Source organism: Blattabacterium cuenoti, assembly GCF_014251235.1.
GTDB classification, from domain to species: Bacteria; Bacteroidota; Bacteroidia; order Flavobacteriales; family Blattabacteriaceae; genus Blattabacterium; species Blattabacterium cuenoti_AF.
On record NZ_CP059181.1, the window covers coordinates 288,358 to 346,028 of the forward strand.

44 protein-coding genes, 2 tRNA genes and 2 rRNA genes (2 of these 48 only partly in view) are annotated in these 57,671 nt (G+C 26.9%); 14 read left to right on the forward strand and 34 right to left on the reverse strand.

Features of this window, described 5'->3' with window-relative positions:
* Positions 1-133 carry the 5' end (the start) of a pyridoxal phosphate-dependent aminotransferase gene (locus H0H78_RS01355; RefSeq protein WP_185851218.1) on the reverse strand. Its footprint begins 1,055 nt before the window's first position, so only the first 133 of its 1,188 coding nucleotides appear in the window; it begins with the start codon at positions 131-133; its stop codon lies off the left edge, out of view.
* A gap of 58 nt (positions 134-191) precedes the next feature.
* Here H0H78_RS01355 and rsmG point away from each other — a divergent pair, with 58 nt between their 5' ends.
* Positions 192-803 (forward strand): 16S rRNA (guanine(527)-N(7))-methyltransferase RsmG, encoded by a 612-nt coding sequence (rsmG, locus tag H0H78_RS01360; protein ID WP_185851219.1) that lies wholly within the window; start codon positions 192-194, stop codon positions 801-803.
* Positions 804-815: 12 nt separating this feature from the next.
* Positions 816-1,781 carry an amidohydrolase family protein gene (locus tag H0H78_RS01365; protein WP_185851220.1) on the forward strand — a complete coding sequence of 322 codons (966 nt, stop codon included), beginning with the start codon at positions 816-818 and terminating at the stop codon, positions 1,779-1,781.
* An 11-nt stretch (positions 1,782-1,792) separates the two neighbouring features.
* Here H0H78_RS01365 and lysS read toward each other — a convergent pair whose 3' ends face one another.
* Positions 1,793-3,289 (reverse strand): lysine--tRNA ligase, encoded by a 1,497-nt coding sequence (gene lysS / locus H0H78_RS01370; RefSeq protein ID WP_185851221.1) that lies wholly within the window; start codon positions 3,287-3,289, stop codon positions 1,793-1,795.
* 109 nt (positions 3,290-3,398) lie between these two features.
* On the opposite strand from lysS, the gene lipB reads away from it, so the two are divergent.
* Positions 3,399-4,082: a lipoyl(octanoyl) transferase LipB gene (gene lipB, locus H0H78_RS01375; protein WP_185851222.1), complete on the forward strand. Its 684-nt coding sequence runs from the start codon at positions 3,399-3,401 to the stop codon at positions 4,080-4,082.
* On the opposite strand, the gene mtaB is transcribed toward lipB, so the two are convergent.
* The 10 genes from mtaB to H0H78_RS01425 are packed head-to-tail and all read right to left on the reverse strand — an operon-like array spanning position 4,075 to position 14,756.
* Positions 4,075-5,397 (reverse strand): tRNA (N(6)-L-threonylcarbamoyladenosine(37)-C(2))-methylthiotransferase MtaB, encoded by a 1,323-nt coding sequence (mtaB, locus tag H0H78_RS01380; RefSeq protein WP_185851223.1) that lies wholly within the window; start codon positions 5,395-5,397, stop codon positions 4,075-4,077. The genes lipB and mtaB overlap by 8 nt on opposite strands.
* A 34-nt stretch (positions 5,398-5,431) precedes the next feature.
* Positions 5,432-6,061 carry a peroxiredoxin gene (locus H0H78_RS01385; RefSeq protein ID WP_185851224.1) on the reverse strand — a complete coding sequence of 210 codons (630 nt, stop codon included), beginning with the start codon at positions 6,059-6,061 and terminating at the stop codon, positions 5,432-5,434.
* Between the two features lie 56 nt (positions 6,062-6,117).
* Complete coding sequence (gene dnaG / locus H0H78_RS01390; protein WP_185851225.1) at positions 6,118-7,959, reverse strand: DNA primase; 1,842 nt, start codon at positions 7,957-7,959, stop codon at positions 6,118-6,120.
* Between the two features lie 5 nt (positions 7,960-7,964).
* Positions 7,965-8,621, reverse strand: a complete 657-nt coding sequence (rpe, locus tag H0H78_RS01395; protein WP_185851226.1) for a ribulose-phosphate 3-epimerase — start codon at positions 8,619-8,621, stop codon at positions 7,965-7,967.
* Between the two features lie 54 nt (positions 8,622-8,675).
* Entirely contained in the window at positions 8,676-9,479 is an 804-nt protein-coding gene (locus H0H78_RS01400) for an enoyl-ACP reductase FabI (RefSeq protein ID WP_185851227.1), read from the reverse strand.
* 37 nt (positions 9,480-9,516) lie between these two features.
* Positions 9,517-10,773, reverse strand: a complete 1,257-nt coding sequence (gene metK / locus H0H78_RS01405; RefSeq protein ID WP_185851228.1) for a methionine adenosyltransferase — start codon at positions 10,771-10,773, stop codon at positions 9,517-9,519.
* A 40-nt stretch (positions 10,774-10,813) separates the two neighbouring features.
* Complete coding sequence (locus H0H78_RS01410; RefSeq protein WP_185851229.1) at positions 10,814-11,884, reverse strand: bifunctional 3-deoxy-7-phosphoheptulonate synthase/chorismate mutase type II; 1,071 nt, start codon at positions 11,882-11,884, stop codon at positions 10,814-10,816.
* Positions 11,885-11,899: 15 nt separating this feature from the next.
* Entirely contained in the window at positions 11,900-12,742 is an 843-nt protein-coding gene (locus tag H0H78_RS01415; protein WP_185851230.1) for a prephenate dehydrogenase, read from the reverse strand.
* Positions 12,739-13,902, reverse strand: coding sequence for a pyridoxal phosphate-dependent aminotransferase (locus H0H78_RS01420; protein WP_185851231.1), 1,164 nt, complete (start codon positions 13,900-13,902; stop codon positions 12,739-12,741). Before H0H78_RS01420 ends, H0H78_RS01415 begins: the two co-directional genes overlap by 4 nt.
* Positions 13,899-14,756, reverse strand: coding sequence for a prephenate dehydratase (locus H0H78_RS01425; protein ID WP_185851232.1), 858 nt, complete (start codon positions 14,754-14,756; stop codon positions 13,899-13,901). The genes H0H78_RS01420 and H0H78_RS01425 overlap by 4 nt, the downstream gene beginning before the upstream one ends.
* 145 nt (positions 14,757-14,901) lie before the next feature.
* Here H0H78_RS01425 and H0H78_RS01430 point away from each other — a divergent pair, with 145 nt between their 5' ends.
* Positions 14,902-16,269, forward strand: coding sequence for an Nramp family divalent metal transporter (locus H0H78_RS01430; RefSeq protein ID WP_185851233.1), 1,368 nt, complete (start codon positions 14,902-14,904; stop codon positions 16,267-16,269).
* Here the strand turns inward: H0H78_RS01430 and rplI are convergent.
* From rplI to mnmE, 5 genes are all read right to left on the reverse strand, one after another.
* Positions 16,258-16,707, reverse strand: a complete 450-nt coding sequence (gene rplI, locus H0H78_RS01435; RefSeq protein WP_185851234.1) for a 50S ribosomal protein L9 — start codon at positions 16,705-16,707, stop codon at positions 16,258-16,260. The two genes, H0H78_RS01430 and rplI, sit on opposite strands and share 12 nt — an antisense overlap.
* Positions 16,708-16,720: 13 nt before the next feature.
* Positions 16,721-17,038 (reverse strand): 30S ribosomal protein S18, encoded by a 318-nt coding sequence (gene rpsR / locus H0H78_RS01440; protein ID WP_185851235.1) that lies wholly within the window; start codon positions 17,036-17,038, stop codon positions 16,721-16,723.
* The gene (gene rpsF / locus H0H78_RS01445) at positions 17,035-17,373 is read right to left on the reverse strand and encodes a 30S ribosomal protein S6 (protein WP_185851236.1); all 339 of its coding nucleotides are present in this window, start codon (positions 17,371-17,373) and stop codon (positions 17,035-17,037) included. The genes rpsR and rpsF overlap by 4 nt, the downstream gene beginning before the upstream one ends.
* Before the next feature lie 68 nt (positions 17,374-17,441).
* On the reverse strand, positions 17,442-18,941 hold the full coding sequence (gltX, locus tag H0H78_RS01450; RefSeq protein ID WP_185851237.1) for a glutamate--tRNA ligase: 1,500 nt from the start codon (positions 18,939-18,941) through the stop codon (positions 17,442-17,444).
* 18 nt (positions 18,942-18,959) lie between these two features.
* Entirely contained in the window at positions 18,960-20,369 is a 1,410-nt protein-coding gene (gene mnmE / locus H0H78_RS01455; RefSeq protein ID WP_185850742.1) for a tRNA uridine-5-carboxymethylaminomethyl(34) synthesis GTPase MnmE, read from the reverse strand.
* A 63-nt stretch (positions 20,370-20,432) separates the two neighbouring features.
* Here mnmE and H0H78_RS01460 point away from each other — a divergent pair, with 63 nt between their 5' ends.
* The 5 genes from H0H78_RS01460 (at position 20,433) to H0H78_RS01480 (ending at position 27,239) form a co-directional block, all read left to right on the forward strand.
* Entirely contained in the window at positions 20,433-21,344 is a 912-nt protein-coding gene (locus H0H78_RS01460) for a N5-glutamine methyltransferase family protein (RefSeq protein ID WP_185850743.1), read from the forward strand.
* Positions 21,341-23,380 (forward strand): NAD-dependent DNA ligase LigA, encoded by a 2,040-nt coding sequence (gene ligA / locus H0H78_RS01465; protein ID WP_185850744.1) that lies wholly within the window; start codon positions 21,341-21,343, stop codon positions 23,378-23,380. The genes H0H78_RS01460 and ligA overlap by 4 nt, the downstream gene beginning before the upstream one ends.
* Before the next feature lie 91 nt (positions 23,381-23,471).
* Complete coding sequence (lon, locus tag H0H78_RS01470) at positions 23,472-25,874, forward strand: endopeptidase La (RefSeq protein ID WP_185851268.1); 2,403 nt, start codon at positions 23,472-23,474, stop codon at positions 25,872-25,874.
* 33 nt (positions 25,875-25,907) lie between these two features.
* The gene (gene lysA / locus H0H78_RS01475) at positions 25,908-27,143 is read left to right on the forward strand and encodes a diaminopimelate decarboxylase (protein WP_394366918.1); all 1,236 of its coding nucleotides are present in this window, start codon (positions 25,908-25,910) and stop codon (positions 27,141-27,143) included.
* A 7-nt stretch (positions 27,144-27,150) separates the two neighbouring features.
* Positions 27,151-27,239 (forward strand) — tRNA-Ser (locus H0H78_RS01480).
* 8 nt (positions 27,240-27,247) lie between these two features.
* Here H0H78_RS01480 and H0H78_RS01485 read toward each other — a convergent pair.
* Together H0H78_RS01485 and metG are read right to left on the reverse strand one after the other, a co-directional pair.
* Positions 27,248-27,610: a hypothetical protein gene (locus tag H0H78_RS01485; RefSeq protein WP_185850746.1), complete on the reverse strand. Its 363-nt coding sequence runs from the start codon at positions 27,608-27,610 to the stop codon at positions 27,248-27,250.
* 99 nt (positions 27,611-27,709) lie between these two features.
* On the reverse strand, positions 27,710-29,404 hold the full coding sequence (metG, locus tag H0H78_RS01490) for a methionine--tRNA ligase (RefSeq protein WP_238783737.1): 1,695 nt from the start codon (positions 29,402-29,404) through the stop codon (positions 27,710-27,712).
* Between the two features lie 210 nt (positions 29,405-29,614).
* On the opposite strand from metG, the gene H0H78_RS01495 reads away from it, so the two are divergent.
* Positions 29,615-30,514, forward strand: a complete 900-nt coding sequence (locus tag H0H78_RS01495; RefSeq protein WP_185850747.1) for a 5'-3' exonuclease — start codon at positions 29,615-29,617, stop codon at positions 30,512-30,514.
* A gap of 4 nt (positions 30,515-30,518) precedes the next feature.
* Here H0H78_RS01495 and nadD read toward each other — a convergent pair whose 3' ends face one another.
* Together nadD and H0H78_RS01505 are read right to left on the reverse strand one after the other, a co-directional pair.
* Entirely contained in the window at positions 30,519-31,103 is a 585-nt protein-coding gene (gene nadD / locus H0H78_RS01500) for a nicotinate (nicotinamide) nucleotide adenylyltransferase (RefSeq protein ID WP_185850748.1), read from the reverse strand.
* 17 nt (positions 31,104-31,120) lie between these two features.
* On the reverse strand, positions 31,121-32,329 hold the full coding sequence (locus H0H78_RS01505) for a porin (RefSeq protein WP_185850749.1): 1,209 nt from the start codon (positions 32,327-32,329) through the stop codon (positions 31,121-31,123).
* A gap of 112 nt (positions 32,330-32,441) precedes the next feature.
* Between H0H78_RS01505 and H0H78_RS01510 the strand changes: the two genes are divergently transcribed.
* Positions 32,442-34,286, forward strand: coding sequence for a DNA translocase FtsK 4TM domain-containing protein (locus H0H78_RS01510; protein WP_185850750.1), 1,845 nt, complete (start codon positions 32,442-32,444; stop codon positions 34,284-34,286).
* 17 nt (positions 34,287-34,303) lie between these two features.
* Positions 34,304-35,464 (forward strand): LptF/LptG family permease, encoded by a 1,161-nt coding sequence (locus H0H78_RS01515; RefSeq protein WP_317167987.1) that lies wholly within the window; start codon positions 34,304-34,306, stop codon positions 35,462-35,464.
* 30 nt (positions 35,465-35,494) lie between these two features.
* On the opposite strand, the gene H0H78_RS01520 is transcribed toward H0H78_RS01515, so the two are convergent.
* The 11 genes from H0H78_RS01520 to dnaE all read right to left on the reverse strand — a co-directional run bounded on the left by H0H78_RS01520 (position 35,495) and on the right by dnaE (position 51,582).
* Positions 35,495-35,568: transfer RNA gene (locus H0H78_RS01520), tRNA-Asp, on the reverse strand.
* A 68-nt stretch (positions 35,569-35,636) separates the two neighbouring features.
* Positions 35,637-35,963, reverse strand: coding sequence for a thioredoxin (gene trxA, locus H0H78_RS01525; RefSeq protein ID WP_185850752.1), 327 nt, complete (start codon positions 35,961-35,963; stop codon positions 35,637-35,639).
* Positions 35,964-36,003: 40 nt separating this feature from the next.
* Positions 36,004-37,092 (reverse strand): M20 family metallo-hydrolase, encoded by a 1,089-nt coding sequence (locus tag H0H78_RS01530; RefSeq protein ID WP_185850753.1) that lies wholly within the window; start codon positions 37,090-37,092, stop codon positions 36,004-36,006.
* Complete coding sequence (argB, locus tag H0H78_RS01535; RefSeq protein ID WP_185850754.1) at positions 37,080-37,865, reverse strand: acetylglutamate kinase; 786 nt, start codon at positions 37,863-37,865, stop codon at positions 37,080-37,082. The genes H0H78_RS01530 and argB overlap by 13 nt, the downstream gene beginning before the upstream one ends.
* Positions 37,862-38,821: a Rossmann-fold NAD(P)-binding domain-containing protein gene (locus H0H78_RS01540; protein ID WP_185850755.1), complete on the reverse strand. Its 960-nt coding sequence runs from the start codon at positions 38,819-38,821 to the stop codon at positions 37,862-37,864. The genes argB and H0H78_RS01540 overlap by 4 nt, the downstream gene beginning before the upstream one ends.
* 9 nt (positions 38,822-38,830) lie before the next feature.
* Positions 38,831-42,073 carry a carbamoyl-phosphate synthase (glutamine-hydrolyzing) large subunit gene (gene carB / locus H0H78_RS01545; RefSeq protein ID WP_185850756.1) on the reverse strand — a complete coding sequence of 1,081 codons (3,243 nt, stop codon included), beginning with the start codon at positions 42,071-42,073 and terminating at the stop codon, positions 38,831-38,833.
* A gap of 36 nt (positions 42,074-42,109) precedes the next feature.
* Positions 42,110-43,198 (reverse strand): glutamine-hydrolyzing carbamoyl-phosphate synthase small subunit, encoded by a 1,089-nt coding sequence (gene carA, locus H0H78_RS01550; protein WP_185850757.1) that lies wholly within the window; start codon positions 43,196-43,198, stop codon positions 42,110-42,112.
* On the reverse strand, positions 43,164-44,336 hold the full coding sequence (locus H0H78_RS01555) for an aspartate aminotransferase family protein (RefSeq protein WP_185850758.1): 1,173 nt from the start codon (positions 44,334-44,336) through the stop codon (positions 43,164-43,166). Before H0H78_RS01555 ends, carA begins: the two co-directional genes overlap by 35 nt.
* 1 nt (position 44,337) lies before the next feature.
* Positions 44,338-45,312, reverse strand: coding sequence for an N-acetyl-gamma-glutamyl-phosphate reductase (gene argC, locus H0H78_RS01560; protein WP_185850759.1), 975 nt, complete (start codon positions 45,310-45,312; stop codon positions 44,338-44,340).
* Positions 45,309-47,081, reverse strand: coding sequence for a GNAT family N-acetyltransferase (locus tag H0H78_RS01565; protein ID WP_185850760.1), 1,773 nt, complete (start codon positions 47,079-47,081; stop codon positions 45,309-45,311). Before H0H78_RS01565 ends, argC begins: the two co-directional genes overlap by 4 nt.
* A 148-nt stretch (positions 47,082-47,229) precedes the next feature.
* The gene (gene dnaE / locus H0H78_RS01570) at positions 47,230-51,582 is read right to left on the reverse strand and encodes a DNA polymerase III subunit alpha (RefSeq protein ID WP_185850761.1); all 4,353 of its coding nucleotides are present in this window, start codon (positions 51,580-51,582) and stop codon (positions 47,230-47,232) included.
* 213 nt (positions 51,583-51,795) lie between these two features.
* Here dnaE and rpsA point away from each other — a divergent pair, with 213 nt between their 5' ends.
* Complete coding sequence (gene rpsA, locus H0H78_RS01575; protein WP_185850762.1) at positions 51,796-53,616, forward strand: 30S ribosomal protein S1; 1,821 nt, start codon at positions 51,796-51,798, stop codon at positions 53,614-53,616.
* A 9-nt stretch (positions 53,617-53,625) separates the two neighbouring features.
* Entirely contained in the window at positions 53,626-55,344 is a 1,719-nt protein-coding gene (locus H0H78_RS01580) for a ribonucleoside-diphosphate reductase subunit alpha (RefSeq protein ID WP_185850763.1), read from the forward strand.
* 17 nt (positions 55,345-55,361) lie between these two features.
* Here H0H78_RS01580 and rrf read toward each other — a convergent pair.
* Both rrf and H0H78_RS01590 read right to left on the reverse strand, forming a co-directional pair.
* Positions 55,362-55,471, reverse strand: a 5S ribosomal RNA gene (gene rrf / locus H0H78_RS01585).
* A gap of 80 nt (positions 55,472-55,551) precedes the next feature.
* Positions 55,552-57,671: ribosomal RNA gene (locus H0H78_RS01590) — 23S ribosomal RNA — on the reverse strand; it runs 781 nt beyond the window's last position.

Sequence of the window (57,671 nt, forward strand, 5' to 3'; positions counted from 1 at the left end):
AAAAATCAGGTTCTCCTAAACTTAGGTTAATAACGTCATATCCTCTATTTTTTAATTCTCTAGCTTTACTAGACATAGCTAGAGTTTGCGAATAAGATATATTTTGTAAACGGTGGGATAATCTATTTTTCATAGATGCATAATTTGAAATGATTACAAATCTAAATAAATTTGATTATAAAAAAATCTATATGGAATTGATTAAAAAATATTTTCCAGATCTATTGGAGAAACAAATCGATCAACTATCATCTTTAAAAAATATTTATTCATATTGGAATACATATGTGAATCTTATTTCTAAAAAAACATTTTGTCACTTTTATCAAAGACATATTCTTTTTTGTTTAGGAATTGCAAAAGTTTATTCTTTTTTTCCTGGATCAACGGTTATGGACTTAGGAACGGGTGGAGGGTTTCCAGGAATTCCATTATCCATTGTTTTTCCTAATACGGAATTTATATTAGTTGATTCTATTCTTAAAAAAATTAAAATAGTAGATAAAATTATAAATTCTCTCCGTTTAAAAAATGCAAAAGCTATTTGTATACGTGCAGAAAAAATAGAAAATAAATTTGATTTTGTTGTTAGTAGAGCTGTAGCAAAAATATATAAAATTCATCAATGGATAAAAAATAAATATAGATGCAAATCTATTAGTACTGGAGCTTTCTATCTAAAAGGAGGAAATCTAACCAAAGAATTAAATAGATTTCCTAATGCAGTAGAATATCCTCTAATTAATTATTTTAGAGAACCGTTTTTTATAGAAAAAAAAGTTATTTGGATTTCCAATATTTAATACAAAATTAAAATGAATCCTAAAAATATTTTTATTGAAAAAATAAAAAATAAAGGGGGATGGGTAAATTCCCATGCTCACTTAGACCGAGCTTATACTCTTACGAAAGAAAATTTTCAATATTCTTATTCTTCCTTGAAGAAAAAATGGTATTTAGTAGATGAAATGAAACGTCTATCTACAGAGGATGATATTTATGTTCGTATGGAAAAAGCTTTAGAATCCTTTTTAATACAAGGAACACAAGCTATATGCACTTTTATTGATGTGGATGAAATTATTGAAGATAGAGCATTAAAAGCAGCTAAAAAATTGAAAAAAAATTATGGTCATTTGATAAAACTTCGTTTTGCTAATCAAGTACTTAAAGGAGTTTTGAATAAAAAATCAAAATATTGGTTCGATAAATCTATAGAATTCGTAGATATTATAGGGGGTTTGCCCGCTAAAGATTATGGAAGAGAAGATGAACATATAGATATTTTATTAAAAACAGCAAAAAAAACAGGAAAATTAGTACATATACATGTAGATCAATTTAATACAGATGATGAAAAAGAAACAGAAAAACTAGCAAAAAAAACTATCGATCATGGGATGGAAGGGAAGGTAGTAGCAATACATTGTATATCTATAGCCTCTCATGATAGAAAATATCGTTATGAAATCTATGAATTAATGAAAAAAGCTAATTTAATGGTAATATCTTGTCCTATTGCATGGATTGATCATATTAGAAGTGAACGTTTAACACCTAGTCACAATTCTATTACTCCAGTAGATGAAATGCTACCAGAAGGAATTATTGTTGCTTTTGGAACAGATAATATATGTGATATATACAAACCTTTTTCTGATGGAAATTTATGGATAGAATTACGTGTCATGTTAGAAGCTTGTCATTATTATAATATTGACAATCTTGTTAAGATTGCAACGGAAAATGGTTTGAAAGTATTAGGTTTAACTCCTTCTTAAGAATTACTTTTTTATCTTTTTTCTGTACGCATTTGTGGAAAAAATAAGACTTCTTGAATAGAATTTTGTCCTGTCAATAGCATTACCAATCTGTCTATACCTATTCCAATTCCTGCTGTTGGAGGCATTCCGAATTCTAAAGATCGTATAAAATCTTTATCTAGAAAAATAGATTCATCTGTTTTATTTTCTGTTTTATTTTCTGATAATTGAAGTTGTTCTCTAAAACGATCAAGTTGATCAATAGGATCATTAAGTTCGGAATAAGAATTAGCTATTTCTTGTCCATTAATAAGAAGTTCAAAACGTTCTGATAAATTTTTTTTATGACGATGTCTTTTAGTTAAAGGACTCATCTCTACAGGATAATCAATAATAAAAGTGGGTTTTTTATAATTTTTCTCACATTTTTCTGAAAAAATATTTTCTATTAATTTAGCTTTACTCATTTGATCATTTTCTTCTATATGCAATTTTTGACAAACTTTTCTTAGTGTATCTTTATCCATTCCTTTTAGATCAAATCCAGTATATTTTTGAATGGAATCCAATATAGGGATGCGAGGAAAAGGAATCTCTAGTTCCACAAAATTTTCTTGTTGTATCATTTGAAAAATACGCTTCATAAGTTTTTCTGTAAACTTCATCATCCAATAATAATCTTTATAAGCAACATAAAGTTCTAGTACAGTAAATTCTGGATTATGAAGACGATCCATTCCTTCATTTCTAAAATTTTTAGAAAATTCATAAACTCCATTAAATCCTCCAATTATAAGTCTTTTCAAGTAAAGTTCATTAGCTATACGTAAATATAATGGAATTCTAAGAGTATTGTGATAAGTCATAAATGGACGAGCTATAGCTCCACCAGGAATAGGTTGTAAAATAGGTGTTTCTACTTCTAAATAACCCTTATTATCTAAATAATCTCTAATTATACGTATAATACGAGTACGTTTTAAAAAAATTTCTTTTACATGATCATTCACTATTAAATCTACATAACGCATACGATAACGTTGTTCAGTATTGGAAAAAGCATCGTATATTTTTTTATTTTTATCTACTTTTACTTGTGGTAAAGGACGTAAAGATTTAGAAAGTAAAGTTAATCTATGAACATGTATCGTTATTTCATTCATTTTCGTTTTAAATAGAAAACCTTTAATTCCAATAATATCTCCTATGTCTATAAGTTTTTTTAAAAGAATATTGTAAGACTCTTCTTCTCCCATTTTTTCTGAAAAAAAATGATTTTTATTAAAGTATATCTGTATGCGTCCCGTATGGTCTTTAATTTCTCCAAAAGAAGCCTTTCCTAAAATACGTAATCTAATTAAACGTCCAGCTATGCTAACATATTTTTTTTCTACAAATTTTTGATGAATATTTATAATAGGGTAAGTTATTATATATTCGTCTGGTGGATAAGGGTTTATTCCTAATTTTCTTAAATTATCTAATTTTTTTCTACGTATAATTTGTTGTTCTGATAAATTTTTCATTAAACAGACATTAAACAGAGTAGTAAGTGAACGTTATTTCTTTATTTATACGTATACGAAGGTACATTTGTTTTTTTTATTATATTCAAAAAGTTTTGAATGAAAAACTATGAAAAAAAGAATTCTCTTTTTTGAAGACTTGGGATATAAAAAATATAAAGAAACTTGGATATATCAAAAAATATTATTTAACAAACTCATCCATCAAAAAAAAATATGTGATAAAAAAATACACGGATATTTGCTTTTTGTAGAACATCCTCATGTTTACACTATAGGAAAAAATGGAAAAGAACAAAATTTGTTGGTTACCTCAAACTTTTTAAAAAAAATAAATGCTGAATTTTATCAAATAGATAGAGGAGGAGATATAACTTACCATGGTCCTGGACAATTAGTTGTATACCCAATTTTAAATATGGATTATTTTTTTACGGATATTCATAAATATTTACGTTTTTTAGAAGAAGTTGTTATTCATTTTTTATTAAAAAATTATGGAATAAAAGGTGAGAGAATAAATAAAAATACAGGAGTTTGGTTAATAAAAAACGGAACTTATAGAAAAATATGTTCCATAGGAATTAGAATAAGTCGTTGGATTACTATGCATGGTTTTTCTTTAAATATCAATACAGATTTACGATATTTTGATCATATTATTCCATGTGGTCTTTTTAATAAAGGAGTTACATCCTTAAAAGAAGAATTGAAAAATAAAATATCTTTTTATGATGCAAAAAATCTAGTAAAAAAATCTTTTCAAAAAATTTTTCATATAGAATTTATATAATAGATTTAACTATCATTATTCCATCTTTATCTACTTTTTCGAGAAAAACGTTTTGTAACGTATTTATAAATAATGGATTAATATTTATTTTTGTTCGAATATAATTATCTGTATATCCATACAAATATTTTTTATTTTTCGTATTATTCTTTTCAAATAAAACTGTTTTTTTAGTATAAAGTTGTTTCTTACAAAAAGTAAGATACTTCTCTTTTGAAAGAGTACTTAATATATTTTTTCGTTTATATTGGATTTCTTTAGTTACTTGTTCTATTAAATTAATAGCTTTTGTATTTGGTCTTTGAGAGTATGGAAATATGTGTAATGAAGATATTTCCAATTCCTTCAAAAAATAATAAGTCTCTAAAAAATGTCTATGTTTTTCTCCAGGAAATCCTACAATTATATCTGAACCAATATAAGCATCAGGAATTATATTACGTATGTATTGTATTTTTTCTTTATAAAGTTCTCGTCTATAACGTCTTTGCATATTCCCTAGTATATAATTACTCCCAGATTGTAAAGGAATATGAAAGTGAGGCATAAAAAGTTTACTTTTTGATAAAAAATCAATACACTCATTTTTCAATAAATTAGGTTCTACTGAGGATAAACGTATTCTTCCTTTTTTATTTATTTTTTGATCTATAAAACGTATTAAATCAAAAAAAGTGTAACAGGAACCTCCGTTTTCTTTTTTATATATTCCTTTTCCATAATCTCCAATATTTATCCCTGTTAATACTATTTCCTTTATCCCTTTTCTAAAAAGAAAATTTATATTATTTAATATGTTTTCTACACTGTCAGAACGAGAACCCCCTCTTGCTAGAGGGATGATACAATAACTACATTTATAATCACATCCATCTTGTATTTTTAAAAAAGAACGAGTTCTTTTTCCAATAGAAAAAGAAGAAAAATAAGAAAATTTTTTATATCTGTTTTTCGATATAATATGACCAGTTTTCTTTTTATTAAGATGATCTATAATGTGATATTTATCTTCATTTCCTAAAACTAGATCTACACCATGTATGGAAGAAACTTTATTATAATGAATTTGAGCATAACATCCAATTGCTATAATAAAAGCTTTTGAATTTTTTTTGATAAAAAAACGTACTATATACTTAAAATCTTTTTCTGCATTTTTAGTTACGGAACAAGTATTAATAACATATATATCTGCAAAACTTTTGAAAGTAACATGTTCATATTCTAAAACAGAAAATTTTCTTTCTATAGTAGATGTTTCCGAATAATTAAGTTTACATCCTATGGTATAAAATGCTATCTTTTTTCTTTTCATTATAATAATATTCCTCTCTTCTATTCTAAGTCTTCTAAGAGGAATAATAATCTAAAAGTCCACGATGAGTAGCTTTTATAGATCTTTTACCCTTTGTCCAATTTGCTGGACAGACTTCTCCACTTTTTTCATAATATTGAAGAGCATCTATCATACGAATGGCTTCATCTATATTTCTTCCTAAAGGAAAATCATTAATTAAAAGATGTCTGATAAAACCTTCTTTATCTATCAAGAATAAACCTCTATAAGATATTAGCTCTCCCGTAGCTTTTAATTCGTTTTGGTCTAAAATTAAGTTTCCAGATAAAACACCATAATTATAGGATATAGTTTTATTGATATCAGAAACTATAGGATAAGTAACGCCATGTATACCTCCTTTTTCTTTTGGAATTTGTAACCATGCCCAGTGAGATTGTTCCGTATCTGTAGATATAGCTATAACTTGAACATTCCTTTGCTCAAAGTCACGTATTTTTTCTTGAAATGCATATATTTCTGTAGGACAAACAAAAGTGAAATCTTTTGGATAGAAAAAAAGTAACACATATTTACTTCCATAAAAATGTTCTAAAGTAAAATTTTGAATAATATCTTCACCATTTAATACTGCACTAGCTGTAAAATTAGGAGCTTTTTTTGAAATTAAAGTATGTTTCATTTTTTTCTTAATTTATTGACGAATTTACCAAAATTATCATAAAAAACCAATCTTTTTCATACATATCTATGTAACTTTTTATTAAGTTTATTTTTCAAATTTGTTAAATACATAATTCTTTTCAAAATAACTTCATTTTCAACATTGCTTTTCTGAAAATTAAGAATTTCTTGTTGTATTAATTTTAATACATATAAAGATTTATATCTCAATAAAATATCCATGAGATATTGATGAATTCTCTCTTCTTTAGAAGAAACATCAATTCCTTTTTTATCCCATTTAGATAAAGAATATGTTTTTTTCTCTTTATTAAGCTTAAGGAAATTTAAATTCCCTTTTTTATGTTTTTGTAAACAAATTTGATCAAATATTTTTTGATGATGTTCCAAGAAAAAACGGAATTTACATTTTATAAATGTTTGGTATATCTCCTCAAAAACAGTAACATGATATCCTTCTTTTTTTTGAATCAGAAGATTTCCATAATTTAAAATCAAATGAATTAATTCTCTTTCTAGAATAAAAAGTGGATTTCTTTTTCCTGAATTTAAAAGAATGTTTTTTCCGATTTTATTCTTCTGTTTATTATTTTTTTGACTGATTCTTATTAATTCAGAAATTAGAACTTCTGGGCGTATATCGAATAATTTAGATGTTTCCTGAATGTATAACTCTCTTTGAATAAAATTAGATAATTTAGAAATATTATTCAATATAGTCCAAACCAAAAATGATTTTTTCATTGGATCATCTTGATGGAATTTTTCATAGATTCTCTTTTTAAAGGAAACAAAATTATAGCTATTTTTATCTAAAACATCTCTCAATTGAGAATAAGAATAATTTTTTGCCAAATAATCCGGGTCTTCTCCATTATCAAAGAATAGAACACGTAAATTCATATTTTGTTCAAGGAACATATTAATAACTCTTAAAGTAGCTTTAAGACCAGGACTGTCTCCGTCATAGAAGATGACAATAGATTTTGTAAATCTCTTAATCAATAAAATTTGATCAATAGTCAGAGAAGTTCCAGAAGAGGATACCACATTCTTTATTCCAGACTGATGTAAAGATATAACATCAGTATATCCTTCAACTAAATAACAAAAATCCTCTTTTAAAATGTTATTTTTAGCTTGAAATAAGCCATATAAAATTTTTCCTTTTTGAAAAATATCATTTTCTGACGAATTAAGATATCTTGTAGCATAAGAATTATCATCAATAATCCTACCTCCAAAACCTATAACTATTCCTAAATGATCATAAATAGGAAACATTATACGTTTACGAAAGCAGTCAAAAGGATTATTATTTTCTTTTAATACAATCAAACCAGATTTTTGTAAATCACATATATTTAAACCTTTCTTTAAAGCTACTTCTGTGAATAGTCTATAAGAAGAAGGAGCATAACCTAATTTAAATTCATGAATGGTTTGTATATTAATACCTCTTTTATTGACTAAATAACTTAATCCATTATTTTTTCCTTCTTGAGTAAAATATAATTGATTTCGGAAAAATGATTTTGCATAATCTTGTATTAAGCATAAATTTTTATATTCATGATATCTTTTTTGAACAAAAGATGAATAATTATTTCCTTGAATCTTAATATCATATTTTTTAGCTAAATAATGTAAGGATTCTACATAAGTAAAATGTTCATGCTCCATAAGAAAAGTGATGATATTTCCCCCTTTTCCAGAACTAAAATCCTTCCATATTCTTTTTTTAGGAGAGACAACAAAAGACGGATTTGTTTCTTGGGAGAAAGGACTTAATCCTCTATAATTTAGACCGCTTTTTTTTAATCGAACAAATTCTCCAATCACTTCTTCTATACAAGAAATAGAATATATTTTTTTTATAGTTTCTTTAGAAATCATAATTTTTATTTCTGACTATTTTTCATCCTACGAATTACTTTTTTTGGATTTTTACTAGAAAAAATAGTAGTTCCTGATACTAAAATATCAGCTCCATTTTTAAATAATAAAGAAGCATTTCCTAGATTAATCCCACCATCTACTTCTATAAGAGCAGAAGAATGTTTTTTTAAAATTAAATCTTTAGCATCTTCTACTTTTTTATATGTTTGATTAATAAATTTTTGTCCACTAAAGCCAGGATTAACGCTCATTAACAAAACAAAATCTATATCCATAATAATTTCTTTCAAAAGAAAAACTGGAGTATGAGGATTGACAGCTACACCTGCCTTCATGCCATGCTCTTTAATAGAAGAAATAGTCCTATTTAAATGAATACAAGCTTCATAATGAACATGTAAATGATCTGCTCCACATTCTTTAAATTGTTCTATATAACGTTCTGGTTGTAAAATCATTAAATGTACATCCATAGGTTTAGATGCATATTTTTTCATTTTTTTTATAAAAAGATTTCCAAAAGAAATATTAGAAACAAATGTTGTATCCATAATATCAATATGGAACCAATCAGCTTCACTTTCATTTAGCATTTTTATATCTTTATATAAAAAAACAAGATCCGCTGAAAGTAAAGATGGAGCTATAATTTTTCTCATATTTTTTTAATATTGATAGAAAAAAATAAGGTATTGAAATGAAATGATCATTTTTCAATGATCTATCATTTCACTAATCCCTATTTTAGAAAAACCTCCATCATGATATAAATTTTGCATTGTAACTTTTTTTGTTAAATCGGAAAAAAGTGTAATTATATAATTTGCACAATCTTGTGTAGAGGCATTTCCTAACGGAGATATCTTTTCAGATATAACGAAAAATTTGTTAAATCCTTTAATAGATTTTGCCGCTTTAGTAATGCTAGGAGATTGTGAAATTGTGTTTACTCTAACTTTATCCTTTATTCCCCAATAATAACCAAAATTACGAGTGATACTCTCTAAATACGATTTATAATCTGACATATCTCCATAATGTGGAAAAAATCTTTGAGAAGCAATATATGTTAAAGCAACAATAGATCCCCATTTATTCATAGCTTTTTTTTTCCAGGCTATCTGCATGATCTTATGATAAGAAACAGCAGATATTTCCCATCCCTTTCTCAAAAATTCATAATTGATAGAAGTATAAGAACATCCTTTTCTAATATTTATGGACATTGCTATAGAATGTAGCATAAAATCTATTTTACCACCGAAATAATCTAATGTTTTATCAAAAAGAATATTCAGATCTTCTAAAGAAGTAGCATCTGCTGGAATAACCATAGATTTAGTTTTTTTTGATAAATCATAAATTTTACTTCCCATTCTTATAGAAGAAGGTGTATTTGTTAAAACAAAAGAACCTTCTTCTTCATATACTTTTTCTGCTACTTTCCAAGCAATGGAATTTTCATCTAAAGCTCCAAATATAATTCCTTTTTTTCCCTTCAATAAATTGTAAGACATAAATATTGATTAACTAATTAATATGAGAATACTGATTTCATATGTTAAAAACATCTTTAATGATAGGTAAATAATCCAATTTTTCCCATGTAAAAAGTTCTACTTCTTGTTTTTTCTTTTTCCTTTCCCCGTCAAAGAAATATTTCCATACTTTTCTTGGTTTTTTCCCCATATGTCCATAAACTGATGTTTCCTCATATATCGGATGACAAAGTTTCAATCTTTTTGTAATAGCGTAAGGACGTAAATCAAAAATTTTTTTGATATTCAATACAATATCTTCATCAAGAAGATCCACTTTAGAAGTCCCATAAGTATTGACAAAAATACTGATAGGTTCTTCAACTCCAACTGCATAAGATATTTGTACCAATAATTCATCCGCAATACCTGCAGCTACGAGATTTTTAGCAATATGTCGTGCTGCATATGCTCCCGATCTATCCACTTTAGAAGGATCTTTTCCAGAAAAAGAACCTCCTCCATGACTTCCTCTCCCACCATAAGTATCTACTATAATTTTTCTACCGGTAAGTCCCGTATCTCCATGAGGGCCTCCGATTACAAATTTACCTGTAGTATTTATGTAATATTTTGTTCTGTCCGTAAATAATTTTTTTACTTTTTTGGAAAAGACTTTTTTTACCCTTGGTAGCAAAATATTTCTGATATCTTGAACTATTCTTTGATGCATTCTTTCTCTTGTATCGAATTCATCATGTTGAGTAGAAATTACGATAGCGTGAATATGCATAGGAATATTATTTTCAGAATATTCTAAAGTGACTTGAGACTTAGAATCTGGACGTAAGTAAGTCATTTTTTTACCTTCTTTTCGTATAGATGAAAGTTCTTTTAGTAAATAATGAGATATCTCTAATGCTAGTGGCATATAATTTTCTGTTTCTTTAATTGCATATCCAAATACAAAACCTTGATCTCCTGCTCCATATTCTTCAGATTTTCTTAACTTCCTTATTCCATGATAAAGATCTATAGATTGTTTTTGAATAGAAGAAAGAATACCACAAGAATCGGCATTGAATCTATATTCATTTTTTGTATATCCAATTTTACGAAGAATATCACGAGCCACCTTACGAACATTAACATAAGTTTTAGAATTTACTTCTCCAGCTAATATAATTTGTCCTGTAGTAACTAAAGTTTCTATCGCTACTTTTGCCTCTGGATCATCAGCTAAAAAATGATCTAATATAGTATCCGATATCTGATCCGAAATTTTATCAGGATGTCCCTCTGAAACGGATTCACTAGTAAATAAATAAGACATTTCTCTGACAAGATAAATTATTTTTTTTCTACATTTTATTCTAATCTTTTTGAATATTAATGGATTCTTTATGCAACAATTGAAAAATATCCTCAAGTATTTTTTCCGAAAGACCTAATTCTTTTCCCAATTTTATAGATTTTTTCATAATAGATTTCCATCTATTTGGCTGAAAAATTGTGATATCTTCAGATTTTTTTAAAAAACCCAATTTTTTAGAAATTTTCATTCTATCTGCTAAAAGGTGAATGATATTCTCATCTATTTCATCAATAAAAACTCTAAAATCATATAAATCCTTTTTTTTATCAAATGTAGTAGTAATATATGTTAGTTTTTTTAACATATTTAAGAGATAGACCGGAGTAATCTGTTGTTTAGCATCACTCCAAGCATGATCAGGATCACAATGACTTTCTATCATTAAACCATCATATCTAAAACGATATGCTTTTTCTGCTATCTCAAAAATACCTTCTTTGTTTCCGCAAATGTGTGATGGATCACATATCACAGGAATTCTAGGAAGAATTTTCCTAAAATTAAACAATAAATTCCAATTTGGTTGATTTCTGTATTTTGATGTTTTATAGGTGTAAAATCCACGGTGGATTACTCCTAACTTTTTTAATCCTTTACTTAATAAACGTTCTAAAGCTCCAATCCACAATTCTATATCAGGATGTATAGGATTTTTTACTAGGATAATTTTATCCTCTTCTCCTTCTAAAGAATCCGCTATTTCTTGAATAGTAAAAGGACTAGCCGTACTTCTTGCTCCTATCCAAAGAACATCAATGTCAAATGATTTTGCCAATTTAACATGTTCAGCGTTTGCTACCTCTGTGGATACCATTAACCCTGTATCTTCTTTCACTTTTTTCAACCACCTCAGTCCTTTTTTTCCTATACCTTCAAAATTGTTTGGTCTAGTCCTAGGTTTCCATATTCCTGCTCTAAATATTTGAACATAAACTGGATCTAGTTTTTTTGCTGTTTCCATAATTTGTTGTTCACTTTCTGCACTACAAGGTCCAGATATAGTTAAAGGTCTATCAAATTGATCTATCCAAGATCGATCAATACTATTATTCAGAATATCTTTTTCCATCACAATACATTTAATTTATACATATTTTTTTATTTTATTTGATTCTTTCATATAATGATTAATTTCATGATATTTTTTATTTTTTAGATAAAAACGAATTTTTTCTAAATTATCTATATGAATATCTATGGCCTCAATCAGGTTTTTTTTATTTGAAATAAAAATAGGTAACCATGTTTTAGGATTGCTTTTAGCTAAACGGGTAGCAGAAATAAATCCACTTCCTATTATCTTATTCAAAATATCTTCTTCGTTTTCAAACTTTTCTAAAGTTGTTTTAGCTAAGGAAAAGGATAAAATATGAGGTAAATGAGAAACATAAGAAATATAAAAATCATGTTCTTTAGAAGTTAAATAAATTTTACGCATTTTCATAATAGAGTAAATTTTTTCGGCCATAGATATTGCATCTTTAGCACTTAATTCAGAATCACAAAAAACACAATTTTTTTTATAGAAAAGATCTGAATGAGCCGAATTTGGTCCAGAATTTTCGATTCCTGCAATGGGGTGTGTGGCAACAAAACGACTTCTTTTTGGATGAGAATAAACACTATGACAAATATCATATTTAGTAGATCCAGTATCTAAAATAACTGTATTTTCACTCACTTTATTCAGAATACTTGGAAGTATTTTTTTTATATGATCAACAGGAATGGATAAAATAATAACGGAAGATAATCGAATAAGATCTTTTAAGGGGATAATTTCATCTACTATTCCAAGTTTGATAGCATGTACAGCGTTTTTTTCATTTAAGTCGGTCCCTATATATCTATCACCAAAATTATATTTTTTCAATCCTAAACTAATAGATCCACCAATTAAACCTAATCCTATAATTCCAATATTCATGAAAAAATTCTATTTTTTGCCTCTTCCAAAACTTCAAAAGGACAACACATAGATAATCTAACGTATCCTTTTCCATTTTTTCCAAAAATTCTTCCTGGTGTAATAAATATGTGATAATTTTTAAGAATTTTCTCTGACCATTTATTATCATCTTTATCTATCTTTTCTGTTATTCTTGCCCAAACAAATATACCAGAGCTATTTTTATTGTATTTTAAATGAAGACGATCACATATTTCCCATATAACTTTTCGACGTCTGATATATTCCATATTTAGTTTTTTAAACCATTTTTCACCATAATTAAATGCTTCTATAGCTCCAATTTGGATAGGAAAAAACATTCCAGAATCCATTTGACTTTTTACTTTTACGATATTTTTAATAAAATCTCCTTTTCCAATTATCATTCCGACACGCCATCCTGGCATATTATAACTTTTACTTAAAGAATTTAATTCTAAAGAAACATCTTTAGCTCCATCAATATTAAAAATACTCAATGGTTTTTTTCGATTGTTTAATAGCAATAAGCTATATGGGTTATCATGAACTAGTAAAATATGATTTTTTTTAGCAAAAAGGACTATTTCTTCTAACTTATCAAAAGTAAGAGTGGATCCTGTAGGCATATGAGGTGAATTAATCCACATAATTTTTACATTAGTAATGTCTTTATTATTTTCCAAATCCTGTATGTTTGGACACCAGTTTTCACTTTCATAAAGATTATAATAAATAATTTCAGATTCCAAAAGTTTAGTTATAGAAGAATAAGTCGGATATCCTGGATCTGGAATTAAAACACTGTTTCCTCTATTTAAATAAGACAAACTTATATGCATAACTCCTTCCTTTGATCCCATTAAAGGTAAAATTTCTCTATTTGGATCTACATCTACCTGATATGTTCTTTTATACCAAATAGAAACAGCTTTTCGAAAGCTATCTATTCCAACATAATTTTGATAAGTATTCGCATTATTTCTTTCTGATGCTATTTTCATTTGATGAATCACTCCACTTGGAGGAAGAAGATCCGGATTTCCTATTCCTAAATTAATAATTTTTATTCCTTTTTTTTCAAGAAGACGAATTTCTCTCATTTTTTCGGAAAAAAAGTATTCCGATATTTGATCCATTCTTGTTGACTCAATCATTGAAGATCTATTTTTTCTTCTGTTCCATTTTTGTATTCTCCCATAATAGAGAATTGATGAATAGATACTATTTTTCGTATTTTTTCTTTCATCATATTATAATCTTTTATATCATTAAATATAATATCTACATAAAATGAATATTCCCAAGGTTTTTCTATAATAGGTATGGATTGTATTTTAGTCATGTTTATTCCTAAACTCGATATAATACCCAAAATTTGAGAAAGACTTCCGATTGTATGCAAAATTTTAAATTTTAATGAAGCTTTATTAAAAAAATTATCTTCCTTTTTTTTATAAATATTTTCAATAACGAAGAATCTAGTAAAATTACTTTTAATCGTTTGTATATTTCTATAGATTATTTCTAATCCATACTCTTTAGCTGCATCTTCTGATGCTATTGCAGAAAAATCTTTTTTTTTTTTACTAGAAATAAATTTAGCAGCAGCTGCTGTATCGTAGTATTTTGATATTTTTATTTCAGGATATTTTTCTAAAAAAGTTTCACATTGTAAAATAGCCATCGGATGAGAGTATATCTCTTGTATATTTTCTATTTTTTGTCCAGGAAAAACCATTAAATGGTGTTTTATAGGCATATATACTTCTCCTACTATTCTTATTAAATTATATTCAGATAAAAGATTGTAATTAGTTAATATTGTTCCCGCTATACTATTTTCTATAGCCATTACTCCTACATCTACATCTCCTTGAACAACTGAGATAGCTAAATCTTTAAAAGAAAAAAATTCCATTAATTCATAAGGATAACTTCTTCCAAAATACTTAGAAACTGCTGCGTGATGAAAACAACCCTTAATCCCTTGTATAGCTATCTTTTTCATGTATAAATCAAATCTACATATATAGAAAATTCAAAGGTAGAAAATAATTTAGTTTTATGCAATGTATTTTATCATATCTCAATGAGAAAAATCAATACAAAAAACGGTTAACTTTATGCTTTCATATATCAAATTCTATTTTTATATGAAAAAAAATAGTAGAAATACTATCATAAAAGGATGGAAAAAAGAGAATAAATATCCTACTCTTCCAGAGGTTTTTTCTTCTGTTTCTATACCTAAAAAAAAAGGAAAGTGGAGAAAAATTTTTTCTTTTACTGGACCAGGATTATTAATAGCTGTAGGCTATATGGATCCAGGTAACTGGGCTACAGATATTGCTGGAGGATCTAAATTTGGATACATGCTTTTATCCGTTATTTTTATATCAAATATTTTTGCTATGATTTTACAATATCTAGCTCTAAAGCTAGGAATTGTTTGCGAACGAGATTTGGCTCAAGCATGTAGAGATCATTATTCTCCTTTTATTAATTTATTTTTATGGATTTTATGTGAAATAGCTATTTCTGCATGTGATTTAGCAGAGATTATTGGTTCTGTATTAGCCTTAAAATTGCTTTTTGAAATTCCCCTAACTTTTGGGGTATTAATAACATCCATAGATGTTTTACTTATCTTATTTTTTCAGTATAAAGGATTCCGATATATTGAAAGTGTAGTTGCGATTTTAATATTGACAATATTAGTTTGTTTTAGTTTTGAAATAATCAGTTCTAAACCAGAATTTTTTCAAATTTTAAAAGGATTTATACCAAATCACGAAATAATTAAAAATTCAAATTCTCTTTATATTTCTATTGGAATTCTAGGCGCAACCGTTATGCCTCATAATCTTTACTTACACTCAAGTATTATTCAAACAAGGAATTATCCACGTACTATTAAAGGAAAAAAAATGGCCATTAAGTATGCAACTATAGATAGCACGTTATCTTTGACTTTAGCTTTCTTTGTAAACGCAGCTATATTAATTATTTCTGCTTCTACTTTTCATAAAACAGGACATACAGAAGTAGCAGATATTATGGATGCACATAAACTTTTAACTCCTATTTTAGGTTCTAGTCTTTCTGGAATTTTCTTTGCTTTAGCTTTATTAGCATCAGGACAAAATTCGACACTTACTGGAACTCTTGCAGGACAAATCATTATGGAAGGATTTCTTCAAATAAGATTAAAACCATGGATAAGAAGATTAGTTTCACGATTATTAGCTATTGTTCCAGCTATGATATTTTCTATTTTTTATGGAGAAAAAGGAACAACTCAACTATTAATAATTAGTCAAATTATATTATCAATGCAATTAAGTTTCGCTATAATTCCATTAGTTTGTTTTACAGGAGATTATAAAAAAATGGGGAACTTCGTAAATAGTCCTATTTTAAAAACATTAGCTTGGTTGATTACAATCATAATTTTGATACTAAACTTATTTTTGATATATAGTATGATGACAAAAAATCAAATAAGTAGCCTAGGAATCTAAAACTTCAAAATTCATAATAAATTCACTTTTCTGATGGAATCGTATATATGCCTGATGTTTACCTATTGTTTTAATTACTTTATTTCCAGGAATTCTTATAAACTTTTTATCTACAGAAATTCCTTCTTTATTTAAAGCATTCATTAGATTCTGATTGTTAATCGAACCATATAATTTCCCTTTTTTTCCTACTTTAGCTTTTATTTTTATAGTTAACTTTTTTAATTTTTTTTCAATTTCTTTTGATTGATCAATAAGAAAATTCTCCTGATTGGAACGTTGTTTTAATATTTCTTTAATATGTTTAATTTTTCCAGGTAAAGCTAAAATAGCATAACCATGAGGGATGAGATAATTTCTTGCATATCCAGGTTTTACGTCTAATTCTTCATATTTAAATCCCAAATTTTCCACATTCTTTTTAAGAATTATTTTCATATATTTTATTTTTTTATCTTAAATCATCTGTAATAAAAGGAAGTAGTCCAATTTGTCTACATCTTTTTATAGCTGCATTTAATTTATTTTGATTTTTTTGCATAGTACCTGTAATACGACGTGGAAGAATCTTCCCTTGTGCATTAAGAAATTTTATTAAAAAAGTAGGATCTTTATAATCAATATACTTGATATTTCTTTTATGAAAATAACAAAATTTTTTTTCTATTTTAGTTTCAATTTTCAGAGGAGACAAATATCTTAAATCGTTTTCTCCATCCTGTTTTTTTATTGTATTGTTTTTTTGTTTATCCTTATCTTCTGCAATCATAATTTTTTTAATTTATTTCTTCTTCTTTCAGCATATTCTATTCCATACTTATTTAAGTTCACAATGATAAATCGTAAAATACGTTCATCTTGTCTTAATTTCAACTCAAAATCATATACAAAATTTGTATTTAACAAAAATTCAAATAAATGATAACATCCACTTTGTTTTTTTTGTATTGTATAAGCTAACTTTTTTAGACCCCAATGTTCTTGGTAAACTATTTTTCCATTTTTTTGAATTAAAAAATTTTCATACTCTAGTGCAGTTTTTTTTGCCTGATCATCCGATAAAATAGGAGTAATAATCATTATATTTTCATAATGTTTTAACATCTGAATTATTTGATTTTTTTTGCAAAGATATGAATCTATATTTTTATGTTCTTTTTTTCAAAGAAAATCTATTCTAATTTTTTTCTAATTTTTTTTATTAATCTATCTATACGATGAATGCATTCCTCTTTTCCTATCATTTTCAAAATGATGATAAGATCATATCCTTTTATGGATCCGACTAAGGATAAACGAAATATTTGCATCATTTTACGTTTATTGTTTTCTTTGTCAAAAAAACTTTTTAAGTTTATAGATGTATATGGATGAATACTTAACAATAATTTTTTCCAATTATCTAATCTATCTATCGTTTTTTTATAACAAATTTGATTAAAAAAACTATAATCATAAGATATGGGACCAATAAAAAAATAAAAAGAATGTTTCCAAATTTCATGAATAAAATGTATTCTATTGATAATACAATCAATAACTTTATAGATATAATTTTTTGTAGAAAAAATAGAACGTTTTTTCAATTCTAAAGAAAGATGAGAAAATATTTCTTCCTTTTTATTTTTCAAATATTGTTTATTAAACCAATTCGCTTTTTTAATATTGAAAAAAACACTAGACTTATTGACTTTTTCTAAAGAAAATAATTTTGACAATTCTTGTAAGGAAAAAATTTCTTTTTTTGTTCCAGGATTCCATCCTAATAAAGCTAACATATTAACAAAGGCGTCTGGAAAATATCCTAATTCCCTAAATCCTAGAATATCTTTATTTTCAGAATCTTTCCATTTTAAAGGAAATATTGGATAATCTAAATTATTTATAAATCGTTTACTAATTTTACCTTTTCCATCATTTTTCAATATTAAAGGTAAATGAGCAAAATTAGGAGGATTCCAGTTAAAAGCTTTATACATTAATAAATGTAAAGACATAGAAGGTAACCATTCTTCTCCTCTTATAACATGAGTTATTTTCATTAAATGATCATCTATTGTATTTGCTAAATGATAAGTTGCCGTCCCATCTGATTTGAATAATATTTTATCATCTAAATTATCTGTGTTTATTACTATAATTCCACGAATTAAGTCATACATTTCTACCTTATCTCCAGGTTTAATTTTAAATCTAATAACATATGAATTTCCAGAACGAAATTGAGTTTTCAATTCTTTCTTTGTCATAGTTAATGAATTTTTTAAATTCTTTCGTACACTTGCATTATATGAGAAAGTTGATCCTTTATTTAGATATTTTTTTCTTATAGAATTCAAATCATGATCTGTATCAAAAGCATAATAAGCTAGCCCTTTCTTTAAAAGTTTGGAAAGATAGAATCTATATATAGATCCACGTTTAGATTGATAATATGGAAAATATGGTCCACCATAACCTACTCCTTCATCAGGTTCTATCTTGCACCATTTTAATGTTTCCAATATATACGATTCAGATTTTTTGTTAAATCTTTTTCTATCCGTATCTTCTATCCTAAGAATAAATTTTCCTCCATTTTTTTTTGCAAAAAGATAATTAAATAAAGCAGTCCTTATTCCACCTAAATGTAAAGGACCTGTTGGACTAGGAGCAAAACGAACTCTTACCATGATGAATTATTTTATTCATTATTTTCCAATGCAAAATTTAGAAAAAATATTATTTAAAACATCCTCATTGGTAACCTCTCCTGAAATTTCTCCTAAAAAACGTAGAGCTTCTTTGATATGTATAGAGATAAACTCTTCTGAGAGATTTTTCTTTAAAGAATGATGAGCTATCAATATCTCCTTTAAAGTTTTTTTCAAAGCTTCATAATGTCTATTTTGCGTCAAAACGATATTTCTTTTTTTTAATTTTTTCATGAAAAAATTACATAATGTATGTAACATTTCTTTTATTCCGTGTTTTTTTTCTGCAGAAATTTCAAAAAAATAAGGAACCTTTGACTTGATTTGATAAAAATCTTTAAAAGATGATAAGTCCGATTTATTGGCAACGACTAAAATTTTTTTGAATGGATACTTTATCTGAAAATTTTGAATTTTATGTATAATTTTTTTTTGTTCTTCTTTACCTATAGAAGCTTCAAAAAGATATAATATAACTTGAGAATCCTTTATTTTTTCCATAGTTTTTCTAATTCCCTTTCTTTCTATTTCATCTTTAGTATCTCTTATTCCTGCTGTATCTATAAAGTGAAAAAGAATATTATTCAAAATAATATCACCTTCTATACTATCCCTAGTTGTTCCTTCTATATTTGATATGATAGAACGATTTTCTTTTATGACATGATTAAATAATGTAGATTTTCCTACATTTGTCTCTCCAGTTATTGCGACATATATTCCATTTTTAATAGAATTTCCTAGTGAAAATGATTCAATTAAATCTTGTAAAATTTCTTCTAATTCATTGAATCTAGAAAATAGATCATATTCTTTAATAGATATTTTTTCTTCTGAAAAATCTAATTTCAACTCTAATAAAGAGGCTATGTTTAAAATTTTTTTTTTTATTTTTTGTATGGTGATCTTAAGTGTTCCTTTTATTTGTTCTAGAGATAATTCATGAGAAATTTTACTTTCAGAAGAAAAAATATCTGCTATTGCCTCAGCTTGTGATAAATCTATTTTTTTATTTAAAAAAGCACGAAGTGTAAATTCTCCTGGACGAGCTATACGTATTCCTTTTTTGATTAATAATTTTATTATATTTCCTTGAATATAATTAGATCCATGACATGATATTTCTATCATGTCTTCTCCTGTATAGGAAAAAGGAGATCTAAATATAGATACTAACACTTGATCCAAGTAATTTTTTTTGTATTTTCCTTTTTTTTCTTCTACAATAAAACCTAAATGAATTGTATGTGTAGATTGATTTTCTAATTTTTTTCCATTTTTAACTGGAATAAAAATATTTTCAACAGTAGAAATAGATTTATTTCCAGAAATACGAATTAAAGAAATAGCACTAGATTCTGTTGTTGTAGAAGAGGCTAAAGCAACTATCGTATCTTGATCCAACATTTTGAAAAATGTCTATTTTTTAACTTCGTAAAATAAGCATTTTTTTTAAATTATTACTTAATAATGGATATAAATCAATTTTATCATTTATTTTGTCAATCTTTACAAGATATATATTCAGAAAAAAAGGAAATCGAATCTTTATTCTTTTTTCTAACAACAAACATTTTAAAATGTAATAAAACAACACTTATCTTAAAATTAATAAATGGAAAAGAAAAAATAAATGATGAAATATATAAACAACTGATAAATAAATTATCGGAATTAAAAAAAAATAAGCCTATTCAATATGTAATTGGAAAGGCTTATTTTTTTGGAAGGAGCTTTATCATTAATGATAATATTTTTATTCCAAGACCAGAAACAGAAGAACTTGTATCATGGATTATACAGGATCACAGAGAACATAGTGAAAATATTCAAATATTTGATATTGGAACAGGAAGTGGATGTATTGGTATAACTTTAAAAAAAGAACTACCTAAAACACGTCATATTCATGCAATAGATTCCTCTATATCTTCCATTTTTATAGCAAGTAAAAATTCTAAAATTCATCAAGAAAAAATCCTTATCAAAAAGATTGATATTTTACAAAAAAAAACTGAAATACCAATTTATAAAAAATATAAGATGAACATTATCGTAAGTAATCCTCCTTATATAAGACAATCTGAAAAAAAATTACTTCATCCAAATATTTTTCAATATGAACCATTTCAATCCTTGTTTGTTTCTGATGAAGATCCTTTTATTTTTTATCAAGCGATCATTTCATGGATTCATGAAAATTTTAAAACTGGAACAGTTTATGTTTACTTTGAAATTAATCAATTTCTTTATTTAGAATTTTTAATATTTATGAAAAAAAATGGATTTCTGAATTTAGAAATAAAAAAAGATATTCAAGGATCATTTAGAATGATTCGTGCTATATTTCAACATCAAAAAAACAAAGAAATAAAACCATGAAAAAAGAAGATATAGAAAAAAAAATAGAGAAACTAAGAAAAGAACTATCTGAGTATAATTTTCAATATTATACATCAAAAAAGACGAATATATCAGACTATGATTTTGATCAAAAATTAAAAATTTTATCTTCTTTAGAAAAAGAACATCCTGAATTATATGATCTTTCCTCTCCTACAATGAGAATAGGATATGGAAAACTATCCCCTTCTTATTCTATCATACTTCATAAATATAAAATGTATTCTCTTCAAAATACTTATTCAAAAAAAGAATTAACTGTTTGGAAAAAAAAAATAAACAAATCAATCAGTTCCTCTTTTGTATGTGAATTAAAATATGATGGAATTTCCATTAATTTGATTTATAAAAAAGGAATATTAACTTATGCTTTAACTCGTGGAAATGGAAATAAAGGAGAAGATGTTACAAAACAAGTAAAGACTATCCAGTCTATTCCTCTTAGAATAAGAGAAGAAACCTTCCCTCCATACATCGAAATACGTGGAGAAATTTTCATTCCTATAAAAAATTTTTTAGAGATTAATGAAAGGCGTATTAAATATGGAAAAAAACCTTTTTCTAATCCAAGAAATACAGCAAGTGGGACTTTAAAATGTAAGGATATTAAAGAAGTATATAGGAGATCTTTATCCTGTATAGTCTATTCAGCTATAGGAAAAAATATACCTTTTAATACACATTATCAATCCCTAATTGACCTCCGTAAATGGGGTTTTCCAGTTCCAAAACCAGAAACTATTAGCCTTTGTAAGAAAAAAGAGGACATATTTCATTTTATTGATTACTGGAATATATATAAAAACAAGCTTACATATCATATAGATGGAATAGTTGTTAAAGTCAATGAATATTATCATCAATCTATTTTAGGATATACAAATAAATATCCACGTTGGGCTATTGCTTATAAATTTAGACAAGAAAAATTATCAGAAACTAAATTATTACATGTTTCTTTTCATACAGGACGTACAGGTATCATTACTCCTATAGCTCATGTCGTTCCTATATGGATAACTGGAACAATAGTGAAAAAAATAACACTTTACAATAACCGTTTTATTAAAAAAATTGGAATACATGATGGAGATTATCTTTTTTTAGAAAAAAGAGGAGGAATTATTCCAAAAATAACTCGAGTAAATGAATCTAAAAGACCATTATTTAGATCTACTACTCCTATAACTTTCATAAAAACATGTCCTTCCTGTGGTAGCCCCTTAAGAAAAAATAAGGAATTATTTTATTGTCAAAATGTAAATTTATGTCCATCTCAACACATAGAAAAAATACGACACTTTGTAAGTGAAAAAGCTATGAATATAAAAGGAATTGGAAATAAAATAATCAAAAAATTATATGAAAAAGGTTTTTTATATAGTATTCCTGATTTATATTCTTTAAAAAAAGAAACACTTCTTCAAATAGATGGATTAAAAGAAAAATTAGCAGATTCTTTAATAAAGAATATAGAAAAATCAAAAAAGAATCCTTATCACATAGTCCTATATTCCATAGGTATACCTCATGTAGGAAAGGTCGTTTCTAAAGAATTAACAAAAAGATTTTTAAACTTAGATTCTTTGATAGAAGCAGCTCATTATAATCAGTTAAAATCCATTCTAAATATAGGGAAAAAAATAACTGAAAGTATAAGGACCTATTTTTCCATTCAAGAAAATAAAAATATGATAAAAAAACTTATGAAACATGGTTTATTTATTTTCAATAATTTATCTTTGTCTAGAAAAAAAATATATCCTCCTATTGAAGGAAAATCTTTTTTATTTACAGGAAAATTGTCTACTATAAGTCGTAAAAAAGCTATAAAAATGGTAGAGTTTTTAGGTGGAAAAGTAAGTGATACTATAAATAATCATATTCATTTTCTTGTTGTAGGAAAAAATCCTGGTTCTAAACTAGAAAGATGTAGGATAAAATATCCTATAAAAATTTTAACTGAAAATGTTTTCATAGACTTGATAAAAAAAGGAAAAAAAAGTACCTCTTAGTGTTTGGTTTTTCATATAGAAAAAAAAAGTATCTTTAAAATTTTATATATGATGAATTATCATTTAAGTAAGTATGAAATCTATTCTTGATATGTTGCTAAAAAATATATTTACCGAATCTGGATTTGAATCTGAAGCAGAATTTATTCCTTTAATGAGTCAAGATGAAGAAGATCAACTTCTTAAAGATGATGTTCCAGAACAATTATGTATATTGACCGTAAGAAATATGGTTTTGTATTCTGGTATTGTTTTTCCTATTATAGCAGGAAAAAGTGGATCTATTCAATTATTAAAAGATGCTTATGGTTTAGATAAAACAGTTGGAGTTTTAACACAAAGAAATTCTGTAATAGAAAATATTAGCGAGAAAGATTTATACTCTATAGGAACGGTTGCTAAAATATTGAAATTATTGAAAATGCCAGATGGAAATACAACTGTTATTTTACAAGGTAAGAGAAGATTCAAAGTGAATCGTTTTATACAAAACAATCCATATTTTAAAGCAGAGATTCTAGCTCTAGAAGAAAAGAAACCTTCCAGTAAAGACAAGGAATATCTTGCGTTGGTAGAATCTATCAAAGAAATTTCTATAAAAATTATACAGGATAATCCAAATATTCCATCAGAAGCAAGTATAGCTATTCGTAATATAGAAAGTCCCTCTTTTTTAATAAACTTTGTAGCTTCTAATATGAATTTGGCAACAAGGGATAAACAAAAATTATTGGAATATGATGATTTAAAAAAAAGAGCCATGGAAACTTTGCGTTTTTTAAACTTAGAACATCAACAAATTAAGTTAAAAAATGATATTCAGTCCAGGGTTCGTAGTGATATGGATCAACAGCAGAGAGAATATTTTCTTCATCAACAAATTAAAGCCATTCAAGAGGAATTAGGGGATATTTCTTATGAAAAAGAAATTGATGAAATGCGGACTAAAGCTTCTAGAAAAAAATGGACTAAGGAAGCAAAAAAACAATTTGATAGAGAACTAATAAAAATGCAAAGAATAAATCCTCAAATGCCAGAATATACAGTTCAAAGAAATTATTTAGAGTTGATGATTGATCTTCCTTGGAATAAGTATTCAAAAGATAATTTTGATTTAGAATTTGCTCAAAAAATATTAGATAGAGATCATTACGGCCTTGAACATGTAAAAGAAAGAATAATAGAATATTTAGCTGTTTTAAAATTAAGAGGGGATATGCGTTCTCCTATTTTATGCTTTTATGGTCCTCCTGGAGTAGGTAAAACTTCTTTAGGAAGATCTATAGCTACGGCACTTAAAAGAAAATACATACGTATTTCTTTGGGAGGATTACACGACGAATCGGAAATACGAGGTCATCGAAGAACTTATATAGGGGCTATGCCGGGTCGACTTCTACAGTCTATACGAAAAGCAGGAACCTCTAATCCAGTTTTTGTTATTGATGAAATAGATAAAATAGGTTTAGGAACAAATGGGGATCCTTCTTCTGCTATGTTAGAAGTATTAGACCCTGAACAAAATACTTCATTTTACGATAATTTTTTAGAAATGGGTTATAACTTATCCAAAGTTTTATTTATTGCTACAGCAAATTCTATTTCTAGTATACATCCAGCTTTGCTGGATAGAATGGAATTAATAGAAATGAATGGATATACAATTGAGGAAAAAATAAAAATAGTAAAAAAACATATTTTTCCTAAACAGTTAAAAGAAAATGGATTGAAGAAAAAAGATCTCATATTAGGAAACGAACAAATAGAAAAAGTTATTGAAAGTTATACAAGAGAATCTGGATTAAGAACTATAGAAAAACATATGGCAAAATTAGCACGTTATGCTGCTAAACATATTGCTATGGATCAAAAATATTTAAAGCGTTTAAGTGTCGAAAAAATAGAGAAAATTCTTGGAATACCAAATGATCCTGATCGTTATGAAGAAAATAAAGTTCCAGGAGTCGTTACTGGTTTAGCTTGGACTCATTTTGGAGGAGATATTTTATATATTGAGTCAAGTTTATCTAAAGGAAAAGGACATTTAAGCATTACTGGAAATTTAGGAGAGGTAATGAAAGAGTCTGCCACTATTGCTTTACAATATATTAAAGCTCATTATAAAGAATTTAACATAGATCCTAAAATGTTCGAAGAAAGAAATGTGCATGTTCACGTTCCTGAAGGAGCTGTACCTAAAGATGGACCTTCCGCTGGTATTACTATGTTAACCTCTTTAGTTTCAAGTTATACAAAAAGAAAGTTAAGACCTTATTTAGCTATGACAGGAGAAATAACTTTAAGAGGGAAAGTCTTACCTGTAGGAGGTATTAAAGAAAAAATTTTAGCTGCTAAACGAGCTAATATAAAGGAAATTATCCTTTCACAGGATAATAAAAAAGACGTAGAAGAAATTAAACAAGATAACTTAAAAGGATTAACATTTGATTATGTTAGAGATATGAACGATGTTATCCATTTAGCTCTATTATAAATTAATATTTACTACACCTATTTTTTTTATGATATGATGAGTAACGAATTCAAAAATTCTTTAATTTCTAGAGAAAATTTAATAAAAATAGGGAATAAATACGGAACTCCACTTTACATATATGATTCACTAACAATTAAAAATCAATATTTAAAACTTCAAAAGGCTTTTAGTGAAATTAAACATTTAAAAATTTATTATGCATGTAAAGCCAATACTAATTTAAATATTTTAAAATTTTTACAAAAATTAGGAAGTGGATTAGACACCGTTTCTATTCAAGAAGTAGAACTTGGATTAATGGCTGGTTTTCATCCAAGAGAAATCATATTTACTCCTAATTGTGTTTCTATTCATGAAATAAATAAAGCCGTTGATTTAGGTGTTAGAATTAACATAGATAATTTATCTATTTTAGAACAATTTGGAAATGATAAACCATATTATCCTGTAGGAATAAGAATTAATCCTCATATTATGGCCGGAAATAATTATAAAATTTCCGTAGGACATGTAGATTCTAAATTCGGAATATCATATTATCAAATTCCTCATTTGAAAAGAATATTAAAAAATACAGGACTTAAAATTGATGGATTTCACATGCATACAGGATCTGATATATCAGATATAGAAACTTTTATAAAAGGAGCTAAAGTCATATTTAAAATAGCTATAGATTTTCCAAATATTGATTATATAGATTTTGGAAGTGGATTTAAAGTTCCGTATACAAAAAATGATAAAAAAACGGATCTTAATTCTTTAAGTTTTTCTCTTATAAAACAATTTGAAGATTTTTGTAAGATTTACGGAAAAAAAGTCACTCTTATTCTAGAACCAGGTAAATTTTTAGTTAGTGAATCTGGATATTTTTTAGTTCATGTTAATGTGATTAAACATACCACTTCTAATGTATTTGCAGGAGTTGATTCCGGTTTTAATCACTTGATTCGTCCTATGTATTATGAGGCTTATCATTCTATTGAAAATCTATCAAATCCAAATGGATGCCGTCGTTTTTACACAGTAGTAGGCTATATTTGTGAATCTGATACATTTGGATTCAATAGAAAAATAGCTGAGATTCGTGAGGGAGATATTTTGTGTATTAAAAATGCGGGAGCATACTGTTTTTCTATGTCATCCAATTATAATTCTCGTTATAGACCTTCTGAAGTTATGATTTTTAAAGAAAAAGATTTTCTTATAAGAAAAAGAGAAACTATGAAGGATCTTCTTAGAAACGTAATAGAAATTCCTATATAAAAAAAAAGGAGAGATGGCAGAGTGGCTAATTGCGTCGGTCTTGAAAACCGTTGAGGATTATTTATTCCTCCGAGGGTTCGAATCCCTCTCTCTCCGCTAGGAAATCATTTATTTGTATGAAAATATATTTGTACATCATCCAATTTATATTGAATATGGTCTGGATAAACAAATTTTAAGTACAATTTATCATCCTGTTTTACTGTAATTTTTAAAAAAAAATCTCTTTTTAAATTTAACTGAGATATTTTGTTATCTTCATTTATATATTTTTTAATATATGTTTTACTGTTTAAAACATTATTAACATATACCTCTATTATACAATTATAAATTGTATGATTGTATTTTCTATTATCATAATAAATGGTAAAATGATCATATTTTTTAACAGAACCCCATATCACAAACATTCCATCTGAGGGAGAATTTATTACTTGATTCTTTCTTATTAAATAAGGATCCATAGGAATTAAAAATTCTTTTTTTTCATCATGATCTGAGGAAGTTTTAACTAAATAGTCATTACATGAAAAAAAAAAATTGAGAAGATAAAAATAATAAATTTATTCATTCTTTTTTTTAATGGTTTCTAATCTTTTTATTTGTTGATCAACACTTTTATTGGTTATTATTTTAAATAATAAATTTTTTTTACCCAAAAAATGTCCTGGAGACAAAATTTCTTCCATTTCTTTTATATCCTTCCAAAAAAAAGTTTTTAAACGAAGCATTTTTAGCAATTTTTTTGCTGTATATGGAAGAAAAGGCTCTGATAATTGAGCCAATATTCCTACTATTTGAAATGATACATAAAGAATAGTCTCTCTTCTTTTTTCTTTTTGAGAAAAATTTTCTTTCCAAGGTTCTTCTTGAGTTAAATATTTATTACCAAGTCTAGCTAAATCCATCAAACAAATCATAGCTTCACGAAATCGAAAAGATTCGATCAAATTACCTATATCTTCAGGATATTTTTTTATTTTTTTCAAAATATCTTGATCTTTCACAGAAAAAAATCCAGGAAAAGGAATTATACCATTATTATATTTTTGTATTAAAGTAATACTACGATTAACAAAATTTCCCAGTATGGCTACCAATTCCGTATTATTTTTTTTTTGAAAATCTTTCCACTTAAAATTACTATCTTTTTTCTCTGGCATATTAGCTATAAGCATATAACGAAGACTATCCTGTTGATTTGGAAAATCCTTTAAATAATCATGAACCCAAACTCCCCACTTTTTAGAAGTAGAAATTTTTTTATTTTCTAAATTTAGAAATTCATTAGCAACAATTTTATCCGGTAAGATATATTTACAATTATATGCCTTTAGTATAGAAGGAAAAATAATGCAATGAAATACAATATTATCTTTTCCTATAAACTGAATCAGTTTTGTTTTCTTGTCTTTCCAATATGGTTTCCAATCTTTCTTATTAATTTTTGCCCATTCTATGGTAGAAGAAATATAACCTATAGTGGCTTCAAACCATACATACAATACTTTACCTTCTTCTTCTATAGGAATTCCCCAATTTAAATCTCTTGTGATAGAACGAGCTTGTAATCCTTTATTTAACCAAGATTTTGCTTGTCCATATACATTTATTTTCCAATCTGTTTTATGATCCTTTAAAATCCATTTTTCTAAAAATTTTTGATATTCATTTAATGGAAAATACCAATGCTTAGTTTTTTTTAGAATTGGATTGCTTCTACTTATAGTTGACATAGGATTGATTAAATCTTCAGGACTTAATGAAATACCACAATTTTCGCATTGATCTCCATAGGCTCCATCTCTCTTACAATGAGGACATCTACCAGATATATATCTATCTGCTAAAAATTGTTTGACTTGGTTATCATAATATTGTTCAGTTTCCTTTTCAAAAATTTTTTTTTCTTTACAAAGCTTTTTAAAAAAAGAAATAGAAATTTTTTTATGAATTTTTGTAGATGTTCTAGAATAATTGTCAAAATGTATTCCAATTTTAAAAAGACTTTCATGTATCATGAAATGATATTTATTTACGATTTTTTCAGGAGTTGTGTTTTCTTCTCTAGCTTTTAAAGTGATCGGAATACCATATTCATCCGATCCACAAATAAATATAACATCTCTATTATTCCTTCTAAGATAACGAACAAAAATATCGGCAGGTAAATAAACACCAGATAAATGTCCTATATGGATAGGTCCATTTGCATATGGAAAAGCCGCAGTTATTGTATATTTATCATGATGTGTCATAATGGTGGTAATATTATTATGGTAGTAATAGTATTATATAGTAGTAGTGCTTATTTATAATTTAAATTTATATATTATCTATCTAATAGATAATAATAAAAATATACAATAAACAATAGCTCTAACATAGCAGAAGCCATTGTTGTTTTTTTTTTAAAACATAGAAGTATTGTTCTAATATTTTTTTACATATTTACATAATAAAAAAATATGAATAATAAAAAATTATATTTAATAGATATATTTACTATCCTATATCAAGGATATTACGCATATATCAAAAAACCCCTATATACTTCAACGGGAATTAATACTTCTCCTATTATTCATTTTACTTATTTTATAATAAATCTTTTACATGAAGAAAAACCAGCCTATATGGCTGCTTTTTTTGATAATAATAAAAAAAGTTTTCGGAAAAAAGAATATCCTCAATATAAAGCTCATAGAAAAAAAATACCAAAAGATATTTCCATTTCTATACCTTACATAAAAAAAATTTTAAAATCTTTTAGAATTTTTTTTATGGATTCTAAAAATGGATATGAAGCAGATGATATGATTGGAACTATAGCAAAAGAAGCGGAAAAAAAAGGATATGTTATATATATTATTTCCATAGATAAAGATTTTAACCAAATCGTATCAAAAAATATTTATGTTTATAGACCTCCTTTTAAAAAAAATTCAAAAGAAATATTTGGAATTGAAGAAGTTAAAAAAAAATTTTGCATTCAACATCCCAGACAAATAATAGATTTACTCAGTATGATGGGTGATCCATCTGATCATATCCCAGGATTACCTGGAATCGGAAAAAAAAATGCCATAAAATTCATTAAAAAGTATGGAAGTCTTGATAATTTTTTTCAATCAACTCATGATCTTCATGGTAAAATGAAACAAAATATTGAAAATAATAAACAACTAGGTTTTCTATCTAGAAAGTTAGCCACTATTGTTACTAATATCCCTTTTCTATTTTTCCAAGAGAAAAAATATTTAATAAAAAAACCTAATTTGAATTCTATAGAAAAAATATTTTCGGAACTTGAATTTAAAAAACCATTAAAAATATTTTTTAAATATTTAAACAATAAAGAGAAGTAAACTCCTATTTTATTTTGTAAAAATTGTGTTCCTCCATATATTTCCATACTTTGGTTTGAAGCATAGATTTCATATTTTTACCGATTCTAATAGAATGTCGAATAAAAGAAGAAGATATTTCAATAATAGGAGCTTTCAAAAAATAGATATTTTTTTGTTTAAAATTATTATAATGAAACAAATAATGTTTCATTATACGGGGGTAAACGAAAATATTATATTTATTTAAAATATTGTTATAATTTTTCCATTTATACATAGAATATAGAGTATCCTTTCCTATTAAAATAGTAAATTTATCCTCCGGATATTTTTTTCTTATCACATTAAGTGTATGAAATGTATAAGAAGGAGAATGTCCAGATTCGATATCTGAAACACTCATTTTTTTATAATTATGGATAGCAAGACGAACCATATTCATCCTATGAACATAATCTAATAGTCCTCCTTTTTTTTTTAATGGATTTTTTGGAGAAACAACAAACCATATATGATCTATATCCAAATATTCTACTATATAATTAGCAAGAATTAGATGTCCTAAATGAATTGGGTTAAACGATCCAAAATAAAGTCCTATTTTCATTTTTTTTCTTTTTTTCTTTAAATTAATTTGATACGATATTTCAATCCAAAAGATACAATATGATCATCCTTATGATTTTTGCAGTATCTTTTAATCATATTTATATAATTCATTTTATGTCTTTCATATGAAACATAAAACTTTAGATTTTCTTTATTCGGTTTGTAAGGATAATATTCTATACATCCTAAGTATGAATATTCTCTCTTAAATTCTTTATTTTCAACAACCAAATCATAAAGCTCATCTATGTTTCTCTTAAAAGATTCAGTCTCATATGCTCCTTTAGCTAATAACCTCCATTGAGGAAAAAAATCATACTGGGCTTGAATTAAATAAGTTTTTGATTTTATAGATACGATAAATTTATCGTTATCCTGGCATAAACGAATTATTTGACTAATTAAATCATCTCGTTCTCGATCTTCATCACTAAACATGTAATTGACATCTAGAGAAAAAGATTTCAAATGAAACCCACTTTCTAATGCTATATATTTCCAATATCTATCTTTTTCATCTTCTTGAAAAATAGAATAAGACCATTTATTACGAATAATTTTATTAAATAAACTCCAATTCAAACCTAAAGAAAAACCAATAGGATTATCAACTATCACATAATTTACTTTAGTAGGTATATTATAATAATATTTCATGCTATTACTTTTAACAATTTGTAATTGTATTTCTTGATTTTTTATTGGTTTATAAATTATATTTATCCCAAAAGGATTATCCTTATTCTTGAATTTTTTAGGATAACGATGAAAATTTATATTTGATTCTATTTCTTTAAAAGTAGGATATTGTTTTCCTATTACAAAAGATAATTTTTTATTTAAATTATATTTTATATAAGCTAAATCAATTAATGGAGATAGATAATTGTAGGAGTAGGATAAATCATTTTTATCCACCTTATCCTCATTTTTATTTTTATCCTTAATCTCGAATTTTTGTACGAAACGAAAAGTTGTATGTTTATTATCCGGTTTTCCTTTAAAATCTAATTTAAGGTCATCAGATAAAAATAAATATTCATCAAACAATTCATCTTTTATTTTATTTTGAATACTATTTGAAAAATCTATGTGAAGATTGAATCCATGAGTTGGATTGATTTCTTCTTCCTTTACCTTTTTTTTTATTTCACTATGCATTCTATTATTATGCAAAGGATAAAAAAATACTAAAAAAATAAAAATTATTTTTGTTTTTTTCATTTATTTATTTTGCTAATTTCTAAATAAAATAAATTTTTTTTCAATTAAAAAAAAAGATTATACGAAATTATGTGATTATATATGATGAAATGAAATTATATAATATAAAAAAATGTGTAAAAAAATACATAATCCTAAAAAAAAATACGAAACAAAAATTGTCCAAATTTTTTTTGGATCTCTTTTGTTGGGAAATAGTATTTTCTTACTATTAAGTTTTTTTTCTTTTCTTTTTCATTGGAAAAATGATCAAAGTCAATTGATTTATCTTTTTAACAAAGATATAATAGCAGAAAATCTACTTGGAAAAATAGGAGCTATTCTTTCTCACTATTTTTTACATTGTGGAATAGGAATATGTTCTTTTATTTTTCCTATATTATTATTTATGAAAGGATTAAGTATTCTTTTGAAAGAAAAATTTCAACTAACTAAGTATCAATCCATAATATATAAATTTTTATTTATAAGCATATGGATTCCTATTACATCTTTTCTTTTCTTTCCTAAGAATGGTATATTAAGTGGAATCATTGGTTTTGAAATAGCTAATTTTTTAATTCATCTTTTTGGGAAAATTGGTTTATGTATCCTATTAATTATAAGTATAATTCCTTATATCATTACGATTTTTCGTCCTAATACACCAAAAAAAAATGGAATAAAATCTCAAAAATTTTTCCTAAATTTTTATAAAAAAACGTTTTTTTCCACTCCTTCAACTTATAAAAAAAAAATAAATTCTATAAAAAAACCTCCTCTTTTATTTTTTTTGAAAAAAGAAGAAAAAAACGATTTTTATTCATCTATATCTGAAATAGATGTAGAAAATAATAAAAAAAAAATAATTGATATTCTAAATTTTTATAAAATAGAAATAGAAAAAATAAAAGCAACTATAGGGCCTACGATTACTTTATACCAACTATTTCCAAAAGTAGGAGTACGTATTTCAAAAATAAAAAATTTAAAAAATGAAATAGCTTTAAATTTATCTGCTTTATCTATAAGAATCATAGCTCCTATACCTGGAAAAGGATCTATTGGTATAGAAATACCGAATAATAAACGGACTCTTGTTTATATGAAAACTATTCTTTTATCAGAAGAAGATAGTATCAAAAAAAGTAATCAAATGGAACTTCCTATTTCTTTAGGAAAAACTGTATGTAATGAAACTTTTGTTATAGATTTAGTAAACATGCCTCATTTACTTATAGCAGGAGCTACCGGACAAGGTAAATCTGTAGGATTAAATGCAATAATAGTTTATTTATTATATAATAAAAAACCAGAAAATATGAAATTTATTTTCATAGATCCAAAAAAAGTAGAGCTATCTATATACAACAAAATATCCAAATCTTATTTTGCTATTTTACCAAATTCTATCAATCCTATCATTACAGATATACATGAAGTAAGAGATATACTAAATTCTTTATGTAAAGAAATGGATAAAAGATTTTCAATGTTTGAACGAGCTAAGGTTAGAAATATTAAGGAATATAATGTTAAATATGAAAAAAAATATCACTTACCTTATATTATTCTAATTATAGACGAGTTTGCAGATTTAACTCTAAATAAAAAATATATAGAAGTATATATCATCCGATTAGCACAGTTAGCTCGTGCTGTAGGGATTCATTTAATTATATCAACACAAAGACCATCTGTTGATGTTATTACCGGTTTAATTAAATCTAATTTTACTGCAAGGATTTCTTTTAAAGTAAGTTCTAAAATAGATTCTAGAACCATATTGGATTCTTCTGGTGCAGAACAATTAATCGGAAAAGGAGATCTTTTATTTTCTCATAAGAATGAATTAATACGATTACAATGTCCTTTTCTAAATTTATCAGATATTCAAAATATAGTTAATTTTTATGGAAAAAAAAGATTTCAAAAAAATGAATCATTTCTTTTACCTAAACCGGATAATTCTGTATAATGATAAAACTAAAAAAATTGGATATATATATAATACGTTTATTTATAGCTCCTTTTTTGGTCATATTCTTTTCTATTCTTTTTATATTTATCGTTCAATTTTTTTGGAGTAAAATGAATGATTTAACAGGTATAGATGTTCATATTTTTATCATACTAAAGTTTATATTTTATTTCGGTATTTCTATTATTCCTTCAGTAATTCCTATTACTATCTTATTAACTTCTATTATGACCTACGGAAACATTTCAGAAAATAAAGAGCTTCTAGCTATAAAATCTTCTGGAATATCCCTATTTCGTATCATGATACCCATTTTATGGATAACATTAATCTTATCCATATGTTTATACTTTTTTTCTGATTATTCTATTCCACATGCAAAAAAAAAAACAAAAGAATTAGGATATAAAATATCAATAGCTAATCCATCATGGAGATTAAGAGAGGGTTTTTTTGTTAATATTTTTCCAAATTTTTTCATAAAAATAGATGAAATTTCAGGAAAAAATAAAAATATACTAAAAAATGTATATATTTTTTCATATGAAAAGGATTTAAAAATAAATACTATTTTTGCAAAAAGTGGAATCTTAATACCAGAAAAAAGTAATCTAAAAATAAAGCTAATAAAAGGATTATTTTATCGAGATATACCTTTTTATAGAAAAAAATACTCGTATTATCTAATATATTTTGATACATTAATTCAATACTTAAAAACACCTTTTATTGAAGAAAAAATAGATGATAATGAAACTTATTATACTCTTAATACAAAAAAATTAATACAAAAAATACATTCCATAAAAAAAGAAAATTTCCTATTACATCATCAATTTAAAAGTAATAAAAAATTTCTTCAAAAAAGAAAAATATACCTATCTAAGCATCAATTTGAATTACAAAAAAGATTCACATTTCCATTTACATGTATGATTATGTTTTTTACTGGAGCTTCATTAGGCGCTATGATACAGAAAGGGGGGGTAGGGCCTCCAACTCTTGTTGCTATTGTTATATTCCTTTTTTATCATACTTTACTAACTATTACACAAAATAAAGGAGAAAGTGCAGTAATATATCCATGGATTAGTGCTTGGATTCCAAATTTTACTCTTTTACCAATAAGTATATGGATCACCTATAAGACAGTTATGGACGATTTCTTTATATAACAATAAATATGAATATTAGTTCTTTTTATGCGGTCTGGACGGGACTCGAACCCGCGACCCCATGCGTGACAGGCATGTATTCTAACCAACTGAACTACCAGACCAAATATACCTTTATTTTATGTTGTTATGGAATAAAAGATTAGTATGATTACTAATAGGATTATTTATCCTATTTTTCTATTAGAAAATTTAATTTTTTTACGATCTCATCTTTAGATGAGATTCCTATATGACTATCTTTTTTTATTCCATTTTTAAAAAAAAACATTGTAGGTATACTTCGTATCCCATACTTAGATGCTGTTTTTTCATTTTTATCTACATTTAATTTTAAAATTGATACTTTCCCTTCATATTCAATCAATATCTCTTCTAATATATTTGATAATGTTCTACAAGGAGCACACCATGGAGCCCAAAAATCGACCAATACAGGTAGACTAGAATCTAGAATAACTAATTGATCGAAATTATTATCATTAATTTCTTGTATCATATTTTTATTTTTGAAAACAAATTTACCTTTTTTTTTTTTTTTAAAATTTAAAATCCTTTAACAAACGTATATAAATATCTATTCCAGATATAATTTCAGAAACCAAAACATACTCATTTGGTGTATGAGATCGTTCACTTTCTCCTACTCCCATTTTAATAGTTGGAAAAGGCATAAGACTTTGATCAGAAAGAGTAGGAGAACCATAAATTTTTCTACCTATTAATTTTGCTTTTTTCACAATTGGATGTCTAGGATCTATAAAAGAACAATTAGAATAATAAGGACGAGGTTTAATTCTAGAATTAATTTGATTTTGTATCATCTCTATCAATTCTTCATTTGTATATAATTCATTTGTTCTTAAATCAACGACAAAATAACATAAGTCTGGAATCACATTATGTTGTATACCTCCTTTAATTTGAGTTACATTTAAAGTCGGAAAACCCAATATTTTTGATTTTCTATCAAATTTCAAATATCTCAATTTTTCTATATCCTTTATAGCTATGTATATAGCATTGATCCCTATATTTCTTGCAGAATGACCTGTTTTTCCTTGGGCAATACAATCTAAAACTATTAAACCTTTTTCTCCTATAGCTACTTGCATTTTTGTTGGCTCTCCTATTATTCCTAAATCTATTTTTCCTATATCATTTATAATAGATCTTATTCCTAAAGGTCCAGATATTTCCTCCTCTGCAGTAATAGAAAGGATTAGTTTATAAGGTAATCTTGTAGAAAAACTATTTAAATAAATAAAAGCAGAAATCAAAGAGACAATAGATCCTCCCGCATCATTACTACCTAGACCTATTAACTTATCATCTTTATTGACAATAGCCTTGAAAGGATTCGTTATCCAATTTTTACCTGGTTGAACTGTATCATGATGAGAATTTAATAAAATAGTATGTAGACTTACTTCTTTATCGTCATAATTAGTACTTTCAGTCCATATATTGTTAAATTTTCTATGTACATGAAATCCATATTTAGAAAGATAATCTTCTATTAAAATAGATACGTTTTTTTCTTCTTTTGATACAGATGGCGTATTTATCAGTTTAACTAAAAGTTGTATAGCTTCTTTTTTCAAAGATTTCAAATTTAATACAGACATAAAATCGTTTTATTATTTACGTCAGTTAAATAACCAGGATTTCCTATACTTACTTTAGAAACACCATTTTTTAATGCAAAAAAAGCATTTTCTAATTTTGGAATCATTCCGTTTTTTATAGATTTATTTTTTCTTATCATCTGATATAAACGTAAATTTATTTTTTTATAATAAGATTCTTCATTATGTAAATCTTTTAATACTCCTTTTTTTTCAAAACAAAAATGTAGTTCTATTTCATTTCCTTCCTTTGTCAAAGATACAGCTATATATGCAGCGATAGTATCTGCGTTCGTATTTAAAAGAAACCCTTTTTTATTATGAGTAATAGAACATAATACAGGGACAATATTTTTTTTTAAAAGTAATTTCAAAAAAGAAGTGTTAATTCTAGTGATATCCCCCACATATCCATAGTCTACTTGAGTATTATTTTTTGTTTTACGAAAAGAAGAAATCAATGAGTTCCCATCCGCTCCGCAAAAACCAACAGAATTACAATTTTTGGATTGTAATTTAGCTATAATGTTTTTGTTGATTAAACCGGCATAAGTCATAACAACTAAATCAAGAGTGTCTTTGTCTGTTATTCTTCTGCCTTGTACAAATTTTTGAGTAACCCCCATTTTATCCGAAAAAAAATTAACCTTCTTTCCTCCTCCATGAATTAATATCTTATGACCTTCTATTTTCAAAAAAGCTTCCAGTGAATCATGAAATTTTTTTTTATCATTAATTAAATTTCCTCCTATTTTTACTATATGTATTCTCATGATAAAGATTGTAAAATTTTCAAAAAAATTATTTGAGAAGCATAAATCCTATTTTCTGCTTGTTTCAAAACAATGGAATCTGGACTATCCAATACTGCATCTTCCACTACCATATTTCTCCTTACAGGAAGACAGTGCATAAATTTTGCTTGATTAGTTAACTTCATTTTATCCTTAGTAATCATCCAATCAGAGTTATTACAAAGTACTTTTCCATAATCTATATAACTACTCCAATTCTTGGCATAAATAAAATCAGCCTTTAAAAAAGCTTTATTTTGATTATATGTGGTATAAATATTTTTAGAAAAATTTTCGAATAAATTATATTTATCAGGACAAGTTATAGTGAAATCTATTTCTTTTATTTTAGATATCCATTGAGAAAATGAATTTGCAACGGATTGTGGTAATGGTTTTATGTGAGGAGCCCAACTTAACACTACTTTACTTTTCTTTTTATCATAAAATGGTTTTATTTCTGCTATAGTCATGAGATCAGCTAGAGACTGTAAAGGATGTAATGTTGCACTTTCCATGTTGACTACTGGTACTTTAGAATAAAGTAAAATTTTATTAAAAATTACTTCTTTGTAATCTTCTTCTCTATTTAAAAGATTAGGAAAACTTCTTACAGCAAGAATATCACAATATATACTCATAACATTAATAGCTTCTTTGATGTGTTCTTGAGTTTTCATCATCACACTTCCATCACTCATTTCTATTTTCCATGAATCCTTATTAATATCTAAAGTCCAAGTATGGCACCCTAAGTTAAAAGCTGCTTTTTGACAACTTATTCTGGTCCGCAAGCTGGGATTAAAAAAAACAAGTCCAATTGTTTTATTTAATCCAAATTCTTTAAAAGAATAAGGATTTTTCTTTAAAATTATTGCTTCTTTAACAAGATCATATACATTGATGACATCTTCAACGCTAAAAAAATTATTCATAAAATTTATTTATATATATTCATCCAAAGATGTTATAGGAAGTTCATCCATAGATAAATTACAAAAAGCTTGTATAAAAGCTTTTGCTAAACGTGTATTAGTTAATAAAGGTATATTAAAATCTACGGCGGAACGTCTTATCTCATAATCATTATCTAATTCTGATTTGCTTAAATTTTTTGGAATATTAATGATGAGATCAAATTTTCTTTGTTTTATCAAGTCTATAACATTTTGATCTTTTTTTATATCTGGCCAATTTACTCTTATAGATGGAATACCATTATTAGATAAAAAATTATTTGTTCCTTCTGTAGAAAATAATATATATTTTTTTTCATGTAAAAGTTTACAAACATTTAAGATATCTAATTTAGAAGAGATAGGCCCTCCAGATATAAGAATATTTTTTTTCGGAATTGTATAACCTACAGATATCATAGCTTTTAAAATAGCTTCATTAAAAGTATGACCTAAACATCCAACCTCTCCAGTGGAAGTCATATCTACACTTAAAATAGGATCAGCATTTTGCAAACGGGAAAAAGAGAATTGAGAAGCTTTAACTCCTAAGAAATTTGTAGTAAAAAAATCAGGTTCTTTCTTATTTTTTTTTCTTCCAAGAAGAACTTGAGTAGCTAATTCAATCATATTGAAATGAGATACTTTTGATACAAAAGGAAAACTTCTGGATGCTCTTAAATTACATTCAATTACTTTAACTACATTTTCTTTAGATAAAAATTGAATATTAAAAGGTCCAGTTATATTAAAATGTTTTGAAATAATTTTAGATATACGAAGTATTTCTTTCAATGTAGATAAATATATATTTTGAGGTGGATAAACTAAAGTTGCGTCTCCTGAATGTACACCTGCAAATTCGACATGTTCTGATATAGCATAATATAAAATGTTTCCATCTTTAGAAATTGCATCTAATTCTATTTCCTTCGCGTTTTTTATAAATTCTGTTATAACCAATGGATGTTCTGGAGATATAGATACTTTATTTTTCAGATAAATCTCTAATTCTTCATGATTAGAAATTACACTCATATCCGCTCCTGAAAGAACATAGGAAGGTCTAACTAATATAGGATAGTCTACTTCCTCTACAAACCTATAAATGCTATTATAATCTGATAATTCTTTCCATTTTGGTTGTCCTATATCCAAATCATCCATTGCTTTAGAAAATTTATATCTATTTTCCACTTTATCTATAGAAGAAGGAGATGTTCCTAATATAGGAACTTTATTTTCGTGAAGTTTTACAACTAAATTATTTGGAATTTGTCCACCCATGGATACTATAGTTCCTTTAGGCTCTTCTAAATCTAGAATATCTAAAACTCGTTCTAAAGTTAATTCTTCAAAATATAATCTATCACATACATCAAAATCTGTACTAACCGTCTCCGGATTGTAATTAATCATTATGGATCTATAAGATTCTTTTTTAATCGTATTTAATGCATTTACACAACACCAATCAAATTCAACACTACTCCCAATTCTATAAACACCAGAACCTAAAGTCACTACAGATTTACCATCCTTCTCATAAATAATATCATGCTGAACAGCATGGTAAGTCAAATACAAATAATTTGTATGCGCTGGATATTCAGCTGCTAAAGTATCAATTTGTCTAACAAAAGGAAGGATATTTTTTTGTTTTCTATATTTTCTTATTTTTTTCTCTATAGCATAAATACTTTCATTTTTTTTTTCATCAAAAAAAAGACTAGCTATTTGTCTATCGGAAAAACCTTCTTTTTTAGCTTTGATAAATAATTCATCCGGAATATTAAGCCAATCATCATAAAATAAAAGATCTTTTTTCGTTTGAAAAATGTTATCTAACTGATATAGAAACCATAAATCTATTTTCGTTAAAAGATGAATTTCTTTTATAGAAATACCTTTTTCCAAAGCTTCTTCTAGATACATAATTCTTTGATCCGTTGGTTTTTCCAATAGATGTTTAAGTAAATGAATAGATTCTATTTTTTTTTTATTTTTTGTATTATTTATAAAACCTAACATTCCTATATCTAACATACGAATACCTTTCTGTAAAGCCTCTTCAAACGATCCACCAATAGCCATAACTTCTCCTACACTCTTCATACTACTTCCAATTCTATTGGAAACTCCATAGAATTTTTTTAAATCCCATCTAGGAATTTTACATACGATATAATCTAATGCAGGTTCAAAAAAAGCATAAGTAGTTTTAGTTACAGAATTTTTTAATTCATTTAGACCATAACCTATAGATAATTTAGCAGAAACAAATGCTAGCGGATAACCTGTAGCCTTAGAAGCTAAGGCACTAGAACGAGAAAGACGAGCATTAACTTCAATCACTCGATAATCTTCCGATTTAGGATCCAATGCAAATTGAACATTGCATTCTCCTACTATTTTAAGATCTCTAGCTATGTGAAAAGATAATTCTCTCAGTTTATAGTATTCAGAATTGGTTAATGTTTGCGAAGGTGCTACTACAATACTTTCTCCTGTATGAATTCCTATAGGATCAAAATTTTCCATATTGCAGATTGCAATACAATTATCATATTGATCTCTTACTATTTCATATTCTATCTCTTTCCATCCTTCTAAATATTCTTCTATAACAACTTGGGAAGAATAAGAAAAAGCTTTGTTTACTATTTTTTTTAAATCATGAATATTTTTTGCAAAACCACTCCCTAAACCTCCAAGTGTATAAGCCGATCGAATTATAATAGGAAAACCTATTTGTAAAGCATAGGATATAGCATGATCAACAGAATTCACAACAAAACTTTTTGTTGTTTTTATATTCATACGATTCAAGTTCCTTCTAAATAATTCTCTATCTTCACTTTGAATGATTGATTCAATAGAAGTCCCTAAAACTTTAATTTTTTTTCTTTCTAAAATTCCTTCTTTAAAAAGTTGAATACCACAATTTAATGCTGTTTGACCTCCAAAAGAAAGTAAAATACCTTTTGGTTTTTCTTTATCAATTACTTTTTTTATAAAAAAAGAAGTGAGAGGAAGAAAATAAATTTTGTCAGAAATTTCTTTAGATGTTTGAACTGTAGCTATATTTGGATTAATTAATATTGTATAAAAACCTTCTTCTTTAAGAGCTTTTATAGCTTGTGTCCCAGAATAATCAAATTCACCAGCCTCTCCTATTTTCAAAGCTCCTGATCCTAGGATAAGAACTTTTTTTTTTTTATTTATTTTCATACTTATCTTGTAAGATCTTTTTTTATTTTAATTGTATTAATAATATTTTCTAATCATTAAGTCTATAAAAATATCAAATAAAAATTCAGTGTCTGTAGGGCCACCTGATGCTTCTGGATGAAATTGCACTGAAAAAAAAGGTTTATCATCATGAATGATTCCTTCACAAGTTTCATCATTTAAATTTTTAAAAAAAATTTTCCATTTTTTAAAAAAAAGATTTTTAGGATCTAAAACATAACCATGATTTTGTGATGTTATAAAATTTTTTCCCGTTTTTAGTAAAATAACTGGTTGATTATGTCCTCGATGTGCATATTTCAATTTATAAGTATCTCCTCCTGCAGAAAGTCCTAGAAGTTGATTTCCTAAACAAATTCCAAATATAGGTTTTTCTTTTTTCATGTAAAGACGAAGATGAAGTATAGTTTTTTCATAAATTTTTGGATTTCCAGGACCATTAGAAATAACTAAACCATCATATTCTTCCTTTGTAAAATCATAATCCCATGGAACTATTGTTACACTGCAATTTCTTCGTAAAAAAGAACGTAAAATATTATTTTTTAAACCTAAATCTACAAGTACAATTTTATATTTTCCTTTTCCATGTAACATTTTTTTCTTGACAGAAACTTTTTTAGAGAGATTCTCTTTATTGGGATTATAAAAGGAAATATCCTTTTTTTCTATTAATATCTTACCTAACAGAGAACCTCCATTTACTCTAAGTTTTTTTGCAATAAACCTAGTATCTACCCCATATACTCCTGGTACGCCATAATTTTTTAACCAATCGGATAAGGAAATATGCATATTCCAATGAGAAGGACGGTTACAATAATAAGAAATAATAATTCCTGATACTTGAATTCTATCTGACTCATAAAACTTATGTATATCATTTTCCTTATAAGGATGAGGTATTCCATAATTCCCTATGATAGGATAAGTATAAGTCAAAATTTGACCATTGTAAGATGGATCCGTTAAGCTTTCTGTATAACCAACCATAGCCGTATTAAATACTACTTCTCCCGAAGAAGAAATTGGTGCTCCAAAGTTATAACCTTGACACTTCGTTCCATCTTCAAAAAGTATCGTAGCCTTTCTTGTTTTTTTCATTTTTTTCTATGTATTCTAAGGCTTTTTTCAATTTTGATATAAATAATCTTATATGATCACTATTAATGATTAATGGAGGAAGTAATCTTAAAATATTTGAATTATTAGATGAACCTACAAACACTTTTTCCTTATAACATAAAATATGTTTTAAATAATGAATAGGAAAATCAAATTCCAAACCTAACATAAGTCCTCTTCCACTTATTTTTTTAATCTTAGGAATCATACGTAACTCTTTCATAAGAAGGCTTCCCATTCTTTTTGCATTTTTTATCAAATTTTCTTTTCTCATAACCTCTAAAACTGTAATAGCAGCTGTACAAGCAAGATGGCTTCCTCCAAACGTCGTTCCTAACATTCCATAATAAGGTCTAAATTTAGGATGGATAATTACTCCTCCTATAGGAAATCCATTTCCCATTCCTTTAGCAATAGTAATTAAATCTGGTTTTACCGAATAAAATTGATGAGAAAAAAATAATCCAGTTCTTCCATATCCACTTTGAATTTCATCAATAATAAAAATTGTATTGTATTTTCTGCATAATTTCCAGGCATTATGAAAAAAATTTACACCAGGATCTATTATTCCAGATACTCCTTGTATTCCCTCCGTAATTACAGCACAAATATCCCCTTTTTTTAATTCATTTTCTAAAAGTTTAGTATCACTATAATTGATAAATATAGTTTCATGTTTAGTATTAAAAGGGGCTACAATTTTATAGTTATCTGTAACGGATACACTCCCACTCGTCCTTCCATGAAAAGCTCCTTTAAAAGAAATAACTTTTTTTTTACCTGTATGAAATGATGCTATTTTAAGAGCATTTTCATTAGATTCTGTGCCAGAATTACAAAGAAATAAAGAATATTCTTCATATCCTGAAAGAACTCCAAGTATTTCAGCTAATTTTTTCTGTTGAGAAATCAAAATACTATTGGAATAATAACAAATTTTATGAATTTGTTCTGTTAATGATTTTACATAATATGGATGAGTATGACCAATGGAAATAACGGCATGTCCTCCATAAAAATCTAGATATTTATATCCTTTTTTATCAAAAACATAAACTCCTTCACTTTTAATTAATTCTATATTATTTATGGGGTAAACTTCAAATAAATTCATATTAAAAACAGATAGATTTTAATTTTAATCCACATTTTTCATCCAAATTAAACATAAGGTTCATATTCTGTATAGCTTGACCAGATGCTCCTTTGATAAGATTATCTATTATACTAGTTATAATTAATTGATCCTTTTCTTTAAAAAGATGCAAAATACATTTATTAGTATTGATTACTTGTTTTAAATCTATCTCTTGATCAGAAATTTCCACAAAAGGATGATTTTGATAATAATTTTCAAAAATTTCCTTATTCTCTTTCAGAGAAACATTAGAAAATGTATATAAAGTGACCATGATCCCTCTAGTAAAATTACCTCTATAAGGAATCATATAAATATCCGAAGAAAAACTTTTTTGAAGTTGATGAATTGTTTGTTTAATTTCGTGTAAATGTTGGTGTTTAAATATTTTATAAGTAGAAATGTTATTATTTCTCCAACTAAATTGATTAGTTTCCGTCATCTCCTTTCCTGATCCTGTAGAACCTGTTATTGCACTAATATGTATATTCTTTTTTAAGAATCCTTTTTTTGCTAAAGGAATGACAGATAATAAAATTGCCGTAGCATAACATCCAGGATTTGCAATATTATTAGATGTAGAAATAATTTCTTTATATAATTCTGGTAATCCATAAATAAATTTTCTTTGTCTAAATGTGGATTCATTAACCAATCTAAAATCCTGACTAAGATCAATTATTTTTACAGTTTCTGATATGTTATTTAGTTCTTTTCTGGATCTTCCATGCCCTGAACAAAGAAAAACAATATCAATATCTTTACTTAAAGAATCGGAATACCTCACATCACCTATTTCTCCTAATAAATCTTTATGGGTACAATGGATCAACTTACCTGGTTTACTTCTACTTACCACATTTTTTATGCTTGCTTTTGGATGATAGATTATTAATCTAATTAATTCTCCTGCTGTAAACCCTGTTCCTCCTATAATACCTATTTTTATCATTTTTCTTCTTTACTTTTTGTTATTTTATGATAGATTTTCATTTGATTACTAAGAATTTTAGTAAAACCTTTAACATCATCTGCTGTCCAAGCATTATTCATTTCTCCATATTGAGCCATTTTAGAATTCATTAAATCAAATTTAGACTTAATGCCTACTAAATGAAATCTATAAGGAGATAAGATGACCTCTACAGTTCCTGTTAATCTTTCTTGTGTACTACTTAAGAATGTTTCTATATTACGCATGACAGGATCTAAATATTGAGCCTCATGAAGTAACATTCCATACCAATTCGACAATTGTTCTTTCCAATATAGTTGCCATTTTGTAAGAATATGTTTTTCTAAAAGATGATGAGCTTTAATAATGATCATAGCTGCAGATGCTTCAAAAGCAACTCTACCTTTTATCCCTAAAATAGTATCTCCTATATGCATCCCTCTTCCTATTGCGAATTGAGAAGCTATTTTCTCAATTTTTACTATATTTTTTATAACATCTTCTTTTTTTCTATTAACACCTATTAATTCTCCTTTTTTAAATTCTAATTCTAGTTTTTCACTTCCTTTTTTACTTAATTTTTTTGTATATGCTTTTTCTGGTAATTCTTCGTATGAAGTAAGTGTTTCATTTCCACAAATACTAGTTCCCCAAATTCCTTTATTAATAGAATATTTTGCCTTATCCCAACAGGTATATATTCCGTTATTTCTCAAATATTCTATTTCTTCTTTTCTTGAAATTTTTAAATCTCTTATAGGAGATATGGTAATTTTTTCTGGACAAATAATTTGAAAAGCTATATCAAATCTAATTTGATCATTTCCTGCCCCAGTACTTCCATGAGCTATGGCTTTTGCTTTAATATTGTTTGAATATTTTGCAATTTGAATAGCTTGAAAAATTCTTTCTGAGCTAGCTGAAAGTGGATAAGTATTGTTTTTCAGTATATTTCCAAATATAAGATATTTGATACAATTTTGATAATATTCTTCTATAGCATTAATAGTTTTATGAGACTTAGCTCCTAGATTTAATGCTCTATCTTGTATATCTTTCAGTTCGTTTTTCTGAAATCCTCCTGTATTAATGATAACTGTATGAACTTCATATCCCTTTTTAATTAAATATTTTAAACAATAAGACGTATCCAATCCTCCACTATAAGCAAGAACAATTTTATCTCCATAATCTAATAAATCTATATTTTTTTTCTTCATCTTTTCATTTTCCTTTTTAGATGAAGGTTTGAACAAAAGACCAGTACAAAGACACATTTTTCTTTTATTTTTCTTCAAAATATCAAAATTAGCACAACTTTTACATCCTTTCCAAAAATCTTCTGATTGAGGAAGCTCACTAAAAGTAACAGGTTTAAATCCAAGTTTTGTATTAATCTTAATAACTGGATGACTTGTTGTTATACTAAAAATTTTAGAATTTGGAAATTTTCTTCTGGAAAGCTTAAATATTTCTATTTTAAGATTTTTTGCTAATCCTTGTTTCCTAAATTCAGGAAAAACAATCAAACCTGAATTCACTACAAACTCTTTTTTTTGATAAAAGTCAAGGTAACTAAATCCTGCTATCTTACCATTGAAAAAAGCAATAACAGCATTTCCATGTGTTATTTTTGATTTAATATACTCTGGATCCTTTTTCGAAATTCCTGTTCCTCTAATTTTTGCTGATTCTTGTATCTTTTTGCAAATCAAGGAAGCATATTTTGTATCTCCATCATGAGAAACCCTAACTTCTATTTTCATTTTCTAAAAAAAAAAGTACTATAAAAAAAATTTTACAAATAAATGACGATTCATAATGTTTTTTTTTATCACTTTACTTTAAAATTTTTATTTACTTATGCTACTATAATAAGAACAAAGTTAAGCCTTTTTAAAGATTCATTTTATATTACATATGAATACTTGGAATTTTTGAAATCAAACGAAATTCTAATCCTTTTACCTTTTCTAATTTTTTCAAAAATATAGAACTAATATCCAATTTATATTTTTTAGATTCAAAAAAAGAATGATTGATTTTCTCATTTTTTTTATCATCATAAAGAAGAATATGAATTTGCGTATCTCCTATTTGTTGAGAAAAAAGTCTATCAATTTCATTAATCATTGAGTTATTTAAATTTTTTATATTGATTTTTATTATCAATTTATGAGATAAATTCTTTAAAACGTTTTGCATATTTTCTATATGAAAAATATGGATTTGATTATTTTTATATTTGGATTTATAAATCGAAAAACTTATATACAAAAGACTATTTTTTAATAAAAAATGCTCATATTTTAAATACTGTTGTCCATATAGACAAAATTCTTTAGATGAATGATCATCCTCTAATAAAAATAGACCATATTTTTTTCCACTTTTTATAAAAACTTTTTTTTCTATTTTTGATAGAATACCGCATATACAAATTTTTTTTCCTATCAGTTTGAATTCATTTTTATTTAGCTGATCAATAGAGATATTGGTAAAAAATTTTCTCTCATAAAAAAAATCATCTAATGGATGGGAAGAGACGTAAATACCTAATACTTCTCTTTCTTTGGATAATTTATATATATTACTCCATGGTTTTTTTTCTTCAGAAAGAAGAATAGGTTTTTCTATCTTAGTATTTTTAGATAAATTCTTTTTTTTATATTTTAATCCGAATCGAATAATTTTTTCTATATTATTTTGATTATTCTTTTCATCAAAATAAAAATAATTATCTCTGGATATACAGAAAAGATCCAATGAACCAGATAATACTAAACATTCTAAAGTCTTTTTATTCACTATACGTAAGTCAATTCGTTTTACCATATCAAAAATAGAAGTAAATGGACCATTTTTTTCTCTTTCATTAATAATTTCTTTCACTGCATTTTTTCCAACACCTTTGATCCCTCTCATTCCAAATCTAATACAATTCAGATTTTTTTTTACTTTGAAAAAAGCATCACTGTCATTAATGTCTGGACTTATCACAAGAATTTTCATACGTTTACATTCATTTATAAATGATGTAAGTTCTTTAATATTATCCATATTGTTACTTAAAACAGATGCCATATATTCATATGGATAATGAACCTTCAGATAAGCAGTTTGAAATGCTATATAAGCATAACATGTTGCATGAGATTTATTAAAAGCATAACAAGAGAAATATTCCCAATCTTTCCATATTTTTTCTAATATTTTTTTCGGATATCCTTTTATAATAGCCTGATCTATGAATTTATTTTTCATTTTATTTAATACTTCCTTTTGTTTTTTTCCCATTGCAATTCTGAGAAAATCTGCTTCACTTTTACTAAAACCTGCAATTTTCTGGGAAATTAACATGACCTGTTCCTGATATATGGTTATTCCATAAGTTTCTTTTAAAAATTCTTCCATTTCTGGAAGATCATATTTTATAGTTTCTTTTCCATGTTTTCTATTAATAAAATTTGGAAGATACTGTAATGGTCCAGGTCTATATAGAGCTGTCATTGCTATTAATTCATCAAATTTATCAGGTTTCAGTAAACGTAAATATTTTTGCATTCCTGTAGATTCATATTGAAAAACGGCTATTGTTTCTCCTTTTTTAAATAAAGAATAAGTTTTTTCATCATCCAAAGGAAAAGTGAACTTTTTATTACTACTATTATTATTAGTATTATATTTTCTAATTAAATTTAAAGTGTCTTTAATAATGGTTAAAGTTTTTAATCCTAAAAAGTCCATTTTTAATAATCCAACTTTTTCTACAACATTGTTATCAAATTGAGTTAATAATAAATCGGATTCTTTTGAAATAGATACCGGTATATATTTTTTTATATCACATGGACTTATAATAATCCCACAAGCATGTATTCCTGTACTTCTTATAGATCCTTCTATAGTTTTTGCATGTTGTAAAACTTTGCTATCAAGAGTTTTATTATCTAAAATGTTTCTTAATTTTTCTATATTTTCTATATCTATTTTTCTTAACTTATCCGAAAGAAAATTTTTTTCTTTCGATAAAATTTTTTTCAACGATAAATTAGGTGTCATCTTAGCAAGATGATCCGTTCTTTTTAAAGATAAATTCAATACTCTAGCTGTATCACGTATAGCAGATTTTGCTCCCATAGTAGCATACGTTATAATTTGAGCAACTTGATTTTTTCCATATTTTTGAACAACCCATTCAATAATCTTTTCACGTCCTCTATCATCAAAATCAATATCTATGTCTGGTAAGGATATTCTATCTGGATTTAAAAATCTTTCAAAAAGAAGATTATATTTGATTGGATCTATATCTGTAATTCCTATACAATAGGCTACAACAGATCCAGCGACAGAACCTCTTCCAGGCCCAACTGATATATTCATTTTTCTAGCTTGACTAATAAAATTATGAACAATCAAAAAATAACCAGGATATCCAATTTTTTCTATGGTTTTTAATTCAAAATGTATTCTTTCTTTAATATCCTTTGTGATATTTTGATAACGTTTTTTAGCTCCTTCATATGTAATAATTTTCAGAAATTGGTTTTCTCCCCTATCTCCTCCATCTATTTTATCCATTTTATTTTCAAATAATCTTGGTATTTGAAATTTTGGAAGTAATATTTTTTTCGATAAACTATATGTTTCTACTTTATTAATTAATTCTTCTAAAGAGTCAAATGCTTCCGGTATATCTGAAAAAATATCCTTCATTTGTTCAGAACTCTTGAAATAAAATTCATGATTAGGGAAACCAAATCTATAACCTCTACCTTTACCTATAGGCGTTTCTTTTTTTTCTCCATTTTTTACACAAAGTAAAATATCATGAGCATAAGCGTCTTTTTGATCCAAATAAAAAGTGTTGTTTTGTACTATATATTTTACATGATGTTTATCAGATAATTCTAACAATGTATTATTTACATAATCTTCTTCATCTAATCCATGACGTAATAATTCTATGTAAAAATCATCTCCAAAAAGTTCTTTCCACCATAAAAAAACTTTTTCTGCTTTTCTTTTACCTTTACTAAGAATTATCTGTGGTATTTCTGCATAAATATCTCCTGTTAAAGCTATCAAATTTTGATGATGTTTTTCTATCAAATTTTTTCCAATTCTAGGTATTCCCGCATAAAAACCTTCTGTATAACCAAGAGAACAAAGTTTGGATAAATTGTGATATCCATTTTTATTTTTGGATAATAAAACTTGAGAATAACGTTTGTCTGGTTGTTCTTTAGTAAATTTTTTTTGTAAATAAGATTCTGAAATAAAAATTTCACATCCTATAATTCCTTTAATAGATTTTTTTGATGAAGAATATTTTTTATTTGCATAATGAATAGCATTTAAAAAATGAAAAGACCCCATCATATTTCCACAATCCGTTATGCCTAAAGCAGGCATATCGTAAAATATAGCTCTATCTATCATAGATTTAATATTCATAGTAGAATAGAGAATAGAGAAAGAAGTATGATTATGAATATGAGAATATTTTTTTTTTTTCAAATTATCATTTTCATCATGAGAATTCCTCTTTTTATCTATCCTTTTTTTTATTTTTATTTTATTAGAAGAATAAGGAATCTCAAAAGAGACAAAAGAATTGGAAATCATAGATTTATGTGTACTTCTAAATACTGAAAGTATATTTTCTTTATCTATACCAATATCATTTTTTGATATAATTCCTAGACGTATAAGTTCTAAAAAACAACGAGATGTAGCTTTTACATCATTTGCCGCATTATGTAAATAAGGAAGAGAAACTCCAAATAATTTATGATATAATTCGGATAATGTAGGCCATTTAAATTTTTTTCTTATTCCAGGTAATTTACAATAATTGACAGAAAGCTCTTTTGTATCTAGTATCTTTTTTTTTTCAAAGTCAATTCTTTTTTTTAATCTAAAAAATTCACAATTTATAACTTTGATATCAAATTCCAAATTATGCCCTATTATATATTCTGATTTATCGATAGTTTTTTGAAACTCAGTTAATACAAAATCTAAGTTTTTCCCTTCTTTATCGGCTATTTCATTAGTTATTCCATGAATTATAAATGAATTAAAAGGAATATCATATTCATCTGGTTTTATAATAAAATTTTTGAATTCTATTAAATTTCCTAGTATGTCATGACTTTGCCATGCTATCTGTACAACTCTTGGCCAATTTTCTGTGTTTTTTATGGGTAAATGGTAGTTCTGAGGTAATCCTGTAGTCTCGGTATCGAAAATAAAATACATTTTTTTTATTTTAAAAATCTTAAAATAAGTTATTCCTTTTATTTTTTATAAACTTAATTTTTTAACTCAATCTTAAGAAAAAATTTATATGATGAAAAATTATTAGTTTTGTATTTAAGAGGATTATTAAGATTTGTTAAATCCTATATTTTCCTATTCATCTTTTCCAAATAAAGGATCTTAATCTTAATCAACAAATTTTAAATAAATATTATGTCTAATCTAACAGAAGAAACAAAAGAAAAAGAAGAAATAAAAAATGAAGGTAAAAACAAAGATCGTCTTACAATATTAAATGATGATCATTCAAAAATAAAAAGTTTCGATTGGACGGAATATGAAAAGGATTTCAATCATGACCTTCAAGAAGATAGAAAAAAACTAGAAAAAATTTACACAGAAAAATTTCCTAAAATACATGAATTAGAAATATATCAGGGAACAATAACTCTTATTACAAATAAAAATATTATCGTAGATATTGGTTTTAAAGCAGAAGGGGCTATTCCTCTTAGTGAATTTAAAGAAGAAACATCCTTTAAAATAGGAGATAAAATTGATGTAATGATAGTAAAGATGGATTACAGAGGAGAATGTATTTTTTCATATCAAAAAGCAAAAATACTAAAAAATTGGCAAAAAATTAATGAATCTTATGAAAAAGGTGAAGTTATTCTAGGATATGTTGCAGCAAGAACAAAAGGGGGTTTAATTGTAGAGATTTTTGAAATCGAATGCTTTTTGCCTGGATCCCATATTAATGTAAAACCTGTTAGAGATTATGATACTTATGTTGGAAAAACTATGGAAGTTAAAATTGTTAAAATCAATCAAAAAACTAATAATGTAGTAGTTTCACATAAAGTGTTGATAGAAAGAGATATAGAGGAGCAAAAAAAAGAAATGATATCTAAACTAGATAAAGGTCAAGTTTTAGAAGGAAAAATTAAAAATATTCTTCCTTATGGAGCTTTTGTTGACTTAGGAGGAGTAGATGCTTTATTACATATTACAGATATGAGCTGGCCTCATATCAGTCATCCAACAGAAGTTGTTCAATTAGAACAAGAATTGAAGTTCGTCGTTTTAGGTGTAGATAAAGAAAAAAACAGAGTTCAATTAGGATTAAAACAATTGCAACCTCATCCTTGGAATTCTTTAGATGAGAATTTAAAAGTAGGAAGTAAAATTAAAGGAAAAGTTAGTGTTTTAGCCGATTACGGAGCATTTATTGAAATAATACCAGGAGTAGAAGCTTTGCTTCATATAAGTGAAATGTCTTGGTCTTCGGATCTATCTTCTGCACAAGATTTTGTACATGTAGGAGAAGTATTAGAGGCCCTTATATTAACAATAGATCGTGAAGAAAGAAAGATGTCTTTAAGTGTTAGACAATTAACTAACGATCCATGGTTGGATATTCAGAACAAATATCCAATAGGATCAAAGCATAAAGGTGTTGTTCGAAAGTTTACGAATTTTGGAGTTCTTTTAGAATTAGAGAAAGGAATATCTGGCTTTATTTATACAAATGATCTTTCATGGACTAAAAGAATTAAACAACCTTCAGGTTTTTGTAACTTAAATGATAAACTAGAAGTAATCATATTATCTATAGATACTCAAACTAGAAGATTAATCTTAGGTCATAAACAATTAACAAATAATCCATGGGATAAATATGACAAAATTTATCAAACAGGAAGCATCCATGATGGAAAAATTATTAATTTTTTTGAAAAAGGAGCAACCATTAAATTTATTAATTCAATGATTGATGAGGAAATAGAAGCTTTTGCTCCATTGCGATTTTTGGAAAAAAAAGATGGTAGTATCCTGAAAAAAGGAGAAAAAAGTAATTTTAAGATTATTGAATTTAACAAAGAAAATAAAAAAATTATTGTTTCTCATACTTCCATTTATAAAGATTCTCAGAAAAAAGAATTTCGTAATAAAAAATTTGAAAAATCAACTTTTGGAGATATTGCTGGGTTAGCGAGACTAAAGGAAAAAATAGAAAAGGAAAAAAAATAAAAAAAAGAGATGGAGACACACCCTATCGCAGAAAAAGAAGGATGGAAAGTAGGAAAAGATATACCTGTTTGGGCTAATAATGAATTGTATTTAACTACAATTAAAGGTGGTTATTTATTGGATGGTGAAAAACCTATTGAAGCATACAAGAGATTATCTAATAATGCTTCTAGGATACTTAAAAAACCAAAAATAGAAAAAAAATTTTTTGAAATATTATGGAATGGATGGCTCATTCCTTCTACTCCTGTTATGGTTAATCTTGGAACGGAGAAAGGTTTACCGATAAGCTGTTTTTCTGGAAGAATTGGAGATAGCATGTATGAAATATACAGAAAAAATTTAGAGATGTCTATTTTAAGCAAACATGGAGGAGGAACGTCTTATGATTTTAGTCTTATTCGTCCTATCGAAAGTCCTATAAAAAAAGGAATTTTAGGTACCTCTGATGGAATTATACCTTTTATTAAATCTTATGACAGTACTATCATTGCAAGTAAACAAGGAAGAACAAGAAGAGGGGCTGTTGCTATTTATTTAAACATAAAACACAAAGAATATCCGGATTTTTTAAGAATAAGAGAACCAAAAGGTGATATTAATAGACAATGTCATAATATACATCAGGGGGTTATCCTTTCTAATTCTTTTATGGAAAAAGTCTTAATAAAAAATGGAAAAGAAAGATGTCTATGGATCAATACGCTAAAGGAACGTGTTAAAACAGGAGAACCATACTTATTTTTTCGAGATAACGCAAATAGAAATCTTCCAGAAAATTGGACAAAAAACGGATTGAAAATACATCATAGTAATCTTTGTTCAGAAATTATGTTACCTACAGATGAAAATCATACTTTGGTCTGTTGTCTGTCTTCTTTAAATTTGTATAAGTATTTTGAATGGAAAAATACTAAAACCGTTTTTTATTCTGTCTTATTTCTTGATGCTGTTTTGCAAGAATTTATTGACAAAGGTAAAAATATAAAGGGAATAGAAGATGCTGTAAATTTTGCGAAAAAAAGCAGAGCTTTAGGTTTAGGAGCTTTAGGCTGGCATTCTTATTTACAGTCTAGATTAATTCCTTTTATTTCTAAAAAATCTGAAACATTAACTCATAATATATTTAAAAAAATTCAGTTTGAATCTAAAAAAGCTACTCAATATTTAGCTAAAGAATATGGAGAATCTGAATGGAATAAAGGAACAGGAAGAAGAAATTTAACTTTGATGGCTATAGCTCCAAATAGAAGTTCTGCTAAATTAGCAGGAGGTTTATCTCAAGGAATAGAACCAATAGCTGCTAATATTTATGTAGATGACGATGCAAAAGGCATGCATATTAGGAAAAATCCATTTTTGGAAAAAGTTTTGATAAAAAACGGTTATAACCTACCAGAAGTATGGGAACAAATAGCTAATGAAAAAGGATCTTGTCTTAGCCTCATAAAAGGTCTTAGCGATAACGAAAGAAACGTTTTCCGATGTTTTAAAGAAATAGATCAATTAGAATTAATTAAACAAGCTAGTATACGACAGAGATACCTTGATCAAGGTCAAAGCATTAATCTTTCTTTTCATCAAAATGCTCCCGCTAAATTTATAAATAAAGTACATTTAGAAGCTTGGAAAATAGGATTAAAAAGTTTGTATTATTATAGAAGTGAGAGTATATTACGAGCAGATAATACAAGAAAAAGAGATTTATACTCCGAATGTTTATTTTAAATTTTAAAAAAAAAAAAAAAGGGCAGCGACTTACTCTCCCAGATTATTCCAGTACCATCAGCGCTAATGTGTTTAACTTCTCTGTTCGGAATGGTAAGAGGTGATCCACATTGCTATAACCACCCTTCATAAAAATTATTATCTTATATCGATGTAATCGATAATCAAATTAATTAAAAAACATAACATACATATATATAAAAATAAGGAAAAAGCTTACGGGTAATTAGTACTACTCAGCTTTGATATTACTATCTTTACACTTGTAGCCTATCTACGTTGTAATCTTCAACGACCCTTAAAAGAAGCCTAATCTTGTGGGGAGCTTCGCACTTATATGCTTTCAGTGCTTATCTCTTCCGAACTTAGCTACTCAGCGTTGCACCTGGCGATACAACTGATACACCAGAGGTTCGTCCGATTCGGTCCTCTCGTACTAGAATCAGCTCCACTCAAGCTTCTAACGCTCACAATAGATAGAGACCGAACTGTCTCACGACGTTCTGAACCCAGCTCGCGTGCCACTTTAATGGGCGAACAGCCCAACCCTTGGGACCTTCTCCAGCCCCAGGATGTGACGAGCCGACATCGAGGTGCCGAACCTCCCCGTCGATATGAGCTCTTGGGGGAGACTAGCCTGTTATCCCCGGAGTACCTTTTATCCTTTGAGCGATGGCCCTTCCATTCGGAACCACCGGATCACTATGCCCTACTTTCGTACCTGATCGACTTGTCAGTCTCACAGTCAAGCACCCTTATGCCATTACACTCTACACACGATTACCAAACGTGTTGAGGGTACCTTTGGAAGCCTCCGTTACTTTTTTGGAGGCGACCACCCCAGTCAAACTACCCACCACGCAATGTCCTCTATATTATATATATAGAGTTAGATTTCAAATAGAAAAAGGGTGGTATTTCAAGGTTGATTCCATACCGCCTAGCGACAATACTTCTTCATCTCCCACCTATCCTACACATTTTCTAATCAAAATCAATACGAAGCTATAGTAAAGGTTCACAGGGTCTTTTCGTCCCATTGCGAGTAATCGGCATCTTCACCGATATTACAATTTCACCGAGCTCACGGCCGAGACAGTTTCCAGATCGTTACACCATTCGTGCAGGTCGGAACTTACCCGACAAGGAATTTCGCTACCTTAGGACCGTTATAGTTACGGCCGCCGTTTACTGGGGCTTCAGTCAAAAGCTTTGCTATAAATAGCTAACCTCTTTCTTTAACCTTCCAGTACTGGGCAGGTGTCAGACCCTATACGTCATTTTTCAATTTAGCAGAGTCCTGTGTTTTTGATAAACAGTCGCCTGGATATTTTCACTGCGACCTTCTTATAAGGAAGGCAACCTTTATCCCGAAGTTACAGGTCATTTTTGCCTAGTTCCTTAGCCGTGAATCACTCGAGCACCTTAGGATTCTCTCCTTAACTACCTGTGTCGGTTTTGGTACGGATCTCTTTTATCTGAAGCTTAGAGGCTTTTCTTGGAAGTTCTTACCTGTACTATCCACTCGCCCGAAGGTTTGCGGTACTATCATAGATCAGCAAAATATACGGATTTTCCTATATATTTTATACCTAGCTATTTTAACGTACACTTCCGTCCGTACGCGACAGTTTCATTCCTTCGTCCCCCCTATCGCAATAAAAGAAAGTACCGGAATATTAACCGGTTATCCATCGACTACATCCATCGATTATATCTTAGGTTCCGACTAACCCTCAGTTGATTAACATAGCTGAGGAACCCTTAGTTTTTCGGTGTGCGGGTTTCTCTCCCGCATTATCGTTACTTATACCTACATTTTCTTTTGTAATTACTCCACTATATTTCACAATATAACTTCTGCGTTATTACAATGCTCCCCTACCGATTTTTTTAATCCCATAGTTTCGGCGATATATTTATGCCCGATTATTATCCACGCTTAATCACTCGACTAGTGAGCTGTTACGCACTCTTTAAATGAATAGCTGCTTCCAAGCTAACATCCTAGCTGTCTAAGTGATTAAACTTCGTTTGTTCAACTTAATATATACTTAGGGGCCTTAACTGATGGTCTGGGTTGTTCCCCTCTCGGACATGGACCTTAGCACCCATGCCCTCACTACCGTGAAACATAATAACAGAATTCGGAGTTTGTCAGGATTTAGTAGGTGATGAAACCCCTTTATCCAATCAGTAGCTCTACCTCTGTTATACTTTACACGATGCTGCACCTAAATGCATTTCGGGGAGTACGAGCTATCTCCGAGTTTGATTGGCCTTTCACCCCTATCCACAAGTCATCCGAAGACTTTTCAACGTCAACC

Excerpts from the sequence above, each read along its gene's own strand:
- H0H78_RS01400 (WP_185851227.1), bottom strand. The coding sequence starts at position 9,479 with ATGTCTTACAATTTATTGAAGGGAAAAAAAGGAATTATATTTGGAGCT.
- H0H78_RS01495 (WP_185850747.1), top strand. The coding sequence starts at position 29,615 with ATGAATAATAAAAAATTATATTTAATAGATATATTTACTATCCTATAT.
- mtaB (WP_185851223.1), bottom strand. The coding sequence starts at position 5,397 with ATGAAAAGAAAAAAGATAGCATTTTATACCATAGGATGTAAACTTAAT.
- H0H78_RS01565 (WP_185850760.1), bottom strand. The coding sequence starts at position 47,081 with ATGAAAATAGAAGTTAGGGTTTCTCATGATGGAGATACAAAATATGCT.
- dnaG (WP_185851225.1), bottom strand. The coding sequence starts at position 7,959 with ATGATTTCTAAAGAAACTATAAAAAAAATATATTCTATTTCTTGTATA.
- H0H78_RS01485 (WP_185850746.1), bottom strand. The coding sequence starts at position 27,610 with ATGGATCCTTATTTAATAAGAAAGAATCAAGTAATAAATTCTCCCTCA.
- lysA (WP_394366918.1), top strand. The coding sequence starts at position 25,908 with ATGATGAGTAACGAATTCAAAAATTCTTTAATTTCTAGAGAAAATTTA.
- H0H78_RS01510 (WP_185850750.1), top strand. The coding sequence starts at position 32,442 with ATGTGTAAAAAAATACATAATCCTAAAAAAAAATACGAAACAAAAATT.
- rplI (WP_185851234.1), bottom strand. The coding sequence starts at position 16,707 with ATGAAAATAATTCTTAAAAAGAATGTGGAAAATTTGGGATTTAAATAT.
- mnmE (WP_185850742.1), bottom strand. The coding sequence starts at position 20,369 with ATGTTGGATCAAGATACGATAGTTGCTTTAGCCTCTTCTACAACAACA.
- H0H78_RS01420 (WP_185851231.1), bottom strand. The coding sequence starts at position 13,902 with ATGATTGAGTCAACAAGAATGGATCAAATATCGGAATACTTTTTTTCC.
- lon (WP_185851268.1), top strand. The coding sequence starts at position 23,472 with ATGTTGCTAAAAAATATATTTACCGAATCTGGATTTGAATCTGAAGCA.
- H0H78_RS01530 (WP_185850753.1), bottom strand. The coding sequence starts at position 37,092 with ATGTCTGTATTAAATTTGAAATCTTTGAAAAAAGAAGCTATACAACTT.
- carA (WP_185850757.1), bottom strand. The coding sequence starts at position 43,198 with ATGAAAAAAACAAGAAAGGCTACGATACTTTTTGAAGATGGAACGAAG.
- H0H78_RS01505 (WP_185850749.1), bottom strand. The coding sequence starts at position 32,329 with ATGAAAAAAACAAAAATAATTTTTATTTTTTTAGTATTTTTTTATCCT.
- argB (WP_185850754.1), bottom strand. The coding sequence starts at position 37,865 with ATGAGAATACATATAGTAAAAATAGGAGGAAATTTAATTAATGATAAA.
- lipB (WP_185851222.1), top strand. The coding sequence starts at position 3,399 with ATGAAAAAAAGAATTCTCTTTTTTGAAGACTTGGGATATAAAAAATAT.
- metG (WP_238783737.1), bottom strand. The coding sequence starts at position 29,404 with ATGACACATCATGATAAATATACAATAACTGCGGCTTTTCCATATGCA.
- trxA (WP_185850752.1), bottom strand. The coding sequence starts at position 35,963 with ATGATACAAGAAATTAATGATAATAATTTCGATCAATTAGTTATTCTA.
- H0H78_RS01430 (WP_185851233.1), top strand. The coding sequence starts at position 14,902 with ATGAAAAAAAATAGTAGAAATACTATCATAAAAGGATGGAAAAAAGAG.
- H0H78_RS01415 (WP_185851230.1), bottom strand. The coding sequence starts at position 12,742 with ATGAATATTGGAATTATAGGATTAGGTTTAATTGGTGGATCTATTAGT.
- dnaE (WP_185850761.1), bottom strand. The coding sequence starts at position 51,582 with ATGTATTTTATTTTCGATACCGAGACTACAGGATTACCTCAGAACTAC.
- nadD (WP_185850748.1), bottom strand. The coding sequence starts at position 31,103 with ATGAAAATAGGACTTTATTTTGGATCGTTTAACCCAATTCATTTAGGA.
- carB (WP_185850756.1), bottom strand. The coding sequence starts at position 42,073 with ATGAAAATAAATAAAAAAAAAAAAGTTCTTATCCTAGGATCAGGAGCT.
- H0H78_RS01365 (WP_185851220.1), top strand. The coding sequence starts at position 816 with ATGAATCCTAAAAATATTTTTATTGAAAAAATAAAAAATAAAGGGGGA.
- ligA (WP_185850744.1), top strand. The coding sequence starts at position 21,341 with ATGAAAAAAGAAGATATAGAAAAAAAAATAGAGAAACTAAGAAAAGAA.
- rpsF (WP_185851236.1), bottom strand. The coding sequence starts at position 17,373 with ATGTTAAAACATTATGAAAATATAATGATTATTACTCCTATTTTATCG.
- argC (WP_185850759.1), bottom strand. The coding sequence starts at position 45,312 with ATGATAAAAATAGGTATTATAGGAGGAACAGGGTTTACAGCAGGAGAA.
- H0H78_RS01425 (WP_185851232.1), bottom strand. The coding sequence starts at position 14,756 with ATGAAAAAGATAGCTATACAAGGGATTAAGGGTTGTTTTCATCACGCA.
- lysS (WP_185851221.1), bottom strand. The coding sequence starts at position 3,289 with ATGAAAAATTTATCAGAACAACAAATTATACGTAGAAAAAAATTAGAT.
- gltX (WP_185851237.1), bottom strand. The coding sequence starts at position 18,941 with ATGGTAAGAGTTCGTTTTGCTCCTAGTCCAACAGGTCCTTTACATTTA.
- rpe (WP_185851226.1), bottom strand. The coding sequence starts at position 8,621 with ATGAGAAAAATTATAGCTCCATCTTTACTTTCAGCGGATCTTGTTTTT.
- H0H78_RS01580 (WP_185850763.1), top strand. The coding sequence starts at position 53,626 with ATGGAGACACACCCTATCGCAGAAAAAGAAGGATGGAAAGTAGGAAAA.
- rpsR (WP_185851235.1), bottom strand. The coding sequence starts at position 17,038 with ATGATTGCAGAAGATAAGGATAAACAAAAAAACAATACAATAAAAAAA.
- H0H78_RS01385 (WP_185851224.1), bottom strand. The coding sequence starts at position 6,061 with ATGAAACATACTTTAATTTCAAAAAAAGCTCCTAATTTTACAGCTAGT.
- metK (WP_185851228.1), bottom strand. The coding sequence starts at position 10,773 with ATGTCTTATTTATTTACTAGTGAATCCGTTTCAGAGGGACATCCTGAT.
- rpsA (WP_185850762.1), top strand. The coding sequence starts at position 51,796 with ATGTCTAATCTAACAGAAGAAACAAAAGAAAAAGAAGAAATAAAAAAT.
- H0H78_RS01410 (WP_185851229.1), bottom strand. The coding sequence starts at position 11,884 with ATGGAAAAAGATATTCTGAATAATAGTATTGATCGATCTTGGATAGAT.
- H0H78_RS01540 (WP_185850755.1), bottom strand. The coding sequence starts at position 38,821 with ATGAATAATTTTTTTAGCGTTGAAGATGTCATCAATGTATATGATCTT.
- rsmG (WP_185851219.1), top strand. The coding sequence starts at position 192 with ATGGAATTGATTAAAAAATATTTTCCAGATCTATTGGAGAAACAAATC.
- H0H78_RS01555 (WP_185850758.1), bottom strand. The coding sequence starts at position 44,336 with ATGAATTTATTTGAAGTTTACCCCATAAATAATATAGAATTAATTAAA.
- H0H78_RS01460 (WP_185850743.1), top strand. The coding sequence starts at position 20,433 with ATGGATATAAATCAATTTTATCATTTATTTTGTCAATCTTTACAAGAT.